The sequence below is a fragment of the Kitasatospora sp. NPDC036993 genome (genome assembly GCF_055607525.1).
The window spans coordinates 1-57671 of the sequence record NZ_JBVJRP010000020.1 but is presented as its reverse complement, the minus strand read 5'-3'; the positions used below and the strand labels follow the sequence as shown (position 1 = coordinate 57671).

49 protein-coding genes are annotated in these 57671 nt (G+C 73.1%); 32 read left to right on the top strand and 17 right to left on the bottom strand.

The window, feature by feature from the left end; translation table 11 throughout:
• The first annotated feature begins 523 nt into the window (after positions 1–523).
• The 8 genes from ACZ7C5_RS32370 to ACZ7C5_RS32335 all read left to right on the top strand — a co-directional run bounded on the left by ACZ7C5_RS32370 (position 524) and on the right by ACZ7C5_RS32335 (position 11254).
• The gene (locus ACZ7C5_RS32370) at positions 524–2647 is read left to right on the top strand and encodes an amylo-alpha-1,6-glucosidase (RefSeq protein ID WP_401091983.1); all 2124 of its coding nucleotides are present in this window, start codon (positions 524–526) and stop codon (positions 2645–2647) included.
• A gap of 170 nt (positions 2648–2817) precedes the next feature.
• Positions 2818–3576 carry an NUDIX hydrolase gene (locus tag ACZ7C5_RS32365; RefSeq protein ID WP_401091950.1) on the top strand — a complete coding sequence of 253 codons (759 nt, stop codon included), beginning with the start codon at positions 2818–2820 and terminating at the stop codon, positions 3574–3576.
• Positions 3577–3754: 178 nt separating this feature from the next.
• Positions 3755–4033 carry a hypothetical protein gene (locus ACZ7C5_RS32360; RefSeq protein WP_401091951.1) on the top strand — a complete coding sequence of 93 codons (279 nt, stop codon included), beginning with the start codon at positions 3755–3757 and terminating at the stop codon, positions 4031–4033.
• A gap of 255 nt (positions 4034–4288) precedes the next feature.
• A complete protein-coding gene (locus tag ACZ7C5_RS32355; protein ID WP_470324050.1) occupies positions 4289–5956 on the top strand; it encodes an ABC transporter ATP-binding protein in 1668 nt (555 codons plus the stop codon).
• Positions 5957–5959: 3 nt separating this feature from the next.
• A complete protein-coding gene (locus ACZ7C5_RS32350; protein WP_470324049.1) occupies positions 5960–6865 on the top strand; it encodes a hypothetical protein in 906 nt (301 codons plus the stop codon).
• A 255-nt stretch (positions 6866–7120) separates the two neighbouring features.
• The gene (locus ACZ7C5_RS32345) at positions 7121–7999 is read left to right on the top strand and encodes a FadR/GntR family transcriptional regulator (protein ID WP_188296077.1); all 879 of its coding nucleotides are present in this window, start codon (positions 7121–7123) and stop codon (positions 7997–7999) included.
• 503 nt (positions 8000–8502) lie between these two features.
• Positions 8503–10140: an RNA polymerase sigma factor gene (locus tag ACZ7C5_RS32340; protein ID WP_401091954.1), complete on the top strand. Its 1638-nt coding sequence runs from the start codon at positions 8503–8505 to the stop codon at positions 10138–10140.
• Positions 10141–10336: 196 nt separating this feature from the next.
• Entirely contained in the window at positions 10337–11254 is a 918-nt protein-coding gene (locus ACZ7C5_RS32335; protein ID WP_470324048.1) for a S1 family peptidase, read from the top strand.
• Between the two features lie 219 nt (positions 11255–11473).
• On the opposite strand, the gene ACZ7C5_RS32330 is transcribed toward ACZ7C5_RS32335, so the two are convergent.
• Positions 11474–11707, bottom strand: coding sequence for a DUF7455 domain-containing protein (locus tag ACZ7C5_RS32330; RefSeq protein WP_401091956.1), 234 nt, complete (start codon positions 11705–11707; stop codon positions 11474–11476).
• Positions 11708–12244: 537 nt separating this feature from the next.
• Between ACZ7C5_RS32330 and ACZ7C5_RS32325 the strand changes: the two genes are divergently transcribed.
• From ACZ7C5_RS32325 to ACZ7C5_RS32315, 3 genes are all read left to right on the top strand, one after another.
• Positions 12245–14356, top strand: coding sequence for a DNA gyrase/topoisomerase IV subunit B (locus ACZ7C5_RS32325; RefSeq protein ID WP_401091957.1), 2112 nt, complete (start codon positions 12245–12247; stop codon positions 14354–14356).
• A 577-nt stretch (positions 14357–14933) separates the two neighbouring features.
• The gene (locus tag ACZ7C5_RS32320) at positions 14934–15371 is read left to right on the top strand and encodes a DUF485 domain-containing protein (RefSeq protein ID WP_470324047.1); all 438 of its coding nucleotides are present in this window, start codon (positions 14934–14936) and stop codon (positions 15369–15371) included.
• On the top strand, positions 15368–17140 hold the full coding sequence (locus tag ACZ7C5_RS32315) for a solute symporter family protein (RefSeq protein ID WP_401091959.1): 1773 nt from the start codon (positions 15368–15370) through the stop codon (positions 17138–17140). The genes ACZ7C5_RS32320 and ACZ7C5_RS32315 overlap by 4 nt, the downstream gene beginning before the upstream one ends.
• A 79-nt stretch (positions 17141–17219) precedes the next feature.
• Here the strand turns inward: ACZ7C5_RS32315 and ACZ7C5_RS32310 are convergent, their stop codons facing one another.
• Both ACZ7C5_RS32310 and ACZ7C5_RS32305 read right to left on the bottom strand, forming a co-directional pair.
• Complete coding sequence (locus tag ACZ7C5_RS32310; RefSeq protein WP_188296082.1) at positions 17220–17906, bottom strand: response regulator; 687 nt, start codon at positions 17904–17906, stop codon at positions 17220–17222.
• Positions 17906–19501, bottom strand: coding sequence for a sensor histidine kinase (locus ACZ7C5_RS32305; RefSeq protein ID WP_401091960.1), 1596 nt, complete (start codon positions 19499–19501; stop codon positions 17906–17908). Before ACZ7C5_RS32305 ends, ACZ7C5_RS32310 begins: the two co-directional genes overlap by 1 nt.
• 314 nt (positions 19502–19815) lie before the next feature.
• Between ACZ7C5_RS32305 and ACZ7C5_RS32300 the strand changes: the two genes are divergently transcribed.
• The 3 genes from ACZ7C5_RS32300 to ACZ7C5_RS32290 are packed head-to-tail and all read left to right on the top strand — an operon-like array spanning position 19816 to position 22685.
• Positions 19816–20640: an ABC transporter ATP-binding protein gene (locus tag ACZ7C5_RS32300; RefSeq protein WP_401091961.1), complete on the top strand. Its 825-nt coding sequence runs from the start codon at positions 19816–19818 to the stop codon at positions 20638–20640.
• Positions 20630–21577 (top strand): ABC transporter permease, encoded by a 948-nt coding sequence (locus ACZ7C5_RS32295; protein ID WP_470324046.1) that lies wholly within the window; start codon positions 20630–20632, stop codon positions 21575–21577. The genes ACZ7C5_RS32300 and ACZ7C5_RS32295 overlap by 11 nt, the downstream gene beginning before the upstream one ends.
• 46 nt (positions 21578–21623) lie before the next feature.
• On the top strand, positions 21624–22685 hold the full coding sequence (locus ACZ7C5_RS32290) for an ABC transporter substrate-binding protein (protein ID WP_401091963.1): 1062 nt from the start codon (positions 21624–21626) through the stop codon (positions 22683–22685).
• Positions 22686–22771: 86 nt separating this feature from the next.
• Here ACZ7C5_RS32290 and ACZ7C5_RS32285 read toward each other — a convergent pair whose 3' ends face one another.
• From ACZ7C5_RS32285 to ACZ7C5_RS32260, 6 genes are all read right to left on the bottom strand, one after another.
• Positions 22772–23674, bottom strand: coding sequence for a sucrase ferredoxin (locus ACZ7C5_RS32285; protein ID WP_470324045.1), 903 nt, complete (start codon positions 23672–23674; stop codon positions 22772–22774).
• Positions 23675–23698: 24 nt separating this feature from the next.
• Complete coding sequence (locus ACZ7C5_RS32280) at positions 23699–24448, bottom strand: hypothetical protein (RefSeq protein ID WP_401091965.1); 750 nt, start codon at positions 24446–24448, stop codon at positions 23699–23701.
• Positions 24449–24465: 17 nt separating this feature from the next.
• Positions 24466–25485, bottom strand: a complete 1020-nt coding sequence (locus ACZ7C5_RS32275; RefSeq protein ID WP_401091966.1) for a hypothetical protein — start codon at positions 25483–25485, stop codon at positions 24466–24468.
• A gap of 12 nt (positions 25486–25497) precedes the next feature.
• Entirely contained in the window at positions 25498–26760 is a 1263-nt protein-coding gene (locus tag ACZ7C5_RS32270; protein ID WP_470324044.1) for a hypothetical protein, read from the bottom strand.
• Positions 26761–26789: 29 nt separating this feature from the next.
• A complete protein-coding gene (locus ACZ7C5_RS32265; RefSeq protein ID WP_188296090.1) occupies positions 26790–27083 on the bottom strand; it encodes a hypothetical protein in 294 nt (97 codons plus the stop codon).
• Between the two features lie 188 nt (positions 27084–27271).
• Positions 27272–29722: a DNA gyrase/topoisomerase IV subunit A gene (locus tag ACZ7C5_RS32260; protein ID WP_401091968.1), complete on the bottom strand. Its 2451-nt coding sequence runs from the start codon at positions 29720–29722 to the stop codon at positions 27272–27274.
• Between the two features lie 276 nt (positions 29723–29998).
• On the opposite strand from ACZ7C5_RS32260, the gene ACZ7C5_RS32255 reads away from it, so the two are divergent.
• The 3 genes from ACZ7C5_RS32255 (at position 29999) to ACZ7C5_RS32245 (ending at position 34251) form a co-directional block, all read left to right on the top strand.
• The gene (locus tag ACZ7C5_RS32255; RefSeq protein WP_401091969.1) at positions 29999–31351 is read left to right on the top strand and encodes a M16 family metallopeptidase; all 1353 of its coding nucleotides are present in this window, start codon (positions 29999–30001) and stop codon (positions 31349–31351) included.
• A gap of 20 nt (positions 31352–31371) precedes the next feature.
• Positions 31372–32736: a M16 family metallopeptidase gene (locus ACZ7C5_RS32250; protein WP_188296112.1), complete on the top strand. Its 1365-nt coding sequence runs from the start codon at positions 31372–31374 to the stop codon at positions 32734–32736.
• Between the two features lie 321 nt (positions 32737–33057).
• A complete protein-coding gene (locus ACZ7C5_RS32245; RefSeq protein ID WP_401091970.1) occupies positions 33058–34251 on the top strand; it encodes an RtcB family protein in 1194 nt (397 codons plus the stop codon).
• Positions 34252–34341: 90 nt separating this feature from the next.
• Here ACZ7C5_RS32245 and ACZ7C5_RS32240 read toward each other — a convergent pair whose 3' ends face one another.
• Complete coding sequence (locus tag ACZ7C5_RS32240; RefSeq protein WP_188296094.1) at positions 34342–34623, bottom strand: HPr family phosphocarrier protein; 282 nt, start codon at positions 34621–34623, stop codon at positions 34342–34344.
• Positions 34624–34850: 227 nt separating this feature from the next.
• On the opposite strand from ACZ7C5_RS32240, the gene ACZ7C5_RS32235 reads away from it, so the two are divergent.
• The 4 genes from ACZ7C5_RS32235 (at position 34851) to ACZ7C5_RS32220 (ending at position 40362) form a co-directional block, all read left to right on the top strand.
• Complete coding sequence (locus tag ACZ7C5_RS32235; protein WP_470324043.1) at positions 34851–37721, top strand: bifunctional acetate--CoA ligase family protein/GNAT family N-acetyltransferase; 2871 nt, start codon at positions 34851–34853, stop codon at positions 37719–37721.
• Between the two features lie 91 nt (positions 37722–37812).
• Positions 37813–38412, top strand: a complete 600-nt coding sequence (locus tag ACZ7C5_RS32230) for a DUF5998 family protein (RefSeq protein ID WP_188296095.1) — start codon at positions 37813–37815, stop codon at positions 38410–38412.
• Positions 38413–38447: 35 nt separating this feature from the next.
• A complete protein-coding gene (locus ACZ7C5_RS32225) occupies positions 38448–39635 on the top strand; it encodes an alkaline phosphatase family protein (protein WP_401091972.1) in 1188 nt (395 codons plus the stop codon).
• 70 nt (positions 39636–39705) lie between these two features.
• Positions 39706–40362 carry a thymidine kinase gene (locus ACZ7C5_RS32220; protein WP_401091973.1) on the top strand — a complete coding sequence of 219 codons (657 nt, stop codon included), beginning with the start codon at positions 39706–39708 and terminating at the stop codon, positions 40360–40362.
• A gap of 27 nt (positions 40363–40389) precedes the next feature.
• Here the strand turns inward: ACZ7C5_RS32220 and ACZ7C5_RS32215 are convergent, their stop codons facing one another.
• Positions 40390–41142, bottom strand: coding sequence for a VOC family protein (locus ACZ7C5_RS32215; RefSeq protein ID WP_470324065.1), 753 nt, complete (start codon positions 41140–41142; stop codon positions 40390–40392).
• A 165-nt stretch (positions 41143–41307) separates the two neighbouring features.
• Here ACZ7C5_RS32215 and ACZ7C5_RS32210 point away from each other — a divergent pair, with 165 nt between their 5' ends.
• Positions 41308–42186: a sulfurtransferase gene (locus ACZ7C5_RS32210; protein WP_470324042.1), complete on the top strand. Its 879-nt coding sequence runs from the start codon at positions 41308–41310 to the stop codon at positions 42184–42186.
• Positions 42187–42250: 64 nt separating this feature from the next.
• On the opposite strand, the gene sepH is transcribed toward ACZ7C5_RS32210, so the two are convergent.
• Complete coding sequence (gene sepH, locus ACZ7C5_RS32205) at positions 42251–43339, bottom strand: septation protein SepH (protein ID WP_470324041.1); 1089 nt, start codon at positions 43337–43339, stop codon at positions 42251–42253.
• Positions 43340–43856: 517 nt separating this feature from the next.
• Here sepH and ACZ7C5_RS32200 point away from each other — a divergent pair.
• A complete protein-coding gene (locus ACZ7C5_RS32200) occupies positions 43857–44798 on the top strand; it encodes a hypothetical protein (protein WP_470324040.1) in 942 nt (313 codons plus the stop codon).
• On the opposite strand, the gene ACZ7C5_RS32195 is transcribed toward ACZ7C5_RS32200, so the two are convergent.
• Positions 44795–46117 carry a D-arabinono-1,4-lactone oxidase gene (locus ACZ7C5_RS32195; RefSeq protein ID WP_470324039.1) on the bottom strand — a complete coding sequence of 441 codons (1323 nt, stop codon included), beginning with the start codon at positions 46115–46117 and terminating at the stop codon, positions 44795–44797. The two genes, ACZ7C5_RS32200 and ACZ7C5_RS32195, sit on opposite strands and share 4 nt — an antisense overlap.
• A gap of 174 nt (positions 46118–46291) precedes the next feature.
• The gene (locus ACZ7C5_RS32190) at positions 46292–47560 is read right to left on the bottom strand and encodes an MFS transporter (RefSeq protein WP_401091977.1); all 1269 of its coding nucleotides are present in this window, start codon (positions 47558–47560) and stop codon (positions 46292–46294) included.
• A gap of 132 nt (positions 47561–47692) precedes the next feature.
• Between ACZ7C5_RS32190 and ACZ7C5_RS32185 the strand changes: the two genes are divergently transcribed.
• Together ACZ7C5_RS32185 and ACZ7C5_RS32180 are read left to right on the top strand one after the other, a co-directional pair.
• Positions 47693–48835 carry a ferrochelatase gene (locus ACZ7C5_RS32185; protein ID WP_470324038.1) on the top strand — a complete coding sequence of 381 codons (1143 nt, stop codon included), beginning with the start codon at positions 47693–47695 and terminating at the stop codon, positions 48833–48835.
• Positions 48836–48934: 99 nt separating this feature from the next.
• The gene (locus tag ACZ7C5_RS32180; protein WP_317620013.1) at positions 48935–49753 is read left to right on the top strand and encodes an inositol monophosphatase family protein; all 819 of its coding nucleotides are present in this window, start codon (positions 48935–48937) and stop codon (positions 49751–49753) included.
• 183 nt (positions 49754–49936) lie between these two features.
• On the opposite strand, the gene ACZ7C5_RS32175 is transcribed toward ACZ7C5_RS32180, so the two are convergent.
• Complete coding sequence (locus ACZ7C5_RS32175; protein WP_030057688.1) at positions 49937–50122, bottom strand: hypothetical protein; 186 nt, start codon at positions 50120–50122, stop codon at positions 49937–49939.
• Positions 50123–50563: 441 nt separating this feature from the next.
• Here ACZ7C5_RS32175 and ACZ7C5_RS32170 point away from each other — a divergent pair, with 441 nt between their 5' ends.
• The 4 genes from ACZ7C5_RS32170 (at position 50564) to ACZ7C5_RS32155 (ending at position 54617) form a co-directional block, all read left to right on the top strand.
• Positions 50564–51217 carry a response regulator transcription factor gene (locus ACZ7C5_RS32170; RefSeq protein WP_188296105.1) on the top strand — a complete coding sequence of 218 codons (654 nt, stop codon included), beginning with the start codon at positions 50564–50566 and terminating at the stop codon, positions 51215–51217.
• Positions 51218–51316: 99 nt separating this feature from the next.
• Entirely contained in the window at positions 51317–52627 is a 1311-nt protein-coding gene (locus ACZ7C5_RS32165) for a sensor histidine kinase (RefSeq protein ID WP_401091979.1), read from the top strand.
• A 233-nt stretch (positions 52628–52860) separates the two neighbouring features.
• Positions 52861–53844, top strand: a complete 984-nt coding sequence (locus ACZ7C5_RS32160) for an acyl-ACP desaturase (protein ID WP_401091980.1) — start codon at positions 52861–52863, stop codon at positions 53842–53844.
• Between the two features lie 473 nt (positions 53845–54317).
• Positions 54318–54617: a DUF4193 domain-containing protein gene (locus tag ACZ7C5_RS32155; RefSeq protein WP_030057692.1), complete on the top strand. Its 300-nt coding sequence runs from the start codon at positions 54318–54320 to the stop codon at positions 54615–54617.
• Between the two features lie 259 nt (positions 54618–54876).
• Here ACZ7C5_RS32155 and ACZ7C5_RS32150 read toward each other — a convergent pair whose 3' ends face one another.
• Positions 54877–55326 (bottom strand): DUF3093 domain-containing protein, encoded by a 450-nt coding sequence (locus ACZ7C5_RS32150; protein ID WP_188296108.1) that lies wholly within the window; start codon positions 55324–55326, stop codon positions 54877–54879.
• Between the two features lie 135 nt (positions 55327–55461).
• On the opposite strand from ACZ7C5_RS32150, the gene ACZ7C5_RS32145 reads away from it, so the two are divergent.
• The 3 genes from ACZ7C5_RS32145 (at position 55462) to ACZ7C5_RS32135 (ending at position 57377) form a co-directional block, all read left to right on the top strand.
• Positions 55462–56040: a PaaI family thioesterase gene (locus ACZ7C5_RS32145; RefSeq protein ID WP_401091986.1), complete on the top strand. Its 579-nt coding sequence runs from the start codon at positions 55462–55464 to the stop codon at positions 56038–56040.
• Positions 56037–56504: a dUTP diphosphatase gene (gene dut / locus ACZ7C5_RS32140; protein ID WP_030239204.1), complete on the top strand. Its 468-nt coding sequence runs from the start codon at positions 56037–56039 to the stop codon at positions 56502–56504. The genes ACZ7C5_RS32145 and dut overlap by 4 nt, the downstream gene beginning before the upstream one ends.
• 69 nt (positions 56505–56573) lie before the next feature.
• Positions 56574–57377, top strand: a complete 804-nt coding sequence (locus tag ACZ7C5_RS32135) for a DUF3710 domain-containing protein (RefSeq protein WP_401091981.1) — start codon at positions 56574–56576, stop codon at positions 57375–57377.
• A gap of 92 nt (positions 57378–57469) precedes the next feature.
• On the opposite strand, the gene ACZ7C5_RS32130 is transcribed toward ACZ7C5_RS32135, so the two are convergent.
• The coding region (locus ACZ7C5_RS32130) for a hypothetical protein (RefSeq protein WP_470324037.1) at positions 57470–57671 on the bottom strand (202 nt) is incomplete at its 5' end.

Sequence of the window (57671 nt, the reverse complement as noted above, 5' to 3'; positions counted from 1 at the left end):
CAGCCCCGGTGATGTTCCGGCGGAAGCGGCACGACCGCCCGGCGGAGCCGCCGCGACCAGCGGCGCAATGGCGGGGCGTGACCTGGCGGCGGTGCGCGGCGTTGACTCCGGGGGCCTGCGCCCGGTTCGGGCGGGCCGATCGCCGGGCGGTGCGGACCCGGCCGCCCGGGCGCCGGCAGCGGTCGGCGGTCGCGTGCGGCGCCACGACCGGTCGCCGCCGCGGGACCGGGCGGTCCCGCGGGTGCGCGCCGTGGGGGAAGGGCGCCACCGGCAGGCCGGGACGTCGGACCTGACGGCGTGCCGGGCACGGTGACGGCCTCGGAACGAAGGCGCGGAGCGCCGGTACCGGCCCGGTACCGAGCACCGCATGGCACGACCCGCCGCCGGGTACGGCCAGACACGGCACACCGCCGACGGGACAACCCGCCGGCCCGGCACCATCAGCACGCGATCGAGCATGCTCGCGGCCCACCGGCCTGACCGGCCACCGGACCGCCGAGGGGAGGAGAGTCCGGTGACCGCCATGAGGCCACCACAGGCCATGCCGGCCGAGAGCGTGGTCGGCGCACCGCCCAGGCTGGTGGGTCGTCCCGACCAGGTGCCGGCGGCAGGACCGTCGGGCGCACCCGGCGGCCCGGGCCGCCCCGCGGCCCCGCCGCGCCCGCAACCGCCCGCCGTCCACCACGCGGTGATCTGCGTCAACGCCCCGTCGATGGCCGCCTCCGGTCCCGACGGCCAGCTGCGCGGCCACGGCCTGCACGGCTTCTTCCGCAACGGCGTCCGGGTGCTCGCCCGGATGGAGCTGCGGATCGGCGGCATGGAGCCGCTGCCGCTCCAGGGCACCCTGACCAGTACCGCCCAGGCCCGGTTCCTCGGAGCCGTCCGCCTTCCCGGCGACCTCGATCCGGACCCGGCGCTCACCGTGGAGCGGCTGCGCCACGCGGACGGCGTGGAGACCGTGGTCGTGCGCAACACCGGTCCGCGGCCCGCCCGGCTGCCGCTGGAGATAGCCCTCGGCACCGACCTGGGCCCGGTCGCCGAGATCGCCGCCGGGCACCGCCAGCCCGACCTGCCGGGCCAGGTGCAGTCCGCCGGGCTGCGCTGGGCGGGCCAGGTGCACAGTGCCGTGGTCAGCGCCCAGCCCTCCCCGCACGCCGTCCTGGCCGGCGCCGGCGTGCTCCGCTGGGACCTGGAGGTCCAGCCGGGGGCCCGCTGGTCGGTCGAGCTGCGCACCGAGCTGGAGAGCGCCGTCACCGGCCCCCGCCCGCCGGGCGGGCGCGGCACCGGGGTCCCGCTGCCCTGGTCCGAGCCGGAGATCCGCAGCGACGACGCCCGGGCCGCCCCGCTGGTCTCCCGCTCGCTGGACGCGCTCGGCGGGCTGCTGTTCGCCGATCCGGACCGCCCGACCGATCTCTACCCGGCCTCCGGTGCGCCCTGGCGCTTCGGCCTCGCTCCCGCCGACGCGCTCTGGGCCGCCCGGCTGACCCTGCCGCTCGGCACCCGGCTGGCCGCCGGCACCCTTCGCGCGCTGGCCCGCCGGCAGCAGCCCGCCGCCCAGGGCCGTACGGAGGGCCTGCTGCCCGGTGCCCTGCGCCACGGCGGACCGGAACTGCCGCCCACCTGCACCGCCACCGAGGCCACCCTGCTGTTCGTCACCGTGCTGGCCGAGGCCTGGCGCTGGGGCCTGCCCCGGGCGGAGGTCGCCGACTTGCTCCCGGCCGCCGAGCGGGCCCTGGCCGCCCTGCGCGAGGGCCTGGTCGACGGTTTCGTCACCGACCTGAGCCGTCCGGCCGAGGAACGCTCCGCCCACCCGGTGGCCGCCCGCGCCGAGGTCCAGGCGCAGGCCCACCGCGCCGCCCTGCACGGGGCCGAGCTGCTGGAGGCCTTCGGCCGACCGGGCGCCGAGGACTGGCGCGGCTGGGCCACCGCGCTGCGCGGGCGCTTCCGCGAGCGGTTCTGGGTCGACGACCTCTCCGGCGGCCGTCCCGCGGCCGGGCTGGCTCCGGGCGGCCAGCCGCTGCCCGCCGTCGCCTCCTCCCTGGTGCACCTGCTGGACACCGGGCTGGCCGTCGACGGCGGTCGGCACGAGAGCCTGCTGGACCGCGAGCAGACCCGGCTGCTCGCCCAGCGCCTGGTCGCGCCGGAGCTGGACAGCGGCTGGGGCCTACGGACCCTGAGCGCCAAGTCCCCCCGCTTCAACCCGCTGGGCCACCGCGGCGGCGCCGTGCGGGTCCACGAGACGGCGCTCGCGGTCGCCGGGCTGGCCGAGGCCGGTCACGAGAACCAGGCAGGCACCCTGCTGGAGGGCCTGCTCGCCGCGGGCGCCCACTTCGAGGGGCGGCTGCCGGAGATGTACGCGGGGGAGCAGCGGACCCTCGGCTGCCCGCCGGTGCCGCACCCGGCCGCCTGCCGCCCGGCGGCGGTCTCCGCGGCCGGTGCCGTGCACGCGGTGTTCGCCCTCGCCGGGGTCAGACCCGATGTCCCGGGTGGCCGGGTGCTGGTCCGCCCGGCCAGCACCGCACCGCTCGGCGAGCTGGAGCTGACCGGTCTGCGGGTGGCGGGCGAGCCCTTCTCCGTCCGGGTGAGCCGGATCGGCGTCGCGATGGTGGAGGAGGCGTCCGCGGACCTGCAACTCGTCGCCCACTGAGCCTGCCGCCGCGTCCGCGCCCCAGGCGTCGGTGACACCGGGTCACCGACGCCGCGCCCGCCCGGGCGTGGACCGGCGCGAGCCGCACCGGCCGGTAGGAGCGCCTGGCCCTGCGCGGGTCCATGAGCGGGCCTGTGCTTATCGTCAGAGAGACGACTATGATCGTGACCATGTCGCGTTACGATCCGTCGGCCTTTCCCCCGTTCGCTGTCACGGTTGACCTCGTGGTGCTGACGGTGCGCGACCACTCGCTCTGCGCCCTGCTGGTCAGACGTGGTGAGCCGCCGTTCCAGGGCTACTGGGCGCTGCCCGGCGGCTTCGTCCGTCCGGACGAGGGCCTGGCCGAGGCCGCCTCCCGCGAACTGGCCGAGGAGACCGGCCTGCGCGCCCACACCGCTCCCGGCCACGACGCGGTGGGCCTCGGCGCGGCCGGCGCCCACCTGGAGCAGCTCGCCACCTACGGCCACCCGCAGCGCGACCCCCGGATGCGCGTGGTCAGCGTCGCCTACCTGGTGCTCGCCCCCGACCTGCCGACTCCCCGGGCGGGCGGCGACGCCAGCGGCGCCCGCTGGGCCCCGGTCGGCGAACTCCTCGGCGAGAACCCGGCCGACGGCGTCCCGCTCGCCTTCGATCACGGCCTGATCCTCGCCGACGGCGTGGAACGTGCCCGCTCCAAGATCGAGTACTCCTCCCTCGCCACCGCCTTCTGTCCGACCGAATTCACCGTCGGTGAGCTGCGCCGCGTCTACGAGGCGGTCTGGGGCGTGGTGCTGGATCCGCGGAACTTCCACCGCAAGGTCACCGGCACCCCCGGCTTCCTGCTGCCCTCCGGCGGCACGACGACCCGTCAGGGCGGCCGTCCTGCCCAGCTGTTCACCGCCGGTGGCGCGACGGTCCTCAACCCGCCCATGCTCCGCCCGGAGTCCTGAGCCCCGCCCGTCTGTTCCGGGCCCGCGCCAAGCGCCCCGCCCGGCCCACCCCACCGGGGCGCGGCCCCGGGCAGCCGAACGGCCCGGCCCGGCTGCGGGCACGGCGGCAGCGGCGCAGAGTGTCGGTGAACGCCCCGGCCGCAGGGCCGGAGGCCCACCGGACCCAGGGAGCCCCGCGATGGCCCTCAAGGACTGCGCCAACCAGCGATTCCTCATCGAGGGGCTGGCGGCGGACTACCGCAGCCTCGACGCGACCACCACCGGTACGGAGGGCGAGCTGGCCGCGCTACAGGCCGGGCCAGGGGCGCCCGCGGCGATCGCCGCGGTGGAGGAGCGATTGGCCGCCGAGCGCGAGCGACTGGGCGAGATCGCCGTCCAGGGCCAGGCCGCCGTCGACGAGTTCCGGGCGGTCTGCGGAGGCGAGCAGCTCCCGCCGCTGCCCTGGCCCGCTCGGTAGGCCGCCCCCTCCGCCGGCCCGGTGCCCCGCCCGGCCGAAGGCCCGGAACGGGCCGGTCACTCGTGAATCGCAGGATCGGATTGTCCCCTGATCGGGTGAGGTGGGCAGTCGTAGGGCCCGTGCCGTTCCCGTAATGCCCGGAATAGCCGTCGCGGCCCCCTAATGTGCTGGCGCGGAGCCGCGCGGGCGCGTGCCCGCCCGTCAGGGGGCGCTCCGTGTCGAGCAGGTGGGCCGAAGGCATGGGAGCAGCCAGCGATGATCCAGATCACCGGACTGACCAAGGTCTATCGCAAGGGGGCTCCGCCTGCGGTGCTCGACCTGACCTTCGACGCCAGGCCCGGCACGGTGACGGCACTGCTCGGCGCTGAGGGGGCGGGCAAGTCCACCGCGCTGCGGCTGATGCTCGAACTCGAACGCGGCCAGGGTGTCACGCTCTTCGACGGCCGCCCCTACCGCCGGATCCGTCACCCCGAGCGCGAGGTCGGCGTGCTGCTGTCCGGGCCGGGGCAGGGCGCGGCCGCGGTGGCCGGGCACCCGGGCCGCCGGGCGCGCAGCCACCTGCGGATGCTCGCCGCGGTCGCCGGCGTCTCGGCCCGGCGGGCGGACGAACTGCTGGAGCAGACCCGGCTGGCCGCCGTGGCCGGGCAGCGGCTGCGCACCTTCTCGCCGGGCATGCACCGCCGGCTGGGGCTGGCCGCCGCCCTGCTCGGCGACCCGGGCACGCTGCTGCTGGACGGTCCGGCCGAGGGCTTGTCGCCGCGCAACGTCGAGTGGTTCCACTCCTTCCTGCGCTCGTTCGGTGCCGCCGGCGGGACGGTCCTGGTGACCACCCGGACCCCGCAGGAGGCCTCGCAGCTCGCGGACCGGGTGGTCACCCTGGACCGCGGCCGTCTGGTGGCCGACCAGCCGGTCGCGGAGTTCCGGCGGACCAGGCTCAGCCCCGAAGTGGCCGTCCGGGGGCCGCAGATGGCGCGGCTGGCGGACCTGCTGGTCAGCCAGGGCGCCGAGGTCCGCCGAGACGGCAGCGTGGGGCTCGCGGTGGTCGGCATCGACCGCACCGAGATCGGCGAACTCGCCTACCGCCACGGGATCCTGCTGCACGAGCTGGCCGACCGGGTGGTCGAGCAGCCGGCGCCGCGGGTCGTCCTGCCGGCCGGTTCGGGCCGTTCCGGCCACCTCCGCCTCCACCCGACGGCCGAGGCCGGACCGAGTTCCCGGCCGGCCGCGGAGCCGGCTCGGGAACCGGCCGCTGAGCCGAGCCCGCGGCCGACGTCCGAGCGGGTCCCCGAACCGGCCGCCGAACCGCCTGTCGAGCCGGTCACCGAGCCGGCCTCGGCGACCGCTTCGACGCCGGCGGTCGAGCCGGGGACGGCCCCGAGCAAGGCCCCGGGTCCGGCCCCGGGTCCGGCCTCGACAGAACCGGCGGAGGCCGCCACCGCCGGGCAGCGCCGGGCGCCCTGCCGTCCCCGGGAGGACGGTTCGCTGCCCACCCGCGCGCTGCCCGTCGTGGCCGTCGCCGCCGCGCTCCCGGCGGCCGCCCTCCCCGTTCTCGGCTCGTCCGGGCGACGGTCTGACCCCGCCGCCCGCCGACCCGCCCCGGTCGCGCCGACCGCCCCGGTCGCGCCGATCGCTCCGGTGCCGGCCGCGATGGTCACTCCGACCAGGCCCGACACCTCCGAAGCAGCCCCCACGGTGGCCGTCGACCGGCTCTTCCGTGACGACCCCGTCCCGGCCGAGGGCCAGGCCAGGGCGCGGACCCCGCGCCGTCGGGCGAGCGCCGACGACCTGTTCACCGAGGACACCGTCCGCCTGCGCCGCCCGGTCCCGGGCGCGGCCGCGGCCTGCCCCTCCGCGGCCCGGACTCCCGCCCTGCCCGCCGCCCCTGCGGCCCCCGCCACCCCCGACGACCACCGGAGCGAGTGAACCGTGCGTGTCCTGGCCTACGAGCTGCGCCGCCTGCGCGGCCTACGTTCCACCTGGCTGCTGCTCGCCGTCGTGCTGTCCGGCGGCGCCGTCGTGGCCGCCGTCCTGGCGAGCCAGGCCCCGGACGGCCCGCTGGCCGCCCCGGCCGGGGTGCGGCTGCTGACCGCTGCCGTCCCGCTGGCCCCGCTGCCCTTCGCGGCGCTCGGCGCCGGAGTGCTGGGCGCACTCTCGTACGGGCACGAGGTGCGCCACCCCGGACTGCCCGCCTCGCAGGTGTCGTACCCGCGCCGGGTGCGGCTGCTGCTGGCCAAGCTGCTGGTGATCGGCCCGGTGGCGGCGCTGCTGGCACTGGCCACCCTGCTGCTGGACACCGTGGCAGTGCACCTCGCGCTGCCGGACGGCGTGACCGTGGCGGCCTGGGCGGACCCGGCCGCGCTGTCGGACCGGGCCTCCGAGGCGCTCACCGGTGCCGGGCTGTCCGGGCTGTCCGACCTGCCGGACGCCTTCGCCCCGCTGGGGCTGGTGGCCGGCCACGGCGTGCCCGCCGCACTGCTGGCGTTCGTCCTGCTGGCCGTGGTGGCGGGCTGGACCGGGGTGCTGACCGCCTCGCTGACCCGCAGCGCCGCGGCCGGGGTGCTGCTGCTCTGCGCCCTGCCGCCGCTGCTGGAGTCCGGCGTCGCCCTGCTGCTGCGCCACACCGGCAGGCCGTGGCCGACCCGGGCGGCCGAGCTGCTGCCGTTCCAGTCCGGGATCGAGTGGGCCTACGGCTGGGTGTATGGCGGGGCGCAGGAGGCCGTGGCCGGGAGCGCGCCGCTGACCGATTCGACGCTGCTCGCCGCCGTCGCGGCGCCCGCGGCGGTCCTGCTGCTGGCAGCCCTGCTGGTCCAGGCCCGCCGCCGCGCCCTGTAGGGGCTCCCGGCAGAACCGCTCCCGGCCGGTCAGCGTCCCGCGCCGCCGCTCCCCGTACCGCCGGGCCCCGCCGCCGCACCCCGGGAGCGGTCCCGCCAGGGGCGCCAAGATCGACCGACAGTGACCGCGGCGGTGACCACAATGGGCGTTTCTTCCTGATAAGAAGTCAATTATCCAGTCGCGGCCGATCACCCTTTCGTGTGCTTTTCACGAGAATTCTCAAGCCATGCCTGCCGATCGCCGACAAAGGAGAGCGTGAGTACCCTTGCGCACCCCACCATGACCCCCGCCCGTTCCGCCGATGGGCCCATCCACGGCCCCGGCGACCTGGACCGCTACTCGTACGCCGACCGGCCGACCCCGCCGGCGCCCCGCTGGGAGGGCGCCGAGTCCGACATCACCCGGGTCGGTCGCAAGACCACCAGCAGCCGCGGCCGCGGTCTGCACGGCCAGCTGGTCCAGCAGCTCGGCCAGATGATCGTCTCCGGCGACCTCGGTGCGGACCGCCCGCTGGTGCCCGAGGAGATCGGCCAGCGGTTCGAGGTCTCCCGGACCGTCGTCCGCGAGTCGCTGCGCGTGCTGGAGGCCAAGGGCCTGGTCAGCGCCCGGCCGAACGTCGGCACCAGGGTCCGCCCGGTCGGCGACTGGAACCTGCTGGACCCGGACATCATCGAGTGGCGCGCGTTCGGCCCGCAGCGGGACGAGCAGCGCAGGGAGCTGTTCGAGCTCCGCTGGGCGATCGAGCCGCTGGCCGCCCGGCTCGCCGCCGGCCACGGCCGGGAGGACGTCCAGCAGCGCCTGGTCGAGCTGGTCGAGATCATGGGCCACGCCGCCTCCCAGGCCGACCTCGCCACCTACACCCGGGCCGACACCGAGCTGCACGTCCTGATCCTCCAGATGGCCGGCAACCGGATGCTGGAGCACCTGTCCGGGATCGTCGCCTGCGCCTTGCAGGTCTCGGGCGGTCCGGCGATCTCCTGCGAGCGGCCCTCCGAGTCCTCGGTCGGTCTGCACGCCCGGCTGGTGGACGCGCTGGGCGCCGGTGACGGGACCGCGGGCGAGGTCGCGATGCGGGCGCTGCTCACCGTCCACCCCGAGGTCGAACCGTCCGTCCCCGCGCCCCGGGAGCACTGAACGGGCTGTTTCGACGAGTGGAGGCGCCGGACCGCGGCGGCCCGCTCCGCCAGGGCCCTCCGGCCGCACCCTGCGGCGCAGCCGGAGGGCCTCCGCATGCCCCCCGCCGGCCGGGCGCCGGGTCAGGGAAGGCGGACCCGGGAATGGCGGCGGGAAAGCCGGACGCCCGGCAAGGTTTGTCCATGACAAATGATTTGCCCGGGAGTGCGCGATGATGGAAGCGGCCCCGGGTTGCGGACGCCGGATGGTGTGACCCGCGACACGAAGGCCATGCGTAACACTTGACGAGTAGCAGCGATGTGTCCTGAGCGGAAGCAGCTCCGGAATACTCCAACATGTCAGAATGCTGTGTTGGTCCGCGGCGCTGCTGCCGTCCTGCAAACCCAGTCCTCAAGCCCGAGTCGGTCGGAATCGACACCGCGCGCCCGGCGCGCGATCTCCTTCCCCGCCCGCTCGGGCGGCCGGTACGGGTTCGAGTCCACTCATCGTCCGAGAGGTTGTTCGTGTCGGCCAGCACATCCCGTTCGCTTCCCCCCGAGATCGCCGAGTCCGCGGCTCTGCTGGCGCTCATCGAGCGGGGCAAGGCCCAGGGGCAGATCGCCGGTGACGACGTGCGCCAGGCGTTCGAGGCGGACCAGATCCCGGTCACCAAGTGGAAGAACGTCATGCGCAGCCTCAACCAGGTACTGATTGAGGAGGGGGTGGACCTCATGGTCAGCGCGGCCGAACCGGCCGGCGCCAAGCGCAAGAGCGTTGCTGCCAAGAGCCCCACCAAGCGCACCGCCACCAAGGCTGTCACCACCCGGACCCCGGCCGCCCCGTCGGCCCCGACCAAGCCGCCCGTGCGGATCGCCCCCGGCGCCCCCGTCGCGGCCGCCGCCGCTCCGGCCCCCACGGTCTCCGCCGAGATCACCGCAGAGGGGTCGGCCACGGGCATCGCCGAGCTGAAGGCGGCTCCCGCGAAGAAGGCCGCCGCGGCCAAGAAGACCGCGGCCAAGAAGACCGCGGCGCCGGCCAAGAAGACCGCCGCCAAGAAGACCGCCGCCAAGTCCGCCAAGGGCGGCGACGAGGAGCTGCTCGGCGAGGAGGAGAACCTCGAGGACGCCGCGCTGCCCGGTGACAAGACCGAGGCCGAGGGCACCGCCACCGGTCCGGAGGAGGAGTCGGAGGGCTTCGTCCTCTCCGACGACGACGAGGACGACGCGCCGGCCCAGCAGGTCGCCGTCGCCGGTGCCACCGCCGACCCGGTCAAGGACTACCTGAAGCAGATCGGCAAGGTCCCGCTGCTCAACGCCGAGCAGGAGGTCGAGCTCGCCAAGCGCATCGAGGCCGGCCTGTTCGCCGAGGACAAGCTTTCGGCCGCCGACAAGCTCGCCCCGAAGCTCAAGCGCGAGCTGGAGATCATCGCCGAGGACGGCCGCCGGGCCAAGAACCACCTGCTGGAGGCCAACCTCCGCCTGGTGGTCTCGCTGGCCAAGCGCTACACCGGTCGCGGCATGCTCTTCCTGGACCTGATCCAGGAGGGCAACCTCGGTCTGATCCGTGCGGTCGAGAAGTTCGACTACACCAAGGGCTACAAGTTCTCGACCTACGCCACCTGGTGGATCCGCCAGGCGATCACCCGCGCCATGGCCGACCAGGCCCGCACCATCCGCATCCCGGTGCACATGGTCGAGGTCATCAACAAGCTGGCCCGCGTCCAGCGCCAGATGCTCCAGGACCTGGGCCGCGAGCCCACTCCGGAGGAGCTGGCCAAGGAACTCGACATGACCCCCGAGAAGGTCATCGAGGTCCAGAAGTACGGCCGTGAGCCGATCTCGCTGCACACCCCGCTGGGCGAGGACGGCGACAGCGAGTTCGGTGACCTGATCGAGGACTCCGAGGCGGTCGTCCCGGCCGACGCGGTCTCCTTCACCCTGCTCCAGGAGCAGCTGCACTCGGTGCTGGACACCCTGTCCGAGCGTGAGGCGGGCGTGGTCTCGATGCGCTTCGGCCTGACCGACGGCCAGCCGAAGACGCTGGACGAGATCGGCAAGGTGTACGGGGTCACCCGTGAGCGCATCCGCCAGATCGAGTCGAAGACCATGTCGAAGCTGCGCCACCCGTCGCGCTCCCAGGTGCTGCGCGACTACCTGGACTGATCGACGGCAGTCGTTCCACGCGAAGGCCCGGAGCCGCACGGCTCCGGGCCTTCGCGGCTGTCCGGGCCCGTGCGCGTCAGCGTCCGGGTGGTGGTTGTCCCTCGTCCGGGTGGCGGTGCGGCGGGAAGCGGTCGCACCGTGTAGCCGGTCACCTACGCTTTGGCGGTTGCCTGCTTCCGAGCCTCCTGGAGTCACGGTGCCGACCGAGCCGGACCGCACTGACCTGCCGACGCCCACCCCGTTCCCGGCAGACCTCGCCGACCCCGCCGATCCGGCCGCCGCCCGGGTGGGTCGCCGCCGCCGCAGGGCCGTCGTGCTGGCGCTGCTCGCCGCGGTGCCCGTTCCGCTGGTTGCCCTCGGCACCGCGGCACCGGCCGAGGCCCAGCGCCGGGTGGTCGGCGGCACCGGGGTGAGCACCGCGGAGCACCCGTGGATCGTGGCGCTGTCCAGCCGTACGCAGTTCGGCAGCGGCCGTTCCGGCCAGTTCTGCGGGGGCGCGCTGGTCACCCCGACCAAGGTGGTGACGGCCGCGCACTGCTTCTACGACGAGTCCAAGGGCCGGGTGGACCGGCCGGGCCTCAAGGTGATCGTCGGCCGGGACGACATGCGCGGCACGACCGGCCGCGAGGTGGCGGTGCGGTCGGTCTGGGTCCACCCCGGCTACTCCTTCGCCGCCAACATGAACGACGTCGCGGTGCTCACCCTCGCCGAGTCCCAGGGTGCCCGGCCGGTGGTCGAGCTGGTCGGCCAGGGCGAGAGCGCACCGTACGCGGCCGGGACCAGGGCGCAGGTGTACGGCTGGGGCGACACCACCGGCCGCGGTGACTACTCGCCGACGCTGCGCGGGGTGGACGTGCCGATCGTCCCCGACCACGCCTGCGCGCAGGCCTACCCGGGCGGGGAGGACGGCAAGTTCGACGCCCGGGGCATGGTCTGCGCGGGGGAGGAGAGGGGCGGCAAGGACGCCTGCCAGGGCGACAGCGGCGGCCCGATGGTCGTCCAGGGCCGGCTGGTCGGCCTGGTGTCCTGGGGGACGGGCTGTGCCGAGGCGGCCCACCCGGGCGTCTACACCAGGGTGTCCTCGGTGGCGGACGAAGTCCGTTCGGTGCTGTGAGCGTCGCGTCGGGTGAGCGGGCCGTCACCTACTGACACCGGGTTCTGACGCCGTGTCGGGCCGCTACGGCGGGGCCGACGTCCGGCCCCGGCGGGCGCCCCGAGGTACAGCAGAGCCGGGCGACCGGCCCCCGAGGGGGTCAGTCGCCCGGCCCGCCGGTCGCGCGCGGTGCACGACCGGGCACAGCTCGACGCTGGCTGCTGGTTCCGGCGCTCGGGATCAGCGCTCGTCTTCGGCGGCCGTGGCGTTGGTCGTGGTGGTCAGGCGGCCGCTCTCGTCCTGTATCTCCACGGCGATCTTCTTGAGCTCGGGCTCGAACTTCCGGCCGTGGTGGGCGCAGAAGAGCAGCTCTCCGCCGCTGGCGAGTACGACGCGCAGGTAAGCCTGGGCGCCGCAGCGGTCGCAGCGGTCAGCCGCGGTCAGCGGGCTCGCAGGGGTCAGAACAGTAGTCACGTCGCCTCTTCTCTAGCTCGACGAGCTGTCGTACCAGGGTCAACATCCAACCAGGCCGAAAACGTTCCCGCTCGTGGCTTTTCTTCTCTGAGGATTCTGCTGTGTTGATGAGGACGTGCCCCGGGCGTCGGTGGTTCATGCGTGCCGAGTCCCGGGATCCGCCCGTGGCTCGAACGCCCGATCGGGATCGGGTGCGGGGTCCGCGTAGCATAATCCTCTGCCGGGTTGGAGCATAAGCCCCTTCCCGGGCCCCGGTAGCCTGCATAACGGCAGTTCCGGGGCCTGTGCCGGGCCCCACGATCCGCCAGGACCGGTGGTACCGGGAGGAGATGGCGCCCCGGGGCCCGCACCCGGGTGCGGTGCTTGTTCGCGCAGCGCGTACAAGCTGCGCGGGGCCGGCCCGTCGTGCTGTGCACCCGGTGCAGGGGTTCGGGCACGCAGGGCGACGGATGTCGGTGCGGCGTGCTGCACTGGCGTTTGGTACGGATGCGTCCGGATGTGACCGATGAGACAGAACTTCACCGAGGAGAGTGCCGCGTGAGTGCCGAAACGACCGTGCCGTCCGCGCTGCTGGCCGGCGACGACGGTTCCAACTACACCGCGCGGCACCTGCTCGTCCTGGAGGGGCTGGAGGCGGTCCGCAAGCGCCCCGGCATGTACATCGGCTCGACCGACAGCCGCGGTCTGATGCACTGCCTCTGGGAGATCATCGACAACTCCGTCGACGAGGCGCTGGGCGGCTACTGCGACCGCATCGAGGTCCTGCTGCACCCCGACTCCTCGGTCGAGGTCCGCGACAACGGGCGCGGCATCCCGGTCGACGTCGAGCCCAAGACCGGGCTGTCCGGCGTCGAGGTCGTGATGACCAAGCTGCACGCGGGCGGCAAGTTCGGCGGCGGCTCCTACGCGGCCTCCGGCGGTCTGCACGGCGTCGGCGCCTCGGTCGTCAACGCGCTCTCCGCCCGCCTCGACGTCGAGGTCGACCGCGGCGGGCACACCCACGCGATCAGCTTCCGCCGCGGCACCCCCGGCCTCTTCACCGAGACCAGCCCGGACGCGCCCTTCGAGCCGGGCAACGGCCTGACCAGGACCCGCAAGGTGCCGAAGGCCCGCACCGGCACCCGGATCCGCTACTGGGCCGACCGGCAGATCTTCCTCAAGGACGCCAAGCTCTCCCTGGAGACGCTGCACGGCCGCGCCCGGCAGACGGCCTTCCTCGTGCCCGGCCTGACCATCGTGGTGCGTGACGAACGCCTCACCGAGAGCGAGCAGATCGACGAGTCGGTCTTCCGCTACGACGGCGGCATCGCCGAGTTCTGCGAGTTCCTGGCCCCCGACAAGCCGGTCTGCGACGTGCTGCGGCTGCGCGGCGAGGGCACCTTCAAGGAGACCGTTCCGGTCCTGGACGACCTCGGCCACATGACCCCCACCGAGGTCACCCGCCAGCTCGGCGTGGACATCGCGCTGCGCTGGGGCGCCGGCTACGACACCACCCTGCGCTCCTTCGTCAACATCATCGCCACCCCCAAGGGCGGCACCCACATGACCGGCTTCGAGCGCTCGCTGGCCAAGACCGTCAACGAGGCGCTGCGCGCGAGCAAGCTGCTGCGCGTCGCCGAGGACGACATCACCAAGGACGACGCCACCGAGGGCCTCACCGCGGTGGTCACCGTCCGGCTCGCCGAGCCGCAGTTCGAGGGCCAGACCAAGGAGGTGCTCGGCACCTCGGCGGCCAACCGGATCGTCGCCGCCGTCGTCGCCAAGGAGCTCAAGGCCTTCCTCACCTCGGCCAAGAAGGACCAGAAGCTCCAGGCCAGGGCCGTGCTGGACAAGGTCGTCGCGGCCGCCCGCACCCGGGTCGCAGCCCGGCAGCACAAGGAGGCCCAGCGCCGGAAGACCGCGCTGGAGACCAGCTCGCTGCCCGCCAAGCTGGCCGACTGCCGCAGCGACGACGTCGAGCGCAGCGAACTGTTCATCGTCGAGGGGGACTCCGCGCTCGGCACCGCCAAGCTCGCCCGCAACTCCGAGTTCCAGGCGCTGCTGCCGATCCGAGGCAAGATCCTCAACGTGCAGAAGGCCTCGGTGAGCGACATGCTCAAGAACGCCGAGTGCGCCGCGATCATCCAGGTGATAGGGGCCGGCTCCGGCCGCACCTTCGACATCGACCAGGCCCGCTACGGCCGGGTCATCTTCATGGCCGACGCCGACGTCGACGGCTCGCACATCCGCACCCTGCTGCTCACCCTCTTCCACCGCTACATGCGGCCGATGGTCGAGCAGGGCCGGGTCTTCGCCGCGGTGCCGCCGCTGCACCGGATCGAGCTCACCAATCCCAAGCGCGGCCAGGAGAAGTACCACTACACCTACTCGGACGCCGAACTGCGCTCCACGCTCCTGGAGTTCCAGCGCAAGAACCTGCGCTGGAAGGACCCGGTGCAGCGCTACAAGGGCCTGGGCGAGATGGACGCCGACCAGCTGGCCGAGACCACCATGGACCCGCGCCACCGCACCCTGCGCCGGATCAACCTGGGTGACCTGGAGCAGGCCGAGAGGATCTTCGACCTGCTGATGGGCAACGACGTGGCCCCGCGCAAGGAGTTCATCGTGGACTCGGCGGCCACCCTGGACCGCTCCCGCATCGACGCCTGAACCGGCTCGTACCTCCGGGGCGCTGCCGACCGGCCGGGCCCTCCACCCACGGGTGGGGGCCCGGCCGCTGTTCGGGCGGCCGCGGGGAGACGTCCGCCGGGGAGCCGTCCACCGGCGCGTCGTCCTGGTGATGCGCCGTCACCCGGACGTGGTGCTGACGTCTGTGCGGACGCCGGCGCTGTGACAATCTGCCCGCTCGGGGCCGCTCTGTGGGGCCGGGCGCAGGTGGTCGCACGCGCGTCCGACGCGGAATCACCGGGACGCAGCAGTAGTCGGATGAGTGTCCGTCAGATGATCGATCACCTCATCGAGTGAACGTATCTGCGATGGTCAGAGGGGCTGTCCAAGGGCCGCCATCATGGTTCGGGTCAGAACATCCGGCCGTCCAGGAGCAGCAGTGCCACAGCCGCAGACGAGCAGTCCCGGACAGGGACAGCGATTCGACTGGTGGGCCGCTCCGGCCGCCGGTACCCCCGTTGAGCCCGCCGAGCCATCGGCCGCGCACCGCCGAACGGCGGTACCGGCGCAGTCGGGCCACGCCCGTACGGGCCAGTCGGCAGAGGCCGTCGTCGAACCGGTGGCCGTCGGCGCACCGGTCCACGGGACCGCCGTCGAGCCGTTCGCCACCACCCCCACCGACCCGGCGGCCCCGGACGCGGCGGACACGCCACTCGTGCCGCCCGCCGACGAACCGGTCGCCGACAGCACCGAGGTCTACCGCACGGTCCAGGCCAGCGAGACCTTCCGGCAGATCCGCCGCAGCTACCGGACGTTCGTCTTCCCGATCACCGGCGGCTTCCTCGCCTGGTACCTGCTGTACGTCGCGGCCCAGGCCGGCGCCCCGGACCTGATGCGCCGCGCGGTGGCCGGCCCGCTCAACGTGGCCTGGATGCTGGGGCTCTCGCAGTTCGCCTCAACCTTCCTGCTCGCCTGGCTCTACGCCCGCAACGCCCGGACCAAGCGCGACCGCGCCGCCCTGGGCCTGCGCTGGGACACCCAGGACCAGCTGCGATGACGACCCTGACGAGCATTGTGCCGACCGACGCGGCCAAGGCCGCGCTGCGGACCGTGGTGACCACCGCCACCCCGCCGCCCGTCGCCCCCACCGGCGACCACCACTCGCTCGCGATCGCGCTGTTCGCCGTCGTGGTCCTGGTCACCCTGGGGGTCACCCTCTGGGTCGGCCGCCAGGGCAACGCGGCCGAGGACTTCTTCGCCGGCGGGCGCGACTTCACCCCGCTGCAGAACGGCTTCGCGCTGTCCGGGGACTACCTCTCCGCCGCCTCCTTCCTGGGCGTCGCCGGGTTGATCGCGCTGTACGGCTACGACGGCGTCCTCTACAGCATCGGCTTCCTGGTCGCCTGGCTGGTGGTGCTGATGCTGGTCGCCGAACTCGTCCGCAACGCGGGCCGGTACACCCTCGCCGACGTGCTCGCGCTGCGGCTGCGCCGCCGCAAGGTGCGCGCCGCGGCCGGCGGCGCCAGCGTCGTGGTGACCCTGCTCTACCTGGTCGCTCAGATGGTCGGCGCCGGTTCGCTGGTCGCCCTGCTGCTCGGCACCGGCAGCCCGCACGCCCGCACCTGGACCATCATGGCGGTCGGCGCTCTGATGATCGTCTACGTCACCATCGGCGGGATGCGGGCCACCACCTGGATCCAGATCATCAAGGCCTTCCTGCTGACCGGCGGTTCGGTGCTGCTCACCGTGCTGCTGGTGATCCGCTTCCACGGGGACCTCGGCGAGCTGATGCGCCAGGCCGCCGAGCACAGCGGCGCCGGCCACCGCTACCTGGAGCCCGGGCTCAAGTACGGCGGCAGCCTCACCAGCCGGCTGGACTTCGTCAGCCTCGGTCTGGCCCTGGTGCTCGGCACCGCGGGGCTGCCGCACATCCTGTCCCGCTTCTACACCGTGCCCACCGCGCGGGCCGCCCGCCGCTCCACGATGTGGGCGATCGGCCTGGTCGGCAGCTTCTACCTGATGGCCATCGTGCTCGGCCTCGGCGCCACCGCGCTGATCGGCTCGGCCGAGGTGCGGCACGCCAACTCGGCCGGGAACACCGCCGTTCCGCTGCTCGCCCTGGTGCTCGGCGGCGGCAACGGGAGCACCGGCGGGGTGGTGCTGTTCGCGCTGATCTCGGCGATCGCCTTCGCCACCATCCTCGCCGTGGTCGCCGGGCTGACCCTGGCCTCCTCGGCGGCCTTCGCCCACGACATCTGGGCCGGCGCCTGGCGCGCCCGGCCGGGGCGCGAGCAGGAGAAGCGCGGCCGCGGGCGTCGCCGCCGGAACGAGTCCGTCCCCGCGTCGCGGTCGGCGGAGGAGTCGGTGTCCGAGGTCAGCGAGCAGCAGGAGGTGATGGTCGCCCGGATCGCCGCCGCCGGGATCGGTGCGACGGCGATCGTGATCAGCCTCTTCGCCCAGCAGCTGAACGTCGCCTTCCTGGTCGGCCTGGCCTTCGCGGTCGCGGCCTCCTCCAACCTGCCGGTGCTGCTGTACAGCCTGTTCTGGTCGCGGTTCACCGTCCGGGGCGCGGTCTGGGCGGTGTACGGCGGACTGGTTCCGGCGATCGTGCTGGTGTTCTTCTCGCCGGTGGTCTCCGGCTCCTCCGAGGCGCTCTTCCCCGGCCTCGACTTCCACTGGTTCCCGCTGGAGAACCCCGGCATCGTCTCCATCCCGCTCGGTTTCCTGGCGGGCTGGATCGGGACGGTCACCTCGTCGGTGCCGACCGACCCGGACCGGTTCGCCGAGCTGGAGGTGCGAGCACTCACCGGTGCGGGCGCGGCCTGAGCCGTCGCGCCCGGGGAACCCCGGCGGGCCTGGGGCCGCCGGGGTTCCCCCATGTCCGCCCACCGGCCTGGTGGCCCGGTTACGCCCGGGCCGCCAGGCCGTAGCGGTGCTCGGGGCGGCCGGTGTCGCCGTAGCGCAGGGTCAGCCGCAGCCGGCTGTCCCGCTCCAGCTGCTTGAGGTAGCGCTGCGCGGTGGAGCGGCTCAGCCCGGTGGCGTCGGCGACCTCCTGAGCGGACAGCGGCCGTCCGGCCCGGCGCAGCACGCCGAGCACCAGGTCGGTGGTGGGCGCCGAGTGGCCCTTGGGGAGCGTCCCGGCCGGGGCGGCGGCGCTGCGCAGGGTCGCGAACAGCCGGTCCACCTCGTCCTGCCCGGCCTCCCTGGCCGGGGCGGCGAGCGCGTGCCGCAGCTGCGCGTACGCCACCAGCTTCTCCCGCAGTCCGGCGAAGGTGAACGGCTTGACCAGGTACTGGAGCGCGCCGTGCTGCATCGCGGCGTGCACCGTCGAGACGTCCCGGGCGGCCGTCACCATCATCACGTCGCAGGCGACCTGGCGGTCCCGCAGCCGGCGCACCAGGGCCAGACCGGTCTCGTCGGGCAGGTGGTGGTCGAGCAGCAGCAGGTCCACCGGGCGGCGCTCCAGGGCGGCCAGTGCCTCCGCGGCCGAGTGCGCGGTGCCGGTCACCCGGAACCCGGGGACCTTGGCCACGTACGCGGCGTGCACGTCGGCGACCCGGAAGTCGTCGTCCACCACGAGTACGTCGATCATCACGCCTCCACGAGCCGAGTGGTGAGCAGGGCCTCGGGCAGCTCGACGGTGAACCGGGCGCCGCCGAGCGGCCCGGTGTCGAGCACGATCCGGCCGCCGGTCCGCTCGACCAGCCGCCGCACCATCGCCAGCCCCAGCCCGCGCGGACGGTGCGCGGGCGCGTCCTTGCTGGTCCACCCCTCTTCGAAGACCCGCTCGCGCAGGTCCTCCGGCACGCCGGGCCCGCTGTCCGCGACCTGGAGCAGCAGGGTCGGGCCGGCCGCCGCCAGGCTCACCTCGACCCGGCCCCCGCCGCCCGCGGCCAGCGCGTCCACCGCGTTGTCGATCAGGTTGCCGAGCACCGTCACCAGGGCCCTGGCGTCCACCACCGTGTCCGGCAGGTGCGCCGCCGGGGCCAGCGCCAGCCGCACCCCGCGCTCGCCCGCCACCGCGGTCTTGCCCGCCAGCAGGGCGGCGACGTGCGGGTCCTGCACCTGCTCGGCGATCCGCGCGGCGATCACGGCGTGCGAGCCCGACTGTTCCGAGATGAACGCCACCGCCTGCTCGTGGCGGCCCAGCTCCAGCAGGCCCAGCAGGGTGTGCATCCGGTTGGCGTGCTCGTGGTCCTGGGCCCGCAGCGCCTCGGTCAGGCTGCGGGTGGTGTCCAGCTCGCGGACCAGCGACTCCAGCTCGGTGCGGTCGCGCAGGGTCACCACCGCGCCGCCCTCGGGCGTGGCCGTCCGGTTCACCACCAGCACCCGGTCGTCCCGGACGGCCGGCAGGTCGGCGCCGGTGATCCGCCCGGAGAGCACGTCCGCCAGCCGGCCGGGCGGCAGTACCGCGTCGATCGGCCGGCCGGCGCAGTCCTCGGGCAGCCCGAGCAGCCGCAGGGCCTCGTCGTTGGCCAGCCGGATCCGGCCGTGCTCGTCCAGTGCCACCATGCCCTCGCGGATGCCGTGCAGCATCGCCTCCCGTTCGACCAGGAGCGCCGAGATGTCGGCCAGCGCGATGTTGTGGGTGCGGCGCTTGAGGCGGCGGGCCAGCAGGAGGGTGGCGAGCGTCCCCGCGGCCAGACCGGCCCCGGCGCACAGCAGGATGCCGGTGAGCATCTTCAGCAGCCGGCGGCGGATCGAGTCGTCGCTGATGCCGACCGACACCTCGCCGACGATCCGGCCGTCCGCCATCCGCAGCGGCACCTTGCCGCGGGCGGTGCGGCCCAGGGTGCCCTCCTGGATGGCGGTGACGCTGCGACCGCTGAGGGCCGGCTCCGGGTCGGTGCTGACCCGCAGGCCGATCCGGCCCGGGTCGGTGTGCGAGAGCCGGATGCCGTCCAGGTCGGTGACCACCACGAAGGTGGCGCCGGTGGCCAGCCGGATCTGCTCGGCGTTGCGCTGCGCGGCCACCACGTCGCGGCCGGCCGCGGCCCGGGCGATGCTCTCGTCGGCGGCGGTGGCCTGGGCGATCGACAGCGCCCGCTGCATCGCGTCGTGGTCCAGCTCGCTGCTCACCGGGGCGAGGAACAGCCCGGCGGTCACGGTGGTGACGCCGACGGTGACGACGGTCTGGCTCAGCAGCAGCTGGGCGAAGACCCGGCGGGGCCAGTGGGGGAGCTTCAACCGGGCCTCCTCTCGGGGGCTGCGGGGGATCGGGCGCCTTCGGCTGGGGTGGACGGCGGTCGGTGCGCCTTTCGGCGGGGGGAGGTCGGCGGTCGGGGCGCTCTCGGAGGGGGAGACCGGGGCGCCTTCGGTGGGGGTCGGGACACCTTATGTTTCCGGGGTGCTTCTGTCAGCCGCGTCCCCGCAGTTGTAGCGGAAGCAAAACGAGCAGAACACCCCTCTATGCGGAGAAGTCGCACTACGCGAAGAAGGCTCCCGCCGGGGCAGCTCCCGCTCCTACCTTTCCGGGGCAAGCACAGACCCGGGAGGATTGCATGACAGACACCCCGGCGATCGAGCTGACCGGCGCGACGAAACGCTTCCGCACCCCCTCGGGGGCGTTGCACACCGCCGTCCGCGACCTCGATCTGACCGTCGCCCAGGGCGAGTTCGTCGCCGTCGTCGGCCCCACCGGCTGCGGCAAGTCCACCACGCTGACCCTGGTCAGCGGCCTGGAGGAGCCCACCGAGGGCGAGGTCAGGGTGTACGGCGAGCCCGTGAGCGGGATCGACCCCAAGGTGGGGTTCGTCTTCCAGCAGGACGCCGTCTTCCCCTGGCGCACCGTCCTGTCCAACGTGATGGCCGGCCCGCGGTTCCGCGGCGTACCGGCCGCCGAGGCCCGCGACCGGGCCAGGGACTGGCTCGGCCGGGTCGGCCTGGCCGCCTTCGAGGACCGCTACCCGCACCAGCTGTCCGGCGGCATGCGCAAGCGCGTCGCGCTCGCCCAGACCTTCGTCAACGACCCGGCGATCCTGCTGATGGACGAGCCCTTCTCGGCACTGGACGTGCAGACCCGCGCCCTGATGTCGGACCAGCTGCTGGAGCTGTGGGCGGGCACGAGTTCCGCCAGGAACGCGGCCTCGGTCGTCTTCGTCACCCATGACCTGGACGAGGCCATCGCGCTCGCCGACCGGGTCGTGGTGATGACGGCGGGACCGGCCACCGTCAAGGAGGTCTTCACCGTCGACCTGCCGCGCCCGCGCACCGTGGAGGCCGTCCGGCTGGAACCGAGGTTCGTCGAGCTGTACCGCGAGATCTGGGCCTCGCTCGGCGAAGAGGTGCGCATCACTCGGGAGAGAGGAGCGGGTCATGCCGCTTGAGACCGCGTCCGCGTCCGAGTCCGAGTCCCCGTCCGGAGCCGGAGCAGAATCCGGAGCCGGAGCCGGAGCCGGAGCCGCGCCCGGGTCGCCCGTCGCCGGGAAGCCCCAGGCCGTCACCACGAGGACCGAGGCCCGCGAACGGGCCGCCCGCCACCGGAGGCTGGTCGTCTTCGGAGCCCGGGTCGCGGTGCTGCTCGCCTTCCTCGGCCTCTGGGAGGTGTGCGCCCGCACGGACGTCATCGACCCGTTCAACTTCTCCCAGCCGTCGAGGATCTGGGACCAGATCTGGCAGTGGATCACCCACGGCACCGCGCAGGGATCACTCGGCGAGCAGATCGGCTACACCCTCTACGAGGCCCTCACCGGGTGGGTGCTCGGAGTGGTCGGCGGCGTGCTGCTGGGCATCGCGCTCGGCCGGATCCGCTTCCTGGCCGACGTGTTCGGACCGTACATCAAGGTGCTCAACGCCATCCCGAGGATCGTGCTCGCACCGATCTTCCTGATCTGGTTCGGCCTGGGACCGGCGTCCAAGGTCGCCTCCGCCGTGGTGCTGGTGTTCTTCCCGGTGTTCTTCAACGCCTTCCAGGGCGCCCGCGAGGTGGACCGCAACCTCGTCGCCAACGCCCGCATCCTGGGTGCCGACAACCGCAGGGTCACCCTCCAGGTGGTCATCCCCGCCGCCACCACCTGGATCTTCACCAGCCTGCACGTGAGCTTCGGCTTCGCGCTGATCGGCGCCATCGTCGGCGAGTACATCGGCGCCACCAAGGGCCTCGGGCTGCTCGTCGCCGCCGCCCAGGGCACCTTCAACGCGGCCGGGGTGTACGCCGCCATGACCATCCTCGCCGTCGTCGCGCTGCTCACCGAGGGGCTGCTGACCTTCGCCGAGAAGAAGCTGTTCCGCTGGAAGCCCGCCGACGCGGGCGACGGCCGCTGAACTCCCCCTTGCCGTAAGAGCCGTAAGAAGAGAGAGGCCCCCACCCATGCGCAGATCAGTTGCCGCCGCCCTCGCCGCCGTCCTGCTCCTCCCGCTCTCCGCCTGCGCCAACGACGCCGCCACCGCCGGCCACGGCGCGGGCGCCGCCCCCGCCGGGCAGCAGGTCGACGGCCCCAAGGTCAAGATCATGGTCGGCGGCCTGGACAAGGTCATCTACCTGCCGGCGATGCTCACCCAGCGGCTCGGCTTCTTCGCCGAGGCCGGCGTCAACGTCGAGCTGATGACCGAACCGGCCGGCGTCAACGCCACCACCGCGCTGCTCGCCGGGGACGTCCAGGGCGCGGTCGGCTTCTACGACCACACCATCGACCTCCAGGCCAAGGGCAAGAAGGTCGAGTCCGTGGTGCAGTTCGCCCAGGCCCCCGGCGAGGTCGAGGTGGTCTCCACCAAGCAGGCCGACGCCATCAGGTCCGGCGCCGACTTCAAGGGCAAGAAGCTCGGCGTCACCAGCATCGGCTCCTCGACCGACTTCCTCACCAAGTACCTCGCGGTCAAGAACGGCACCGCCGTCAGCGAGTTCAGCCCGATCGCGGTCGGCGCCGGCCAGACCTTCATCGCCGCGCTCCAGCAGGGCAGCATCGACGCCGGGATGACCACGGACCCGACCGTCGCCAACCTCCTGGACAAGGGCCTCGGCAAGGTGCTGTACGACATGCGCACCCCCGAGGGCTCGCGCGAGGCGCTCGGCGGCCTGTACCCGTCGTCCTCGCTGTACATGAACACCGACTGGGTGGAGAAGAACAGGGACACCACCCAGAAGCTCGCCGACGCCTTCGTGAAGACCCTCAGGTGGATGTCCACCCACAGCCCCGAGGAGATCGCCGCGAAGATGCCCGCCGACTACGGGCAGGGCGGCGCCGGGCAGTACGCGGCGGCGATCAGGGCGACACTGCCGATGTTCACGACGGACGGCGTGATGCCGGCCGACGGGCCGAAGACGGTGCTCTCGGTGCTCGCCGCGTTCCACCCGGACGTGAAGGGCAAGGAGGGGTCGATCGACCTGTCGAAGACCTACACCACGGAGTTCGTCGCCAAGGCAGCCGGCTGAGCCCCGGCGGCAGCGGTCCCGCGCTCACCCCCACGGGCGCGGGGCCGTGCCAGGTCCGGGGGCCGTGCCAGGTCCGGGGCCGGTGTTCAGAGCCCCCGGACGGAGAGCGCCTCCATCCGCGACGGTGTCCCCGCCGCCTTGCCGCAGCTCTCCGGACGCGCCGGCTCGCTCACCGTCTCGATCACGTCCACCTCCCAGGACCGGCCGTCCCGGTGCAGCACCCCCACCAGCCAGCGGCCCTCGCCGTCCGGCCGCTGGGCCAGCGTCAGCACGTCCGCCGCGGTCTCGCCGGTGGCCAGCCGCACCGCGTGCTCGGCGGCCTGGCCCGGACGCTCCCAGCCCGAGCAGCCGCGCGACCACTCCGGCACCAGGTGCCCGGCCGCCGTCGCCGCCAGCACCTCCTTGGCGGTCTCCGGCGTCAGCCGCCCGTACGCGTAGCCGTACGGCAGCACCAGCATCGTGGGGGAGAAGCGGTGCCCGCCCAGGTGGGTGACCTCCCACACCTCGCTGTGCCCGGCCGCCGCCAGCTCCGCCGCGAGCGGTCGGCCCAGCAGCGCGCAACAGCGGTCCCGCCGCCCGTTGGTGCACACCAGCGCCACCGGGCCGCCGACGTGCTCGGCCCCGAAGCCGGTGTGGTCGCCGGCGCCCAGCGCCGCGAAGTCCAGCCCCAGCAGCTCCGCGGGATCCGCGACCGCCGCCCGGCGCACCCAGCCGCGGCCCGGCACCGTGTGCGCCACGATCACCTCGTGGCGGGGGGTCGGCAGGCAGTCGGCGTGCCGCCCCGGCCGCCGGATCAGCGCGACCCGCACACCCGTTCCGGCCGAGGCCGTCTCCAGCGCCCGCCCGACCGCCGCGTCCAGGTGGCTCTCACCCAGCGCCTTCGCGCCCCACGGACCGTTCTGCTCGACCAGCAGCCAGGTGCTCGCCACCGCCGCCGTCGCGGCCAGTGGCTCCGAAAGTTCACGCGACACAGTCGCACAGGTGCTCACCCTGGCAAGGCTACCCTCGCCCGATCAGCCGAAAGCGGCCTTCATCCGCTGCGCCATCGCCTCGGCCACCGGCTCCTCCAGCGGTTCGTACAGCGCCTCGGGGACGGTCGGGAGGTCGGCGAACTCCAGGTGGATGCTGCGCACGACGTCCGCGAACAGCTCCGAGTACAGCTCCCAGTCCTCGCGGCACGGGGTGCTCAGCTCCAGCGAGAGCAGCTGGGACTCGTTCGGCAGCGGCAGGTGCACCTGGATCACCGAGGTGGTCAGCACCCCGTCGTGGAGCGGGACCGCCATGCCGTCCAGCGGGGCCGGTCCACCGTCGATCGACGTCGACACGGCGTCGATCACCGCCGCCGCGCGCCCGGCCGGCAGCTCGATCGCCGTCACCTCCGCCTCCGGGCGGGACCGGGCCAGCCGGGTGAGCAGGACGTCCACCGCGCCCGCGTGGTCCGTCCCGGCCAACGGGCACACCGAGGCCACGATCGAGGCCGTGCTCGGGCGGCCGTCCACGTCCACCAGGCACATCCCGGCGTGGATCACCCCGGCCTCGGCCATCGGCGGGATCAGCCCGGCCAGCGCCACCGCCCAGCGCACCCGCGTCTCGTCCGGTTCGGAGGCCAGGACCTCGCAGACCAGCTCCCAGAGCTCCTCGGCCACCTGGTCCTCGGTGCCGAACACCGGGATCTCGTGGAAGGCGGGCGGGACGACGAATCGGATCTGGAGCCGGGCGTCCTCGGCGGGAGCGGGGAGACGGGCTGTCGGGGTGCCGGACATCGGTCCTTCCACGGGGGTCATGAGGGCTTGCGGATCCGGTTGCGGACGTCCAGCCAGGCCGGAGGGACGGGGACCGGGACGCCGTACGTACGGGCCTCGATGAGCAGGTCGAGGTAGGCGTCGGCGTGGTCGCGCAGACCGGAGCGGCGCCAGGTCCGGTGCGCCCTCAGAGCGGGGAGGGCGGCGAGCGCACCGACTGTTGTCAGCCCGATGGCGGCGGATCGGAGCTGCTGGGCGTGCTCGGTGCCGGAGGGATCGTCGAACAGGGAGACGAGGAGCACGGCCGCGATCAGAGCCAAGGCGGAGACCGACCTCCACGCGGCCAGCCACTGGCGGCAGCGCCGGACGGCGGTGAGCAGTCCCCGGACGGTCTGTTCGTTCAGGAAGTCGAGGCCGTGCGGAGCACCGAGTTCACGAGCCCGGCCGGCCAGCGTCGAGTGGCGTGTGAGTGCGGCAGCCGGCAGCACAGGGAACTTCGGGTCGATCGCCGCGCCGGCCGGCCACCAGGACTCGGGCTGCGCGGCGACGGGCGGGGGAGCGGCGTCGAGATGCGCGGCCGGGGCAGCCGGCGGCCGCAGGTGCGGAGCAGCCGCGGTGCCCTCCTCCCAGGAGGCCCGATCGGCATCGGCTCCCCAGTCGACGGGAATCCGAACCGTCAGCCCCGCCCTCCGCGCCTGGTTCAACAGCCCGATGTACGTGGTGAAGTGCACGGAGGCGGTGCTCTTCGCCGAGCCGCGGTCGGCGCCCCGCAACCAGATCGCGATTCCGGCCGGAATTCCCAGGATCGCTGCCGCCCAATTGCCAGTGACCAAGGAGACCACTATCCCGCCGAGGATGAACATGGCCGCTACTTCGCCGTGCCAGTCCAGTCGGTTCCGTAGCCGCATATGCCTGATCACCACATTGCGCGCCACATCGTCGTTCAGCAGGGTGACGCCGTACAGAGTCTCGGCCCGCCGTGCTGCCTCGGCTACTTCGGGCACGGAAGCGAGCTGCCCGCCCGAGATGGGGAGGGTCACATAGAGGTCCTTGACCATGAGTCTCTCCTCTCAGCCCACGGCGCTCAGGAACGGCGTGGGCGACGGGCGGTACGCGGGTTTGGGCGTCGGTCCGGGAGGCGCGATGTGCGGCTCCTCCGCCTCTTCCTTCTCCCGGCCGGCACGGAGACTGCGGGCGAGCCCGACTGTCTTGTTCGTGACCGTGACCAAGGAGGGATTCACTTCGATGCCCGCTTTCGCGAGCCCGGCGACGATGCCGTTGGTCGACATGGGGGTGCGGGTCATCTCGAACAGGGCCGTGCCGGCGGATCGGGTACGTTCGGCGGCACTGGCTCCTTCCCCCAGTTTCACCGACTCCTTGAAGGCACCGGTGTGAGCCTTGATCTTGTTGACGAGGCCGGGAACCTTGGCTGCCTTGACCGAGTTCCCCGCTGTTGCGAAGCCCCTGATGGCACCGACACCGGGAAAGGCTCCGAGCACGTCCATCCCGATCTTCCCCCAGGACACGTCCTTGCCACGGGACTTGGCGATGCTGTGCCCAGCCAGCGCGGCCGCGCTGGTCAGCACGGCCGCAGCACCCAGCAGCGGGCCGATCCCGGGGACTATCAGAGCCGCGATCGCCAGCCCGGCCGAGATCTGGGACAGCGCGTCCGCATGGTCGGCCAGGAAGTCCACCGACTTCTGCCAGGCGTGCTCCACCTTGTCCAGCATCCGCTTGAGGAAGTTCGGGTCCGGCGGGTGGTGCCGTGACGCCTCCTGGATCGCCCGGGCGGCGGCCTCGGCCTTGTTCTTGTGGTCGGCCAGCTGCTTGTGGCCGCTCGCGATCAGCTCGTCGAGCTGGTGCACGAGCTGCTGCTGGGCCTGGAGCTTGGCCTCGAAGTCGGCCTTGGCCTTCGTCTGTGCCGCCGCGTCGGCGGACTGCGCAGAGGCGTCCAGGGCCTTCCCCATGGCGTCGAGTTGGACGTTCGTGTCGCCCACTCGGGAGCGTAGCTCGACGGCCTGGGCCTCCATCGTCCTGCCGGAGGCGAGCAGGCCGGTGAGCTGGGTGTGCCAGGCCTTGAGGGCTCGCGAGCAGGCGGCCATCGATTCGTGGCCCTGGGTGAGGTACTTGGGCAGCTCGCCGAGCTTGCCCGCGAAGTTGCGGGCCGCCTCGCCCTGCCAGGCGCTGCCCTCGGAGCCGAGGTCGGCGAGGGCGTGCCGTAGTTCCTCCAGTTCGCGGGCGACGGCGTCGACGTCCGCGTACATCTTGGCGATGGCCGGAAGGTCCCCCGGGGCCGGGCAGAAGCCGAGGCCCGGCCAGTTCTTGTCACTCATGCTGGAAGTCCAGTCCCCTGCTGGTCGGTTCAGGTCGCGCCGAGGCCCTTGGCGGTGCCCTTCTCGTTCTCCCCGTAGTTGTCGAGCGATGCGTCCAGGCCTTCGCGCAGGCCGTGGGCGAGCTTGGCCATCCGGCCGATGCCGCCGTGCCAGTGGTCCTCGAAGCCCTTGCACGCGGCGTCGAGCCGTTCGGTGCCCAACTGCCTGCCCTTGCCGAGGTTCTCGAGGCTCTTGGCGACCGCCCCCATGCGGTTGCCGCATTCGTCGAGTTGTTTGGACACGGTCTTCATCCGGCTCATGTCGATCTTGAACTCTTCGGCCAATTGCCCGTCCCCCAACGGATGATGACGCGCTGTGGAGCACCTGTTCGACGAACCTAACCCATGGGTGGGCAAAGTTCGCGCCATGGCCGGGAATTGGAGATCACCGTTCCGGATTCCCGGTCGGACGGGCACGAAAAAGCGGAGGGGCACCGGAACCATCCGGTACCCCTCCGCTCGGACGAGCGCCGTTACGCCGGGCCGGCGACCACCGCGATCGGGGTGGTCACCGGGGTGCCGGAGCCGTCGCGGCGCGGGTCGCGCTCGGGCAGGTCGACCGGGGCGCCCTTGGCGGTGGCGGCGCGGGCCGGGGCGGCGCCGGCCCAGGCGAAGGTCAGGGCGTCCTCGCCGCGCAGGAAGCGCTGGCAGCGCACCCCGCCGGTGGCGCGGCCCTTGCGCGGGTACTGCTCGAACGGGGTGACCTTCCAGGACGTCTGCTCGCCGTCGGACAGCGTGTCCGTGGCCGTGGCCACCGAGACCACCACCGCGTCCGCCGCCGGGTCCACCGCCGTGAAAGACAGCACCCGCGCGCCGTCCGACAGCTTGATGCCGGCCATGCCGCCCGCCGGGCGGCCCTGCGGACGCACCTGGCCCGCCGGGTAGCGCAGCAGCTGGGCGTCCGAGGCGATGAAGACCAGGTCCTCCTCGCCGGTGCGCAGTTCGATCGCGCCCACCAGCTCGTCACCCTCCTTGAGGGCGATCACCTCGAACTCGTCCTTGTTCGCCGGCCACTCCGGCACCACCCGCTTCACCACGCCCTGCGCCGTGCCCAGCGCCAGCCCCGGCGAGGACTCGTCCAGCGTGGTCAGCGCCAGCACCCGCTCTCCGGCCTCCAGCCGCAGGAACTCGCCCACCGCGGCCCCGCCCGCCAGCGTCGGCGACGGCGTCGGCGGCAGCGCCGGCAGGTCGATCACCGGCAGCCGCAGCACCCGGCCGACGGACGTCACCACGCCCACGTCAGCCCGCGCCGTCGCGTGCACCGCCGACACGATCACGTCGTGCTTCGCCCGCTTCTCCGACAGCTCGAACGGCTCCCCGTCCGCCGTCCGTGCCAGCAGCCCCGTCGAGGACAGCAGCACCCGGCACGGGTCGTCCGCGACCTCCAGCGGCACCGTCAGCGCCGCCGCGGGCGCCGCCCCCGCCTCCAGCAGCACCGTGCGCCGCTCCGTCCCGAACTGCTTGGACACCGCGGCCAGTTCGGACGAGACCACGCTGCGCAGCTTGGTGTCCGACTCCAGGATCTCGGTCAGGTCCGCGATCTCGGAGTTCAGCTTCTCCTTCTCCTGCTCCAGCTCCACCCGGTCGAAGCGGGTCAGCCGCCGCAGCGGGGTGTCCAGGATGTACGCGGTCTGCGTCTCCGACAGCGAGAAGCGCTCCATCAGGCGCTCCTTCGCCTGCTGCGCGTTGTCACTCGACCGGATGATCGCGATGACCTCGTCGATGTCGAGCAGGGCCACCAGCAGGCCCTCGACCAGGTGCAGCCGCTCCTCCCGCTTGCGGCGGCGGAAGTCGCTGCGCCGGCGCACCACGGTGAAGCGGTGGTCGACGTAGACCTCCAGCAGCTCCTTCAGCCCCAGCGTCAGCGGCTGCCCGTCCACCAGTGCCACGTTGTTGATGCCGAAGGTCTCCTCCATCGGCGTCAGCTTGTACAGCTGCTCCAGCAGCGCCTCCGGCACGAAGCCGTTCTTCACCTCGATGACCAGCCGCAGCCCGTGCTCGCGGTCCGTCAGGTCCTTGACGTCCGCGATGCCCTGGAGCTTCTTCGCGTTGACCAGGTCCTTGATCTTCGCGATGACCTTCTCCGGGCCGACGTTGTACGGCAGCTCGGTGACCACGATGCCCTTGCGGCGGGCCGTCACCGCCTCCACCGTCGTCGTCGCCCGGATCTTGAACGTGCCGCGGCCCGACTCGTACGCGTCCCTGATGCCCGACAGGCCCACGATCCGCCCGCCGGTCGGCAGGTCGGGACCGGGCACGAACCGCATCAGCGTGTCCAGGTCCGCGCTCGGGTGCTTGATCAGGTGCCGGGCAGCCGCCACCACCTCCGACAGGTTGTGCGGCGGCATGTTCGTCGCCATGCCCACCGCGATGCCCGTCGCGCCGTTCACCAGCAGGTTCGGGAACGCGGCCGGCAGCGCCATCGGCTCCTGCTCGCTGCCGTCGTAGTTCGGGCCGAAGTCGACGGTGTCCTCGTGGATCGACTCCACCATCGCCATCGAGGCGGCCGTCAGCCGCGACTCGGTGTAGCGCATCGCGGCCGGCGGGTCGTCGTTGCCCAGCGAACCGAAGTTGCCGTGCCCGTCGATCAGCGGCAGCCGCATCGAGAACGGCTGCGCCATGCGCACGACCGAGTCGTAGATCGACGCGTCGCCGTGCGGGTGCAGCCGGCCCATCACCTCGCCCACCAGGCGGGCGCACTTCACGTGCCCGCGCTCGGGGCGCAGGCCCATCTCGTTGGCCTGGTACAGGATCCGGCGGTGCACCGGCTTCAGGCCGTCCCGCGCGTCGGGCAGCGCACGCGAGTAGATCACCGAGTAGGCGTACTCCAGGAAGGAGCCCTGCATCTCGTCCACGACGTCGACATCGAGGATCCGCTCCTCGAAGTCTCCGGGCGGCGGGGTCTGCGAACTGCGGCGGGCCATCGCGGCGGGGCTCCCTTACGTGTCGCTGGCTGTGTCTCGGTCGGGCGTCGGTCGTCTCGGTGCCGACCTGTCACCGGACCCGTCAACCGGGCGCCGTCGACAGGGCGCGGCGCCCCCATTGTGGACCCTCGCGGTGACAGTCCCGGTCAGCGGCCCTCTTCCGCCCCTGGCGAACGCCCCGGTCCGCGCGGACACGAACACGACTCCCGGACGTTGCACCACAATGGGGGACGCCACACGAACCCCCGACATCGACGACGGGAAGGACCCGAGCGCATGGCCAACCCGGCCCCCGCCTCCAGCCGAGGCATCGCCATCACCGAGCACCGCCTGGCCAACGGCCTGCGTGTCGTCCTCTCCGAGGACCACCTCACCCCGGTCGCCGCCGTCTGCCTCTGGTACGACGTGGGCTCCCGGCACGAGGTCAAGGGCCGCACCGGCCTCGCCCACCTCTTCGAGCACCTGATGTTCCAGGGCTCCGCCAACGTCTCCAACAACGGGCACTTCGAGCTCGTCCAGGGCGCCGGCGGCTCGCTCAACGGCACCACCAGCTTCGAGCGCACCAACTACTTCGAGACCATGCCCGCCCACCAGCTGGAGCTCGCCCTCTGGCTGGAGGCCGACCGGATGGGCTCGCTGCTCGCCGCGCTCGACGAGACGTCCATGGAGAACCAGCGCGACGTCGTCAAGAACGAGCGCCGCCAGCGCTACGACAACGTGCCGTACGGCACCGCCTTCGAGAAGCTCACCGCGCTCTCCTTCCCCGACGGCCACCCGTACCACCACACCCCGATCGGCTCCATGGCCGACCTCGACGCCGCCACGCTGGAGGACGCCCGCGCGTTCTTCCGGACGTACTACGCGCCCAACAACGCCGTCCTCTCCGTGGTCGGCGACATCGACCCCGAGCAGACCGTCGCCTGGGTCGAGAAGTACTTCGGCTCCATCCCCGCGCACGACGGCAAGCAGCCCCCGCGCTCCGGCGAACTCCCCGAGACCATCGGCCGCGAGATCCGCGAGGAGGTCCACGAGGACGTCCCCTCCCGCGCCCTGATGGCCGCCTACCGCCTCCCGCACGACGGCACCCGCGAGGCCGACGCCGCCGACCTCGCCCTCACCATCCTCGGCAGCGGCGAGTCCAGCCGCCTCTACAACCGGCTGGTCCGCCGTGACCGCACCGCCGTCGCCGCCGGCTTCGGCCTGCTGCGCCTGGCCGGCGCCCCCAGCCTCGGCTGGCTCGACGCCAAGACCTCCGGCGACGCCACGCTCGAACAGATCGGCACCGCCGTCGACGAGGAGCTCGCCCGCTTCGCCGCCGAGGGCCCCACGCCCGAGGAACTCGAACGCGCCCAGGCCCAGATCGAGCGCGAGTGGCTCGACCGGCTCACCACCGTCGCCGGCCGCGCCGACGAACTGTGCCGCTACGCCGTCCTGTTCGGCGACCCCAAGCTGCTCAACGACGCCCTCCCCAAGGTCCTCGACGTCACCGCCGAGGAGGTCCAGGCCGTCGCCAAGGCCAGGCTCCACCCCGACAACCGGGCCGTCCTCGTCTACGAGCCGACCGCCGCCGAGACCGACGCCGACGCCGCTTCCGACGCCGCTTCCGAAGAGGAGGGTGCCGCCGTATGAGCACCGACTACGTCCCCGCCATGACCTTCCACCCCCAGCCCCAGCCGGGCACGCCCAGCCCCTGGGACTTCCCCGCCCCCGAGCGGGCCGCCCTCGGCAACGGCATCACCGTCCTGCACTGCCACCGGCCCGGTCAGCAGCTGGTCGCCGTCGAGGTCCTCGTCGACGCCCCGCTCGCCGCCGAGCCCGAGGGCCTCGACGGCATCGCCGGCATCCTCGCCCGCGCCTTCAGCGAGGGCACCGACACCCTCAGCGCCGAGGAGTTCGCCGCCGAGCTGGAGCGCGCCGGCGCCACCCTCGACGCGCACGCCGACCACCCGTGCATCCGGATCTCCCTGGAGGTCCCGGCCTCCCGGCTCCAGCGCGGCCTGTCCCTGCTCGCCGACGCCCTGCGCGCCCCCGCGCTGCCGGAGGCCGAGATCGAGCGACTGGTCGCCAACCGCCTGGACGAGATCGTCCACGAGCAGGCCAACCCCGCCCGGCGCGCGGCCAAGGCTCTGTACGCCGAGCTCTTCGACGCCGCCGACCGGCTCTCCCGGCCCCGCGCCGGCACCGCCGACACCGTCAAGTCGATCGACCGCGCCGCCGTCAAGGCCTTCTACGACGCCCACGTGCGCCCCGGGACCAGCACCGTCGTGGTGGTCGGCGACCTCACCGGCGTCGACCTGCCCGCCCTGCTGGAGAGCACCCTCGGCACCTGGACCGGCACCGCCGCCGAGCCCTCGGTCCACGCCCCGGTCACCGGCGACGACCGCGGCCGGGTCGTCATCGTGGACCGCCCCGGCTCCGTCCAGACCCAGCTGCTCATCGGCCGGATCGGGCCCGACCGCCACGACCCGGTCTGGGCCGCCCAGACCCTCGGCACCTACTGCCTCGGCGGCACCCTCACCTCCCGGCTCGACCGCGTCCTGCGCGAGGAGAAGGGCTACACCTACGGCGTGCGCTCCTTCGCCCAGCCGCTGCGCTCGGCCGCCGACGGCAGCGGACGCTCGCTGCTCGCCATCAGCGGCTCGGTGGACACCGCCTCCACCGCGCCCGCGCTGGCCGACACCTGGACCATCCTGCGCACCCTCGGTACCGAGGGCCTCACCGACGCCGAGCGCGACGAGGCCGTGCAGTTCCTGGTCGGCGTCGCGCCGCTGAAGTACGAGACCGCGGGCTCGGTCGCCGGCACCCTGGCCGACCAGGTCGAGCAGTACCTGCCGGACGACTACCAGGCCGAGGTCTACCGGCGGCTCGCCGAACTGCCCACCGCCGCCGCCACCGAGGCGGTCGTCGCGGCCTTCCCGCCGGACCGCCTGGTCACCGTCCTGGTCGGCGACGCCTCCGTGATCGCCGACGACGTGCGGGCGCTCGGGATCGGCGAGGTCACCGTCGTCGGCTGACGCCCGCCGCAGCCCCGTCCGGCCCGGTGGAGCACCCGCTCCGCCGGGCCGGACGCGTTTTTAAATCCGTTGCGGGCCACGCCCGTTCCGTGGATAGATGTTCCCCGACGCACAGCACGTGCGAACGGCGACGAAGGAAGGGAGGCGGCCACCATGCGGGTCGAGCAAGCGATACGACGACGCTCCCCGAGGCCGTATTCCCCCTGCACCGTCGCCCCGGGCGTCTGAGCCCGCACTCCCGAACTTCCCCGAGCCGCGCCGGGATTCCTCGCGCGGCAGCTTCCTCACGTGAACTTCCCGACCTCTGGAGGTCGTTCGACCATGACGTACACCGAGGTGCCCGGCGTCCGGGTGCCGATCCGGATGTGGACCGACCCGGCCACCGTCGAGGGCCAGGCCATGCAGCAGCTGCGCAACATCAGCTCCCTGCCCTGGCTGCACGGCCTCGCCGTGATGCCCGACGTCCACCTGGGCAAGGGTGCCACCGTCGGCTCCGTCATCGCCATGAAGGGCGCGGTCTGCCCGGCGGCGGTCGGCGTCGACATCGGCTGCGGGATGAGCGCGGTGAAGACCTCGCTCACCGCCGAGGACCTCCCGGACGACCTGTCCCGCCTGCGCCGCAAGATCGAGCAGGCCATCCCGGTCGGCCGCGGCCTGCACAGCGACCCGGTCGACCCGACCAGGCTGTACGGCTTCCGGGCGGCGGGTTGGGATGACTTCTGGCAGCGCTTCGACGGGGTGGCGGAGGCGGTCAAGTGGCGCCGGGAACGGGCGATGCAGCAGATGGCCACGCTCGGCGGAGGAAATCACTTCATAGAACTGTGCGTTGATACGACCAATGTGGTCTGGTTGATGCTGCACTCCGGCTCCCGCAACATCGGCAAGGAGCTGGCGGAGCACCACATGGGCGTCGCCCGCTCGCTGCCGCACAACCAGGGCCTGATCGACCAGGACCTCGCGGTGTTCATCGCCGACACCCCGCAGATGAACGCCTACCGCCAGGACCTGTTCTGGGCGCAGGAGTACGCGAAGCGCAACCGCGCGGTCATGATGGCGCTCTTCCAGGGCGTCGTCCGGCGCGAGTTCGCCAAGTCGAAGGTCGCCTTCGACGAGGTGATCAGCTGCCACCACAACTACGTGGCGGAGGAGGCGTACGACGGCGTCGACGTGCTGGTGACCCGCAAGGGCGCGATCCGGGCCGGCAGCGGCGACCTCGGGATCATCCCCGGCTCGATGGGGACGGGCTCCTACATCGTCCGCGGCCTGGGCAACGCGGCGGCGTTCAACTCCGCCTCGCACGGCGCCGGCCGGAAGATGAGCCGCAACGCCGCGAAGAAGCGCTTCACCACCCAGGACCTGGTCGAGCAGACCAAGGGCGTGGAGTGCCGCAAGGACGGCGGCGTGGTCGACGAGATCCCGGGCGCCTACAAGAACATCGAGAAGGTCATCGAGCAGCAGAAGGACCTCGTCGAGGTGGTCGCGCACCTCAAGCAGGTCGTCTGCGTCAAGGGCTGACGCGGCCGGCCGCGGTCCGGGCCGACCGGAAATGCCGATCGGGGTGCCACCGGAAATCCGGTGGCACCCCGATCGGGTGGCTGCGAGGGCTCAGGCCGCGGCGGGGAGCTCGTCGAGGCCCTCGGAGACGAGCTTGGCGAGGCGGTCGAGCGCGTCGCCGGCGTTCTCGGCGTCGGAGGCGAGGATGACCTCGTCGCCGCCCTGGGCGCCCAGGGCGAGGAGGCCGAGCATGGAGGCGGCGTTGACCGGGTTGCCGCCCGGCTTCGCGATGGTGATCGGCACGCCGGTGGCCGTGACGGCCCGGACGAAGACGGAGGCGGGACGGGCGTGCAGGCCCTCGGCCCAACCGATGGTGACGCGGCGCTCAGCCATGAGACGTGCCTTTCCGGTGAAGCTGGTCACGGCCGCGCTCCGGGAGCGGGGGAAAACGACCGTGTTGTCTAGACCAGTGTTGCACGCAGGTAGCTCCTCGGAGCCGCTGCGTTCAAGACTTGTGATTGTTTCTTTTCGGGGCATAAACCCCGGTCGCCGACCCTGCCCACCCTGCCGCGAGCACGCGCCCGACGCCATTCGGCTCGCCGCCGGATAACCTGACGAATGTGGAAGACCCCGCGGTGGCGAACCTCGATCAGCCCGACTATCCGCAGCACTGGGAAGCGGACATCCTGCTGCGTGACGGCGGCACGGCCCGGATCCGGCCGATCACGCCCGCCGACGCCGGACGGCTCGTCGAGTTCTACGAGCAGGTGTCGGACCAGTCCAAGTACTTCCGGTTCTTCGCCCCCTATCCGCGGCTCTCCGACAAGGACGTCCGCCGCTTCACCCACCACGACTTCGTGAACCGGGTGGGCCTCGCGGTCGTGGTCGGGGACCGCTTCATCGCCACCGTCCGGTACGACCGGATCGACGCCGACGGCCGCCCGTCCGACACCGGCACCGACGCCGAGGTGGCCTTCCTGGTACAGGACGCCCACCAGGGCCGCGGTGTGGCCTCCGCGCTGCTGGAGCACATCGCGGCGGTGGCCCAGGAGCGCGGCATCCGCCGCTTCCAGGCCGAGGTACTGCCGGAGAACCGGAAGATGGTGAAGGTTTTCACCGACGCGGGCTACACCCAGCGCCGCAGCTTCGCCGACGGCGTGGTGCACCTGGACTTCGACCTCGAACAGACCGACCGCTCGCTCGCCGTGATGCGCGCCCGCGAGCACCGCGCCGAGGCGCGCTCGGTGCAGCGGCTGCTCACGCCCCGCTCGGTGGCGGTGATCGGCGTCTCCCGCACCCCGCAGACCGTCGGCCGGGCCATCCTGCGCGACCTGCTGGGGGACGAGGCCCCGGACGACCGCCCGGTGTACGCGGTGAACCGCAACGCCGAACCCGGCACCGAGCTGGACGGCGTCCCGGTCCACCGTTCGGTTCTGGACATTCCGGGACCGGTGGACCTCGCGGTGATCGCCGTCCCCGAGAGCGCCGTCCCGGCCGCCGTCGCCGAGTGCGGCGCCCACGGGGTGCAGGGCCTGGTGGTGGTCACCGCCGGCTACGCGGAGACCGGCCTGGAGGGCCGGGACCGGCAGCGCGCGCTGGTCCGCCAGGCCCGCGCGGCCGGCATGCGGGTGATCGGCCCGAACGCCTTCGGCCTGATCAGCACCGACCCGCAGCGTCCGCTGAACGCCTCGCTCGCCCCGCGCCTGCCCGGCCGCGGCGGCTTCGGCATCTTCTGCCAGTCCGGCGCGATCGGGGTGGCCCTGTTGGAGGCCGCCCACAAGCGCGGCCTCGGCGTCTCCTCCTTCGCCTCGGTCGGCAACCGCGCCGACGTCTCCGGCAACGACTTCCTCCAGTACTGGGCCGAGGACGAGGCCACCCAGGTGGTGCTGCTGTACCTGGAGTCCTTCGGCAACCCCCGCAAGTTCACCCGGATCGCCCGCCGCCTCGCGGCCGTCAAGCCGGTCGTGGTGGTCAAGGGCGCCCGGCACACCGGCAGCCTGCCGCCCGGCCACGCCGTCCCCGCCACCGCCACCGGCCTGCGCGACGCCACGGTGGACGCCCTGTTCGAACAGGCGGGCGTCACCCGGGTCGCGACCATCACCGAGCTGTACGACACCGGCGAACTGCTGGCCCAGCAGCCGCTGCCGACGGGGGACCGGGTCGCGGTGGTCGGCAACTCCGACTCCCTCGGCCTGCTCACCTACGACGCCCTGCTGAGCGCCGGCCTGCGCCCGTGCACCCCCGTCGACCTCACCACCGCCGCGACCGGCGAGAACTTCCGGATCGCCCTGGACGTCGCCCTCGCCGACCCGGCCGTGGACGCGGTGATCGCCGTCGCGATCCCGCCGATCGGCACCTCCGCGCACGCCTTCATGGGCGGCCGGCTGACCGCCGAGGACGACCCCGAGATGGGCTCGGACGACCCGGAGATCGCCGCCGCCCTGCTCGAAGCCGGACAGCGTGCCCGGGAACTGGGCAAGCCGCTGCTGCTCACCCACCTGGCGCTGACCGACCTGCCGGCCCGGCTGCGCCCCGGCGGCATCCCCGCGTACGCGGCGCCCGAGCGGGCCGTGAACGCCCTCACCCACGCCGTGCACTACGCGCAGTGGCGCCGCCGTACGGCCGAGGCCGAGGAGACGGCGCGGGTCCCGGAACTCGACCGGATCGACGAGCCCGGCGCCCGCCGGCTGGTGGAGGAGGCGCTGAGCACCAGGGCAGCGATCGCCCGCCCGTCGCCCACCGCCACCCTTGTCCGAGGCGCTACGCGACGCTCCCTCCTCTGGCGCACCCAGCCCGGCGGCGCCCGGATCACCCTGCCCGAGCCCCAGGCCAGGGAGCTGCTGGCCCGCTACGGGATCGACGTCTCGCCGACGATGCCCGCCCCGGACGAGGAGACCGCGGTGAGGGCCGCCGGGGCACTCGGCTACCCGGTGGCCCTCAAGGCGACCGCCCCGCACCTGCGCCACCGCCCCGACCTGGGCAGCGTCCGGCTGGACCTGACCGACGAGGCGGGCCTGCGCCGCGCCCACCACGAGCTGGACGCGCTGCTCGGCGGCGCCGCGCAGGCCGGGCTGATGGTCCAGCGGATGGCCCCGCGCGGCGTGGACACCGTGATAGCCGCCACGGTCGACCCCGCGGTCGGCGCGATCCTCTCCTTCGGCCTGGCCGGCGCACCGGCCGAACTGCTGGGCGACCTGGCGCACCGGCTGGTTCCGGCCACCGACCAGGACGTCGCCGGGCTGATCAGGGAGGTGCGGGCGGCACCGCTGCTGTTCGGCTGGCGCGGTGCCGAGGCGGTGGACACCGGCGCCCTGGAGGAGTTGCTGCTGCGGGTGTCGCAGCTGGTGGACGACGTGCCGGAGATCGCCTCGGTGGATCTCGAACCGGTGGTCGTGGCCCCGCACGGACTGGCGATCCTGGGGGCGCGGGTGCGGGTCGCACCCCTGCCGGTCCGCAGCGATCTGGGCCCGCGCGCGATGAGCACGCTGTAACCTTCCTTGGTTGCGCCCTGCCCGGGCGCTGTTGTCCGAAGCTCGGCGCCGTGCCGCCCGCTTCGTCGGCGGACCATGCCAGGATGGAGATATGGCGAAGACCGGTACCACCACCACTCAGGACCTGCGCTCGGCGATCGAGCGCAGCGGCTACTACCCGGCCCTGGTGTCCGAGGCGGTCGAGTCCGCGGTGGGCCCGGAGCCGATCAGCTCCTACCTGGTGCACCAGGAGACGACCTTCGACGCCAACGAGGTGCGCCGGCACGTGACGGTGCTGGTGCTCACCCCGACCCGGTTCGTGGTGAGCCACACCGACGAGCAGTCCGGCGCCGAGGGCAGCCCGGCGGTGCCGTTCGCGACGACGTCGACGGAGAGCGTGCGGCTGGACCGGATCGGCTCGGTCGTGGTGAGCCGGATGGTGGCGAACCCGGAGACGTACACCCCCGGCACGCTGCCGCGCGAGGTGGTGCTGACGATCGGCTGGGGCGCGGTGCAGCGCCTGGACCTGGAGCCGGCCGGCTGCTCCGACCCGAACTGCGAGGCGGACCACGGCTACACCGGCTCGGCCACGGCCGACGACCTCTCGCTGCGGGTGAGTGAGGCCGGTGACGGCCCGGAGACGGTGTCCCAGGCGCTGGTGTTCGCCCGGGCCCTGTCCGACGCGACGATCAGCAACGGTCCGCGGGTCTGATCGCCGCCGTTTCCGCCCGCTACGAATCCGGTTCCATGTCCTTCGTTCCTGCCGACGGCTACGACGCCTTCGAGATCCTTGACCCCGCCACGGCCCCCGCGCCCCCGTACGGCAGCGGTTCGCTGTGCGACCTGCTGCCCTCGGTGGCGGCGGGGCTCGGCGTCCCGGGGTTCACCGCGACGCTGCCCGTCGCCCCGGCCGACCGGGTGGTGGTGTTCCTGGTGGACGGCCTGGGCTGGGAGCTGCTGCTGCGCCACCCCGAGTACGCGCCGTTCCTGTCCTCGCTCGCCGGGAGTTCGCTGGGCGGCAGCGGCCGTCCGCTGACCGCGGGCTTCCCGTCCACCACGGCGACCTCGCTGGCCTCGGTCGGCACCGGTACGCCGCCGGGCCTGCACGGCCTGGCCGGGTACACGGTGGCGGTGCCGGGCGCCGGCTACCTGATGAACCAGCTGCGCTGGCAGCCGCCCACCGCGCCGCACGTCTGGCAGCCGTACCCGACGGTCTTCGAGCGCACCCACCAGGCCGGGGTGGCGACGGCGCAGGTCTCGTCCCCGCTGTTCGCCCAGACCCCGCTGACCAAGGTGGCGCTGTCCGGCGGCACCTTCCTCGGCCGCACCACGGGCGAGGAGCGGATGGACCTGGCGGCCTCCTGGCTGGCCGAGCACGACCGGGCGCTGGTGTACACGTACGTCAGCGAGCTGGACGGCGCGGGCCACCGCTTCGGGGTGGACTCGGACGAGTGGCGGATGACGCTGGACGCGGTGGACCGGCTGGCCCGCCGACTGGCCGGGCAGCTGCCGCCGCGCTCGGCGATGTACGTGACGGCCGACCACGGCATGATCGACATCGCCCCGGAGGACCGGATCGACTTCGACGAGGACTGGGAGCTGGGCGCCGGCGTCGCCCTGCTCGGCGGCGAGGGCCGGGCCCGGCACGTGTACGCCGTCCCCGGGGCCGCGGCCGACGTGCACACGGTCTGGAGCGAGGTGCTGGGCGACCGGATGTGGGTGGCGACCCGCGACCAGGCGATCGAGGCGGGCTGGTTCGGCCCGGCCGTGGACGAGCGGGTGTACGCCCGGATCGGCGACGTGGTGGCCGCGGCGCGCGACGACATCGCGATCGTCGCCTCCCGCAACGAGCCCGGCGAGTCCGCGATGATCGGTCTGCACGGTTCGATGACCCCGGTCGAGCAGTTCGTGCCGTTGCTCGAAGTCCGCGGCTGACCGGGCCCCGCAGCGCACCTGACTCCTCTGTGTCCGAACTCCCTTGATGTGAAAGGCCCTTGCTCCACCCATGGCTGAACTGGTGTTCTTCTCGGGCACGATGGACTGCGGAAAGTCGACGCTGGCGCTGCAGATGGACCACAACCACGCGGCGCGCGGCCGGAGGGGCGTGATCCTCACCCGCAACGACCGGGCGGGCGCGGCGACGATCTCCAGCCGGCTGGGCCTGCGCGCCGACGCGGTCGAGGTGACGGACGACTTCGACTTCCACGCGCACGTGGTGCAGCGGCTCTCGGCCGGCGGCCGGGTGGACTACCTGATCTGCGACGAGGCGCAGTTCTTCGCCGCCGAGCAGGTCGACCAGCTGGCCAGGGTGGTGGACGAACTGGACATCGACGTCTACACCTTCGGCATCACCACCGACTTCCGCACCCGGCTGTTCCCCGGCTCGCAGCGGCTGATCGAGCTGGCCGACCGGGTGGAGGTGCTCCAGGTCGAGGCGCTGTGCTGGTGCGGCGCGCGGGCCACCCACAACGCCAGGACGGTCGGCGGGGTGATGGTGGTCGAGGGCGCCCAGGTGGTGGTCGGCGACATCTCGGTGGACCGGGACGAGGTCGGCTACGAGGTGCTGTGCCGCCGTCACCACCGCCGCCGGCTGACCGCGGCGACGGCGCGCGCCTCGGTGCTCTCACCGGACGTGCTGCCCTTCGAGGAGCAGCAGGCCTGAGGGCGGGCGCGCCCCCGGCTTCACGGGTCAGTGCTCCTGGGGAAGCACCTCCAGGACGGAGAAGTGCCCGCCCTGCGGGTCGGCCAGCCGGGCGGCCCGGCCACGGGCGGTGTCGTGCGGTCCGACCAGGATCCGGCCGCCGAGATCGACGGCGTGACGGGCGGTCAGGTCGGCGTCGCCGACCGCGAAGTGGGTGCGCCAGCGAGGCGGGTGGCCGCGCAGCTCGGCGCGGTGCCGGATGCCGGCGACCGGACGCCCGTGCACCAGCAGCGCGGTCTCGTCCGCGGCGGAGCGGACCGGGCGGTCGAGCACGGTGGAGTAGAAGGCGGCGGCGCCCTGTGCGTCGGGGGTGAGGAGTTCGGCCCAGGCCGGTCCGCCGGGTTCACGGCCGGCCTCCCGGCCGAGGTGCTCCTCGCCCTGCCAGAGTCCGAAGACCGCGCCGGAGACGTCGGAGGCGATGGCCATCCGGCCGGCGCGCTCGGCCTGGAGCGGCCCGACGGCGACCGTCCCGCCGCACGCGCGGACCAGCTGGGCGGTGCGGTCGGCGTCGTCCACGGCGAAGTACGTCGTCCACTGCACCGGGAAGCCGGTGGCGGTGGAGACGCCGAGGCCGGCCACCGGTGCCCCGTCCAGCCGGGCCCGGACGTAGTCGCCGATCTGGCCCGGCCCGGGCGCGTACGTCCAGCCGAGCAGGGCGCCGTAGAAGGCGCGGGCGCCGGGCAGGTCGTCGGTCAGCAGGCTGACCCAGCAGGGCGTGCCCTGGGCCAGTCGGAGTTCCACCGCGGGCAATGCGGGCCTCCTCGTGGGTGGTTGGCGCACGGAAACCTCGCGCGCGAGGGTGATGCTTCCACTCTGACGGGCGCCCAACCCTCGGGCCGCGCGGAAAGTCCGGCAAAGAGCGCACAAAGAGCGGCGAGTCGGCCGGGCTGCGCGACAATGGCCGCCATGACCACCACCTACAACGACGGTTCTCCGCTGATCTCCGCGGCCGGACTGCGGGAGGCGCTCGCCTCCGCGCTGCCGCCGGTGCTGTTGGACGTGCGCTACCAGCTGGTCGGTGCCACTCCGGGCGGCCCGACCGCGGCCGAGGAGTACCGGGCCGGGCACCTGCCCGGCGCCCACTTCGTCGAGCTGGACCGGGACCTGGCCGCGCCGCCCGGCGCCCCCGGCCGGGGCGGCCGCCACCCGCTGCCGGACCCGGAGGAGTTCGGCGCGGCGATGCGCGGCTTCGGGGTGAGCACCCGGCGCCCGGTCGTGGTGTACGACGGCGCGGCCTCGATGGCGGCGGCCCGGGCGTGGTGGCTGCTGCGCTGGGCCGGGCACCGGGACGTCCGGGTGCTGGACGGCGGCTTCGCGGCCTGGGAGGCGGCCGGGCTGCCGGTGACGGCCGAGGTGCCGGACCCGGAGGAGGGCGACTTCAAGCCGGTGCCGGGGCAGCTGCCGACGGTGGACGCGGACGGCGCCGCGGCCTGGGCGCGCGGCGACCTGCTGCTGGACGCCCGCTCCGGGGAGCGCTACCGGGGCGAGACCGAGCCGGTCGACCCGCGGGCCGGGCACATCCCGGGCGCGGTCTCGGCGCCGACGGCCGGGAACGTGGGGCCGGACGGCCGGTTCCTGCCGGCGCCCGAACTGGCCGCCCGGTTCAGGGCGCTGGGCGCGGGGGAGCGGGACACCGCGGTGTACTGCGGTTCGGGCGTGACGGCGGCGCACCAGATCCTGGCGCTGGAGGTGGCGGGCCTGCCGGCCACGCTGTACCCGGGCTCGTGGAGCGAGTGGTCGAGCGACGAGGCGCGCCCGGTGGCGGTCACCGGGCAGCCGGGCTGAGCCGGCGGGACACGCCGGAGGGGCGGGAGGCCCGGCCTCCCGCCCCTCCAACGTACCGCTACGGCTACTCCTGCTTCTTGCGCCGGCTGCCGAAGACGATCTCGTCCCAGCTGGGCACGGTGGCCCGGCGGCCGGGCCGGACGCCGTCCGCCTCGGCCTGCCGGTCGGTGGTGCCGACCAGGCGCTCGCGGTGCGGGGCGACGGCGCGCGGCATCAGGATGTCGGCGTAGGCCGAGCCCGCGCCGACCGCGGGTGCGGCGGCGGCGGCCGCCGCGGCCGTCTCCTCGCTCTCCTCGGCGACCTCGGCGGGCACCGGTTCGACCGGGGCCGGGCCACCGACGGCGAGGTCGCCGCGGAAGGCGGGGACCACGTCGAGCAGGCTGGTCAGCGAGTCCCTGGACTCGGCGGTGGCCTCCCGCGACTCGCGGACCTCGCGCGCCGACATGATGCGGTCGGCCGAGGGCCTGTCGATCATCGGGCGGGGCGGCCGGTCCTGGGGGAGCCGGGCGATCCGCGGGATGAACGGGAAGATCGACTCCTCCTCGCGCTCGACGTTCTCGCCGATCAGCGCGCGGGCCTCGTCGTCGTTGGGCTGGACCAGGCGCCGGGGCGGGTCGTACGTCCAGGAGGCGCTGCGGCCCTCGCCGTCGGCCCGGTAGGAGAGGATGACCTCCCAGGTGCCGTCGTCGCGCCGCCAGGAGTCCCAGCGTTCGGTGTCCTTCTCGGCGCCGCGCAGCGCGAGCCGCTCGGCCACGGCCTCGCCGAGCTGCGGGCCGGGGGACTCGCCGTTGCGGCGGATGGCGGTCTTGCGGGCGCGCTCGGCCATGAAGGCGCGCTCGGCGAGCACCGGCCCCTCGAAGCGGCGGACGCGGTCGACGGAGATCCCGGCGGCCTGGGCGACCTCCTCGGCGGAGGCACCGGCTCGTATCCGGGCCTGGATGTCCCGGGGGCGCAGGTGGCTCTCGACCTCGATCTCGATCTGGCCGAGGCGTGGCCGGTCCCCACGGATGGCGGCGCGCAGCCGCTCGTCGATGGGAAGGGTGTACTCCGTGCTGTCGGCAGCCTTGAGCACCAGTCGTGTGCCGTCGTTGCTCACGGCCACAACCCGCAGTTCGGGCACGGTTACCTCCCGGGTTGTGCCTGCCGACGTCACCTGCGTCGCTGCTCCCGTACTGAGTGTGGCCTGCCCGCTCGCGACTGGCCACAACCTTGCTGAGTTCCCCGGCGTGTCGGGCTTACGCCCGCGCACGCCGCTGTGGCACGGTTGCCTTTTTGCCACGCCATCCGTCGACGTCGCGCCTGGGTGTCCCGGCCGTCCTCGCACGCGCAGTGAACGCGACGGTCCGGGACGGGCGTCGCCGTGCGTGCCCGCTCCGTGTCTCCTCGTCAAGCTGCCGGTGTAGGCACAGTCGACAAGTCGACCCAAGGCTCGGGCTTTACGAACAGTACTCCATTCGTGGCATCCGGAGGGGCGGCTCGCCGCTCAAGTCTCCCGCGATTCACGGGAATCTCAAGAGCGCCCACCCCTAATGGCGGACCGCCACCGGATGAACGGTGATCATCTTCACACAATCCGGGCCCGGAGAACCGCATTTTCGTCCCTTGTGTCCTTCTTTGGGCAAGATGGAGTGTCTTGTTCGAAGAACAGCCGTACGGACCGAGGGATGGCGATGCCGGAGCGGAGCCCCGCCGACGAGGGCGGAAAGGCCAAGGAGGAGCGCAGGCGGATCGATCTGAGTGTGGCTCAGGTCGCCGCGAGTGCGCTGGCCACGGTGGTGGGCGCGCTGTTCGCCTCCGAACTGGGGGTGTACGGCACGATCCTGGGCGCCGCCGTGGTGAGCATCGGGGCCACCACCGGCGGCGCGGTGTTCCAGCACATCTTCAAGCGCACCGGTGAGCAGCTGCGCGAGGTGGTGGACCGGGGGCCGAACCAGACCGCCAACACCCTGCGCCAGACGCCCGCCGGGCCCGAGCCGTCGGCGCGGCCGGCGGTGATCAGTTCGGAGTGGAACGAACCGCGGGTCGTCCGGGCGCGTCGGCGGTGGGGCTGGAAGACGTACGCGGCGGTGTCGGGGCTGGTCTTCGTGGTGGCGATGACGCCGATCGTGGCGTTCGAACTGGCCACCGGGCAGCCGGTGTCGGCGACGGTCAAGGGCGAGTCCGGCAACGGCACCTCCTTCGGCGGCTCGGTGGCGCCCAAGTCCTCCCAGCCGCAGGACGCCCCGTCGGACCGGCCCGCCCCGGGCGACCGGAACGGCCGGGAGACCAAGCCGTCCGACGCCACCCCGTCCGGCGGCGCCTCGCCGTCGGCGACCACGCGGCCGGGCCGGGAGCCGAGCGGCACGCCGAGCACCGGCGCGGGAACGGCCTCCCCCTCGGCGGGTGCGGGCGCGACCCCGTCGGCCGGCTCCTCCCCGTCGGCGGGCGGCGGGAAGCCGACCGGCGAGGCGACCCCGCCGCCGTCGGCGCCGGGCAGCAACCCGGCGAACAACCCGGCGAACAACCCGGCGAACAACCCGGCGAACAACCCGGCGAACAACCCGGCGAACGAACCGGCGAAGGTGCCGGTGGCCCCGCCGCCGCCCGTCGACGAGACGTCCCGCACGTCCTAGGCGCCGAGCACCCGGCGCAGGTAGTCGTTGCCGAACACGCGCTGCGGGTCGACCTCGTCCCGCAGCGCGGTGAAGTCGCCGAAGCGTGGGTAGACGCCGGACAGGTACCCGGCGTCGCGGGTGTGCAGCTTGCCCCAGTGCGGCCGGCCCTGATGGGCGGTCATCAGCTGTTCGACACCGGTGAAGTAGCCCCGGTCGGCGGTGCCGCGGTAGAGGTGAACGGCGATGTAGGCGCTGTCCCGGCCGGAGGCGGTGGAGAGCCAGAGGTCGTCGGCGGGGGCGAAGCGCACCTCGACCGGGAAGCTGACCTTCCAGTCGGAGCGTTCGACCAGGGCCTTCAGCTCGCGGAGCACCTCGCCGACGGCCGCCCGCGGCACCGCGTACTCCATCTCCAGGAAGCGGACCTTGCGCGGGCTGGTGAACACCCTGTACGCGGTGTCGGTGAAGCTGCGCTCGGACCAGGCCCGGCTGGCCAGCGCGGCGATCGAGGGGATCGATCCGGGGAAGCGCCGGCCGACCCGGCAGGCACCCTCCCAGACGGTGTTGGAGAGGAAGTCGTCCTCCAGCCACTCCTTGAACCGCGGCAGCGGGGCGGCCGGGCCCTGGCTGCGGTTGTTGCGCTTGGTGGAGCAGCGGTCGGTGTGCGGGAACCAGTAGAACTCGAAGTGCTCGTTGACGGCGGTGAGGTCGTCCAGGCGCTCCAGCACCTCGTCGAAGCCCATCGGCTGCTCGTGGGCGGTGAGCAGGAAGGCCGGCTCGACACCGAAGGTGAGCGCGGTGATCACGCCGAGGGCGCCGAGGCCGAGCCGGGCGCCGTGGAAGAGCCGGGGGTTCTCGGTGGGGGAGCAGTGCCTGACGGTGCCGTCGGCGAGGACGATCTCCAGCGAGTGGATCTGGGCGGCCAGCGAGCCGGAGTCACGGCCGGTGCCGTGGGTGCCGGTGCTGGTGGCGCCGGCCACGGTCTGGACCTCGATGTCGCCCATGTTGGTCAGCGAGAGTCCCTCGGCGGCGAGGACCCGGTTGAGCCGGTGCAGCGGGAGACCGGACTCGACGGTGATGGTGCCGGCCTCGCGGTCGATCCCGCGGACCGCGGTGAGCGCGTGCGGGCGGATCTGGACACCGTCGCCGGCCGAGGCGATCGAGGTGAAGGAGTGTCCTGAGCCGACCGCCTTGACCGTCCGGCCCTGTTCGGCGGCTCGCAGGATCTCCTTGGCCAGTTCCTCCACGGTGCCGGGGGCGGCGGTCCGGGCGGGCCGGGCGCTCTGGTTGCCGGCCCAGTTGGTCCACCGGGTGGGCGTCGCGGTACTGGCCTGGGGCATGTGCGCTGCCTTCTGCTCCGTGGCCGAACGGGTCGGCGCGGTCCGGGGCGGCGCGGCCGCCCTCAGGGCCTGTCTCTTGGATCCTTGCCGGGTCCGCGGCCCTGATCCGACAAAATCCAAAAGACAGGCCCTACCCACAGGTAGGCCCGCGGGTAGGGCGAGAGATTAGTCAGTTCACCGTTCGGCGTCTACGGGTCGTTCGACCCCGTCGGCCGCCGCCGTGTCGGGCGTGCCGGCGGCCAGTCCGGCGCGCAGCCGGCTCAGGCCGGCCAGGGCGGCGACCACCCCGAGCAGGCCGGCCGCCAGCGGGACCCAGTAGCCCGCGGCGGCGCCGGAGGCGTCGATCACCCAGCCGCCGGCCGAGGAGCCGGCCGCGACGCCGAGCGCCAGGCCGGTGGTGGTCCAGGTCATGCCCTCGGTCAGCTGGGCGGCCGGGACGAGCCGTTCGACCAGCGCCATCGCGGTGATCAGGGTGGGGGAGATGGCGATGCCCGCGACCAGCAGCGCGGCGCCGACCACGGCCAGCCCGCCGACGCCGTGCACCGTGTGGGCGACCAGCAGCAGCGGCACCATGCTGACCGCCATGAACAGGACGCCGACGAGGAAGCGCGTCGCCATCGAGCCGGTGAGCTTGAGGGTCCCGAAGACCACCCCGGCCAGGCAGGAGCCGAGCGCCCACAGGGCGAGGATCACGCTGGAGATCGACTTGTGGCCCTGGGCCTCGGCGTAGGCGACGGTGACCACCTCGACCGAGCCGAAGATCGCGCCGGTGGCGACGAAGGTCAGGATCAGCGTCTGGAGGCCGCCGTTGCGGATGACCGAGCCGCCCTGGTGCCGGGCGGCCGGATGGACCGGCGGCTCGGTGGAGCGCTGCCCGGCGAACAGTAGGACGCCGAGGGCGAGGAAGATCCCGGCGAGCAGCACGCCGGCCTCGGGGAAGACGGAGGTGGCCAGGCCGATGGAGAGGATCGGGCCGACGATGAAGCAGACCTCGTCGACCACGGCCTCGAAGGAGTACGCGGTGTGGAGCTTGCCGGTGTCCTCGCGGTAGAGGTGGGCCCAGCGGGCGCGGACCATCGCGCCGGTGCTCGGCATCACACCCATGCCGGCGGCGAAGACGAACAGCGTCCAGTCCGGCGCCTCGAACCGGGCGCAGAGCAGCAGGCCGGTGACGGCGACGACGGTGATCGCCATGGCGGGGACGATGATCCTGCGCTGGCCGTGCCGGTCCACCAGCCTGGAGACCTGCGGGCCGAGGACGGCGGCGGAGATCGCGAGGCAGGCCGAGACCAGGCCGGCCACCCCGTAGGAGCCTCTGAGCTGGGACAGCATGGTCACGATGCCGATCCCGGTCATGGAGATCGGCAGTCGGGAGACGAAGCCGGTGGAGGAGAAGGCCAGAGTGCCGGGGGAGGCGAATATCTGGCGGTAGCTGGACAGCACGGGAGCTCCGGGCGGGGGGAGTAAGGAACAAGGCCGGTAAACACAGCTTACGTACCTTGGCAAACGGTATTTTCCGGGCACCGGCGCGGCCCCGGCGACGGCGTCCGGTCCCTCGATGGCAGGATCGGTGCCATGTCCGACGCGCGCAAACTCTCCCGCTCCGGCGCCGCCCCGTACGACGCCCTGCTGCTGCTCTCCTTCGGCGGGCCCGAGGGCCCCGAGGAGGTCGTCCCGTTCCTGGAGAACGTCACCCGGGGCCGTGGCATCCCCAAGGAGCGGCTGAAGGAGGTGGGCAAGCACTACTTCATGTTCGGCGGGATCAGTCCGATCAACGGACAGAACCGCGAGCTGCTCGCCGCGCTGCGCGAGGACTTCGCCGAGCACGGGCTGGACCTGCCGGTCTACTGGGGCAACCGGAACTGGGCCCCCTACCTGGTCGACACCCTGCGGGAGCTGGCCGCCGACGGCCACCGCCGGATCGCCGTGCTCGCCACCAGCGCCTACGCCGGCTACTCGGGCTGTCGCCAGTACCGGGAGAACCTGGCCGACGCGCTGGCCGCGCTCGCCGAGGAGGGCGTACCGGCCCTGCGGGTCGACAAGCTGCGGCACTTCCACAACCACCCGGGCTTCGTCGAGCCGATGATCGACGCCACCCTGGCCGCCCTGGCGGAGCTGCCCGAGGCCGTCCGCCCCGGCGCCCGGCTGGCGTTCACCACCCACTCCATCCCGGACGGCATGGCCGAGACCTCCGGCGCCCCCGACGACCCGGCCCGCGGCCGGCCCGGCGGCGCGTACGTCGCCCAGCACCTGGACGTGGCCCGGCTGATCACCGCCGCCGTGGCCGAGCGCACCGGCGTGGCCGACCGGCCGTGGGAGCTGGTGTACCAGAGCCGCAGCGGCGCCCCGCACATCCCGTGGCTGGAACCCGACATCTGCGACCACCTGGAGGCCCAGCACGCCGACGGCGCGCCGGCCGTGGTGATGGTCCCGATCGGCTTCGTCTCCGACCACATGGAGGTGAAGTACGACCTCGACACCGAGGCCGTCGCCAAGGCCGCCGAACTCAGCCTGCCGGTGGCGCGTGCGGCCACCGTCGGCGCCGACCCCCGGTTCACCGCCGCGGTGCGCGAACTCGTCCTGGAGCGGGCCGCCACCGAGCGCGGCGAGGATGTCACCCGCTGCGCCCTCGGGGCCCTCGGCCCCGGCCACGACGTGTGCGCGGTGGCCTGCTGCCCCAACCCGCGCGCCCCGCGCCCGGCCGTCGCCGAGCGCTGACCGTCCGCGCCGTCGGCCCGTCCCGCGCTGTCGGCCGGTCCCGCCCGTCTCGTCCGCCCGCCCCGCCCCGCCCGTTCCGTCGCCCCGGAGGAGAACCCCGTGCCCACCCCCGCCCTGCCCGACGACCGGCTCCTCGACGACCTGCTGGAGGTCGCCCTGGACGCGGCCAGGCAGGCCGGCGCCCTGCTGCGCGACGGCCGCCCCGCCGACCTCGGCGTGGCCGGCACCAAGAGCAGCCCGGTCGACGTGGTCACCGAGATGGACCTCGCCTCCGAGAAGCTCGTCCTGGAACTGATCACCGACCGCCGCCCCGAGGACGGCTACCTCGGCGAGGAGGGCGCCGAGCGGCCGGGCACCAGCGGGGTGCGCTGGGTCGTGGACCCGCTCGACGGAACGGTCAACTACCTCTACGGGCTGCCCTCCTGGGCGGTCAGCGTGGCCGCCGAGGTGGACGGCCGGGCGGTCGTCGGCGTGGTGTACGCCCCGGCCCGCGGCGAGCTGTTCCACGCCGTCCTGGGCCGCGGGGCCCGCCTGGACGGCAGCCCGCTCTCGGCCCGCCCGGCCCCGCCCTGGGGGCAGGCGCTGATCGCCACCGGCTTCAACTACGTCCAGCCGGTGCGGGTGCGGCAGGCCGAGGTGCTGCTGGCGCTGATGCCCGAGGTGCGGGACATCCGCCGGGCCGGAGCGGCCGCGGTGGACCTGTGCGACGTCGCCGCGGGGCGGCTGGACGGCTACTACGAGCGCGGCCTCGCCCCCTGGGACCGGGCGGCCGGCTGTCTGATCGCCACCGAGGCCGGCGCCCTGGTCGGCGGCCGCCCCGGGCACGGCCCGGACGGCGAGCTGACCGTGGCCGCCGCCCCCGGGGTCTACGAGCCGCTCCAGGAGCGCCTGGCCGCGCTGCGCGCCTGGGAGGACTGACCGGTTCCGGCCGTCCTGCCCGCCGCCCTGCCCGCCGCCTGGACCGGGGTGGGCGGGGCAGCGGGCGGGGCCGGACATGCGAAGAGCCCTGACATACGGGGGATGCCAGGGCCTGGGTTTCGCACGGCCCCCGCAGGGCCGCTGGTGCCGGAGATCCGGCGACGGGTCGGTGTGCCGGACGGATCAGGCAGCGGTGCGGTGGCGCTCCAGCACCGTGTCCACGCCGTGCTCGGCGGCGAGTCGGCGGAGGTCGTCCAGCTCGGACTGCTCCACCTCGGCGAGGAACTCGTCCCCGGCCTCGATCGCGCGGTGCAGGTCCTGCTCGGCGTTGGCTATGCGCTGCAGGATTCCGGCCTTGAAGGCGTCCATACGGGCCCCCTTACTGTGTCGGACGTGCACGGTCGTGCGCTCTCCGCCCTGAGGAGGTCCAGCCGGTGAAAGCACCCAGGCCGGAAGGTGGTGAATTCCGGACGGGCGCGGAGACGACCTTCGGCCGCTCCCGGTGATGTCCCAGCCCCAGGGCCGGCGCGGATGAACGCACGGCGGGTGGGTGCGATCGGCCGTCAGCCAGATCGCGGGTGTGCAGCTGTCCTCCCCGCACCGGGGACCGGGAAACCTCCCGGCCGAAGAAAGTTGCCCGCGTCACAGTCCAAACGGAGTGGTGCGGACGCGAACGGTCACCGCTGCGGGCTCGGGTCCCCTGCCCGTGGGGCAGCTTATCGCTGCTTTACCGCCGGACCAGGCAGGATGGAGGCACCGTCGGAGCCGTGCGTCCGCTTCCCGGGCCGGCCTGGAGAAGGGACAACGACTGTGCGGGTTCTCGTCGTCGAGGACGAGCAGCTGCTCGCCGAGGCCGTCGCGACCGGCCTGCGCCGCGAGGCGATGGCCGTCGACGTGGTGTACGACGGGGAGGCCGCGCTCCAGCGCATCGCGGTCAACGACTACGACGTCGTCGTCCTGGACCGCGACCTTCCGCTGGTCCACGGGGACGACGTCTGCCGCAAGGTGGTCGAGCAGGGCCTGGCCACCCGGGTGATCATGCTGACCGCCTCCGGCGACATCAGCGACCGGGTCGAGGGCCTGGAGATCGGCGCGGACGACTACCTTCCGAAGCCGTTCGCCTTCAGCGAACTCGTCGCCCGGGTAAGGGCGCTGGGCCGCCGCGCGACCGTCCCGCTGCCTCCGGTGCTGGAGCGGGCCGGCATCTCGCTCGACCCCGGTCGCCGCGAGGTGATCCGCGAGGGGCGCACCGTCCAGCTCGCCCCCAAGGAGTTCGCCGTCCTGGAGGTGCTGATGCGGGCCGGCGGCGCCGTGGTCTCCGCCGAGCAGCTGCTGGAGAAGGCCTGGGACGAGCACACCGACCCGTTCACCAACGTCGTGCGCGTCACCGTGATGACGCTGCGCCGCAAGCTCGGCGACCCGCCGGTGATCATCACCGTGCCGGGCTCCGGCTACCGGATCTGACCGGAAACCACCCCCCGGAAACCACCCCTCCGGAATCCGCTCCGAGGATTTCCCGCCGTATCCAGCGCCCGCCCCGGCGGACGCCCCGAGAGGACCGTCATGACCACCCCGCCGCCCCTGGCCGGCGGGCCCTCCGGCGCGCCCGCCGGCAGCCCGCGTGCCGTACCGCCCAAGCCCGCGCACCCACCGCGTCCGGCCCGGCCGCGCGAGCACGAGACCTACGTCCCCGGTGACGGCCTGCTCGCCTGGCTGCCCTTCCGCCCCACCATCCGCATGCGGCTCACCCTGCTGTACGGCGGGATGTTCCTGATGGCCGGCGTGGTGCTGCTGCTGGTGATGTACTTCTTCGTCCGGCAGTCCCTCCAGGAGGTCGGCCAGCCGCACCTGGTGCTCACCGGGCCCGGCATCTCGGTGCTGACGCCGGACGGCCGGAGCCTCACCAGCCAGGCCGGGCTCGACCAGTGGCTGAACGACAACAGGTCCATCCAGGCCGCCGCGGCGCTCAACACCCTGCTGCGCAAGCTGCTCACCGTCCTGGTCTGCCTCGCCGTGATCGCCTTCGCGGCCGGCTACGCGATGGCCGGCCGGGTGCTGCGCCCGCTCGGCCGGATCACCCGCACCGCGCGTGACGTCGCCTCCTCCGACCTGCACCGACGGATCGAGCTGGACGGCCCGGACGACGAGCTCAAGGAGCTCGCCGACACCTTCGACGACATGCTGGACCGGCTGGACCGCTCCTTCGACTCCCAGCGCCGCTTCGTCGCCAACGCCTCGCACGAGCTGCGCACGCCGCTGGCGATCAACCGCACCCTGCTGGAGGTCCAGCTCTCCGACCCGGGGGTCTCGGCCGACCTCCAGCAGCTGGGCAAGACCCTGCTGGCCACCAACGAGCGCAGCGAGCAGCTGGTCGAGGGCCTGCTGCTGCTCGCCCGCAGCGAGAACGAGCTGACCGACCGGCGCCCGGTGGAGCTGTCCGAGGTGGCCACCAGGGCGCTGGAGCAGACCAGGGTCGAGGCCGACAAGCGCGAGGTCGAGCTGCGCTCGAAGCTCGACCCGGCCATGGTCGCGGGCAACGGCGTGCTGCTGGAGCGGCTCGCGCTCAACCTGCTGCAGAACGCGGTCCGCTACAACACCGCGGGCGGCTGGGTCGAGCTGGCCACCACGGCCGTCCCCGGCGGCGGCGAGCTGGTGGTCTCCAACACGGGACCGGTGGTGCCCGGGTACGAACTGGAGCACATCTTCGAGCCGTTCCGCCGGGTCAAGGGCGCCGACCGCACCCGCAGCGACAAGGGGGTCGGGCTCGGCCTGTCCATCGTCCGCTCGGTGGTGCGCGCCCACGGGGGCACCGTCGAGGCCACGCCGCGCGCCGGTGGCGGCCTCACCATGAGGGTCCGCCTCCCCTCGCCGTAAGGGTCGAACGCCCCTTCCGCAGGCGACCGTTTCCAGCCGTCCCCGCCAGGCCCGTCAAGACGACATAAGGCCTGGCGGGGGCGGCTTGTCTTTTCCGGCCCGAGCAACTTACGGTGTCGTAACCTACGCAACCGTAGGTGAGTCCGCCGGCGGCCCCCGTCGACGGGTTCCTACGACGTGTTCCCGTCCAGCGCGCCCGTCCCAGCGCGTGCCGTCCCCTCAGGAGCAAGACCGTGACCATCGCCCCTGTGCAGAGCAGCTCCTCACTCGTCGCGAGCGGCTGGACCGACGCGCGGCTGATCCTCGCCCTCGAGGAGGTCGTGGAGAAGGAACTCAACCGCCACCTGGAGGTGGCGAAGGAGTGGATGCCCCACGAGTTCGTCCCGTGGAGCCAGGGCCGCGACTTCGACGGCGTGCTGGGCGGCGAAGCCTGGTCGCTGGAGCAGTCCCAGGTGACGGCGCTGGGCCGGGTGTCGCTGGTGGTGAACCTCCTGACCGAGGACAACCTGCCGAGCTACCACCACGAGATCGCGAGCATGTTCGGCCGCGAGGGCGCCTGGGGCACCTGGGTGCACCGCTGGACGGCCGAGGAGGGCCGCCACGGGATAGCCATCCGCGACTACCTGCTCGCCACCCGGGCGGTCGACCCGGTGGAGCTGGAGCGGGCCCGGATGAGCCACATGTCGGAGGGCTTCGAGTCCGACAACGCGCACAGCATGCTCCAGTCGGTCGCCTACGTGGCCTTCCAGGAGCTCGCCACCCGCATCGCGCACCGCAACACCGGCAAGTACGCCGGCGACCCGCTCTGCGAGCAGCTGCTGGCGAAGATCGCCAACGACGAGAACCTGCACATGGTCTTCTACCGGAACCTGCTGAAGGCCGCCCTGGAGATCGCCCCCGACCAGGCCATGCGGGCCATCGCCGACGTGGTCACCGACTTCCGGATGCCCGGCCACGGCATCCCCGGCTTCGAGCGCGCCGCCGCGCAGATCGCCCTCGGCGGGGTGTACAACCTGCGTATCCACCACGACGACGTGCTGCAGCCGGTGCTGCGCCACCTCAAGGTGATGGAGATCGGCGGCCTCGGCCCCGAGGGCCTGCTGGCGCAGAACGAGCTGGGCGTCTTCCTGGACGGGCTGGACGGCCAGGCCCGGAAGTTCGAGGAGCGCCAGGCCGCCCTGGTGGCTCGTCGCGCGGCCCGGAAGAGCGCGGTCTGAGGCTCGGCGCCGTACGGTCGGAGTGGGTGGATTTTCAGCGGTTTGCCCAGGAAGATTCTGAACGTGACCAAGCTCACATCGTGTCGCTCCGCGATTTCGGGCAACCTCGGAGAGTGATCACCTGATCAGGGGTGCCGATCGCGGTCCGTGACCGGATTCCGGACCCGGACCGGACCGCGGGATCGGTCGGCATCCCTGGCCGGCAAGGGATTCGGCGGGTGTTCGCACCCGCGACGCTCACTGTGCGTGTCCGGTTCGCCGGGGCTGAGGAGGGCCGACGATGGCCCAGCGTGAGGCCTTCCACAGCCCCGGGGATCACCCCGATGGAGCCCGGGCTGAGTGTCGATTGAGTAACAGGGCTTGAAGTAAGGCAAAATCTCCGCCTCGGGTCGGGCACAAGACCGGCCCCCCATGCGTTACGTGCGCTGGAGATACCGCACACACCGCACAAACCCGGAGGGGGAGAGCGACAAATGGCAACCGACTACGACACCCCACGCAAGACTGACGACGAGCTCAACGAAGACAGCATCGAGGAGCTCAAGGCTCGGCGGAACGACAAGGGCGGCGGCTCCGTCGACGTCGACGAGTTCGACGCCGCCGAGGGCATGGAGCTCCCGGGCGCCGACCTCTCGAACGAGGAACTCGCCGTCCGAGTGCTGCCCAAGCAGGCGGACGAGTTCACCTGCATGAGCTGCTTCCTGGTGCACCACCGCAGCCAGCTCTACAGCGAGAAGAACGGCAACCCGATCTGCCGGGACTGCGGCGCCTGAGCACCGCGGCGGACAGGGCCCGGTGCCCGCGGCTGCGCCCGCGGGACCGGCACACCGCTCCTTCCGGCCCCGGGCAGCGGGGCCGGACGGCAGGTCCGGGAACCGTCCGGCAGGACGGGCCCGGCAGGACGGAGTCGGCCGGTGAACCGGTCAGGACAAAGTCGTAGGGACGGTCCCGCAGCAGCGGAACCGTCCCTCTCCGTTTGTCCGGCCACTTCCGTCCGGCTCGTCCTCGTCCGCGGTCCGGCCGCCCGGGGCCTCAGGTGCGGGCGCCGCGCCTGGCGTCCTCCAGGGCCTCCGCCAGCTTCATCGGCGAGCGCGTCGACAGGTAGAGGTACGGCGTCGGGTCGGCCGGGTCGGTCACCTCGACCCGAAGTGCCGTCGGGACGTAGCTGCGCAGCAGCATGAAGGCGCGCGGATCGGCCTTGGGCCCGCGCCAGGCCGCGGCCTCGGCCGGGCTCAGCGCCTGCGCGCCGCCGAGCGCGTCGACCGGGATCCGGGCCGGGCCGGCCACCAGTGAGCCCTGGACCACGCGAATGCGGGCCGAGCCGTAGCTGCTGATCGCGACCGCGCCGGCGGCGATGCCGACCACCAGCCCGATCAGCGCGGCAGGACCGCTGACCCGGATCAGGATCAGCGCGAGCGTGAGACCCACCGCGATCGGGAGCAGCCACCAGGAACGCGGCACCGTGAGGCGTTCGTCGTACATGCCTCCATTGTGGGCGCCCTGACGCCCGGCCCGGGACGCCACCCCCACCGGAGGCCGTTCTACCCCTGGGTAGGGTTGGGCTCCGTGACCGGTACGACAGCCCCCACCACCCCCACCGACCGCCCGGCGCCCGCGCTGCCGCCGTCGCCGACCACCCCGCCGCCGGACGCCGTCCTGCCGGAGCGCCACCCCCAGGCGCCCGCCCCCGGCACCCGGCTCGGCTCCCACTACGAGCACTGCTTCGGCTGCGGCCCGCAGCACCCCGGAGGCCTGCGGATCGACGCGGTCGCTGGTGAGGGACTCGACGTCACCGCCGAGTTCGCCATCCGCGACGCCCACCAGGGCGGCCCCGGCCTCGCCCACGGCGGGCTGCTGACCACCGCCATGGACGAGACCCTCGGCACGCTCAACTGGCTGCTGCACGCCCCCGCCGTGACCGGCCGGCTGGAGACCGACTTCCTCAGCCCGGTGCCCGTCGGCTCGGTGCTGCACCTGCGCGCCTGGGTCACCGGCGTGCACGGCCGCAAGATCTACAGCGCCGCCGAGGCGCGGATCGGCGGTCCGGAAGGACCGGTCGCCGTGCGTGCGCAGGCCCTCTTCATCCAGGTGAAGCTGGAACACTTCACCACGCACGGTCGTGCCGAGGACATCGAGAAGGTCCTCGACGACCCTGATCTGATGAAGCGCGCACGAGCCTTTGAGGTGAACCCTTGAGCGACACCCCCCGTCCGCAGCTGGACGTCCTGATCAAGCGCATCGATCCAGAGCTGCCGCTGCCCGCCTACGCGCAGCCCGGGGACGCCGGCGCCGATCTGCGCACCACCGTCGACGCCGAGCTGGCCCCCGGTGAGCGGGCCGTCCTGCCCACCGGCATCGCCGTCGCCCTGCCGGACGGCTACGCGGCCTTCGTCCACCCCCGCTCCGGGCTGGCAGCTCGTTGCGGCGTTGCCCTCGTGAACGCCCCGGGGACGGTCGATGCCGGGTACCGTGGAGAGATCAAGGTGATCGTCGTCAATCTGGACCCGCGCGAGGGGGTCAGCTTCCGCCGAGGGGACCGCATCGCCCAGCTGGTGATCCAGCAGGTCGAGAAGGCCCGCTTCCACGAGGTGGAGGAGCTGCCTGGGTCGGCACGCGCCGAGGGCGGGTTCGGGTCGACCGGCGGCCACGCCGCGGTCTAGCATGCCCGCGGCTTCGCAGGAAGCCGAGCAGGTATTCGCATCGGTCTTGGACCGGGAAGGACAGTGACCGTGTTCCGTCGTCGCCAGAAGAGCGAGGACGCTGTCGAGCAGCTCGCCGACGACGCCATCAGCGCCGACGAGACGGCCGATGACGTCGAAGGTTCCGCCGAGAGCGAGAACGTGACCGAGCTGGACCAGGCCGACAAGGTCGGCCTGCCGCCGGCCCCCCGGCCCGACGGTCCGTGGGACCACTCCGAACTGGAGAACCCCGAGGAGGGGCGAGTCGACCTCGGGGGTCTGCTGGTCCCGGGCGTCGAGGGCATGGAGCTGCGCGTCGAGGTCGCCGGTGACGCGATCGTGGCGGCGACCCTGGTGCTCGGCAACAGCGCCATCCAGCTCCAGGCCTTCGCGGCCCCGAAGTCGGAGGGCATCTGGGGGGAGGTCCGGGAGGAGATCGCCGGCGGCATCACCGGGCAGGGCGGTCTCATCGAGGAGGAGGAGGGCCCGCTCGGCTGGCACCTCCGCGCTCAGGTCCCGGTGCAGCTGCCGGACGGCACCCAGGGCGTGCAGCTGGTGCGGTTCGTCGGCTGCGACGGCCCGCGCTGGTTCCTGCGCGGCGTGATCTCCGGCCAGGCCGCGGTGCAGCCGGAGATGGCCGGAATCCTGGAGCAGGTCTTCCGCCAGACGGTCGTCGTGCGCGGCGAGTCCCCGATGGCTCCCCGCGACCCGATCGTGCTGAAGCTTCCCGAGGACGCCCAGATGGTCGCCGACGGTGGCGGGGCGGCCGCCGGCGCGGGCGAGGGCGACAGCCGCTTCGGTGGCACTGCGCTCGACCCGTTCGCGCGCGGCCCGGAGATCACCGAGGTCCGCTGACCCGGCTGTGAGCCGCCCTGAGCTGCTCTGATCGGCACTGATCGCCCCTGCCCGGGAACCCGGGCAGGGGCGATTTGCATGTGGCGGGCCAGTCACCGTACAGTTCCGGAGTCGCCGCGGGAGACCGGGGCGGCAAAGCGGAAAGCAAATCCGATGAATGAAACTCCGGAAAACGGAGCGGAAAACATCTGATAAGCTGGAAACACGAAAGAACGAAGCCCGGAGGGCCTGCTGGAAGGCAGTCCGAAGGAAGCGTCCGTTCCTTGAGAACTCAACAGCGTGCCAAAAGTCAAC

Bases quoted from the DNA above. Each gene is read 5' to 3' on its own strand.
- ACZ7C5_RS32185 (WP_470324038.1), top strand. From the start codon at position 47,693: ATGTCCGACGCGCGCAAACTCTCCCGCTCCGGCGCCGCCCCGTACGAC.
- ACZ7C5_RS32195 (WP_470324039.1), bottom strand. From the start codon at position 46,117: ATGCCCCAGGCCAGTACCGCGACGCCCACCCGGTGGACCAACTGGGCC.
- ACZ7C5_RS32240 (WP_188296094.1), bottom strand. From the start codon at position 34,623: ATGGCTGAGCGCCGCGTCACCATCGGTTGGGCCGAGGGCCTGCACGCC.
- ACZ7C5_RS32365 (WP_401091950.1), top strand. From the start codon at position 2,818: ATGTCGCGTTACGATCCGTCGGCCTTTCCCCCGTTCGCTGTCACGGTT.
- ACZ7C5_RS32355 (WP_470324050.1), top strand. From the start codon at position 4,289: ATGATCCAGATCACCGGACTGACCAAGGTCTATCGCAAGGGGGCTCCG.
- ACZ7C5_RS32220 (WP_401091973.1), top strand. From the start codon at position 39,706: ATGGCTGAACTGGTGTTCTTCTCGGGCACGATGGACTGCGGAAAGTCG.
- ACZ7C5_RS32250 (WP_188296112.1), top strand. From the start codon at position 31,372: ATGACCTTCCACCCCCAGCCCCAGCCGGGCACGCCCAGCCCCTGGGAC.
- ACZ7C5_RS32210 (WP_470324042.1), top strand. From the start codon at position 41,308: ATGACCACCACCTACAACGACGGTTCTCCGCTGATCTCCGCGGCCGGA.
- ACZ7C5_RS32255 (WP_401091969.1), top strand. From the start codon at position 29,999: ATGGCCAACCCGGCCCCCGCCTCCAGCCGAGGCATCGCCATCACCGAG.
- ACZ7C5_RS32200 (WP_470324040.1), top strand. From the start codon at position 43,857: ATGCCGGAGCGGAGCCCCGCCGACGAGGGCGGAAAGGCCAAGGAGGAG.
- ACZ7C5_RS32310 (WP_188296082.1), bottom strand. From the start codon at position 17,906: ATGATCGACGTACTCGTGGTGGACGACGACTTCCGGGTCGCCGACGTG.
- ACZ7C5_RS32165 (WP_401091979.1), top strand. From the start codon at position 51,317: ATGACCACCCCGCCGCCCCTGGCCGGCGGGCCCTCCGGCGCGCCCGCC.
- ACZ7C5_RS32360 (WP_401091951.1), top strand. From the start codon at position 3,755: ATGGCCCTCAAGGACTGCGCCAACCAGCGATTCCTCATCGAGGGGCTG.
- ACZ7C5_RS32155 (WP_030057692.1), top strand. From the start codon at position 54,318: ATGGCAACCGACTACGACACCCCACGCAAGACTGACGACGAGCTCAAC.
- ACZ7C5_RS32230 (WP_188296095.1), top strand. From the start codon at position 37,813: ATGGCGAAGACCGGTACCACCACCACTCAGGACCTGCGCTCGGCGATC.
- ACZ7C5_RS32290 (WP_401091963.1), top strand. From the start codon at position 21,624: ATGCGCAGATCAGTTGCCGCCGCCCTCGCCGCCGTCCTGCTCCTCCCG.
- ACZ7C5_RS32295 (WP_470324046.1), top strand. From the start codon at position 20,630: ATGCCGCTTGAGACCGCGTCCGCGTCCGAGTCCGAGTCCCCGTCCGGA.
- ACZ7C5_RS32300 (WP_401091961.1), top strand. From the start codon at position 19,816: ATGACAGACACCCCGGCGATCGAGCTGACCGGCGCGACGAAACGCTTC.
- ACZ7C5_RS32270 (WP_470324044.1), bottom strand. From the start codon at position 26,760: ATGAGTGACAAGAACTGGCCGGGCCTCGGCTTCTGCCCGGCCCCGGGG.
- ACZ7C5_RS32150 (WP_188296108.1), bottom strand. From the start codon at position 55,326: ATGTACGACGAACGCCTCACGGTGCCGCGTTCCTGGTGGCTGCTCCCG.
- ACZ7C5_RS32245 (WP_401091970.1), top strand. From the start codon at position 33,058: ATGACGTACACCGAGGTGCCCGGCGTCCGGGTGCCGATCCGGATGTGG.
- ACZ7C5_RS32370 (WP_401091983.1), top strand. From the start codon at position 524: ATGAGGCCACCACAGGCCATGCCGGCCGAGAGCGTGGTCGGCGCACCG.
- ACZ7C5_RS32280 (WP_401091965.1), bottom strand. From the start codon at position 24,448: ATGTCCGGCACCCCGACAGCCCGTCTCCCCGCTCCCGCCGAGGACGCC.
- ACZ7C5_RS32260 (WP_401091968.1), bottom strand. From the start codon at position 29,722: ATGGCCCGCCGCAGTTCGCAGACCCCGCCGCCCGGAGACTTCGAGGAG.
- ACZ7C5_RS32315 (WP_401091959.1), top strand. From the start codon at position 15,368: ATGACGACCCTGACGAGCATTGTGCCGACCGACGCGGCCAAGGCCGCG.
- ACZ7C5_RS32275 (WP_401091966.1), bottom strand. From the start codon at position 25,485: ATGGTCAAGGACCTCTATGTGACCCTCCCCATCTCGGGCGGGCAGCTC.
- ACZ7C5_RS32175 (WP_030057688.1), bottom strand. From the start codon at position 50,122: ATGGACGCCTTCAAGGCCGGAATCCTGCAGCGCATAGCCAACGCCGAG.
- ACZ7C5_RS32225 (WP_401091972.1), top strand. From the start codon at position 38,448: ATGTCCTTCGTTCCTGCCGACGGCTACGACGCCTTCGAGATCCTTGAC.